The organism is Longimonas halophila (assembly GCF_002554705.1).
Classification (GTDB): domain Bacteria; phylum Bacteroidota; class Rhodothermia; order Rhodothermales; family Salinibacteraceae; genus Longimonas; species Longimonas halophila.
Genome location: NZ_PDEP01000015.1, coordinates 1 through 57,671, shown reverse-complemented (window position 1 = coordinate 57,671; position 57,671 = coordinate 1). Strand labels below are relative to the sequence as shown.

Below are 57,671 nucleotides of genomic sequence, written 5' to 3'. Positions count from 1 at the left end.
TCGTCTAAGATGCAGAACGGGCTGGGCTTCACCAGGTAGATGGCAAAGAGCAGCGCAATGGCGGTGAGCGTTTTCTCGCCGCTGGAGAGCTGTTCGAGCGTGCTGGGTCGCTTGCCCGGGGGCTGGGCGTGGATCTCGATCGGCGCGTCGAGCGGGTCGTCGGCATCGGCCAGCACCAGGTCGGCGTTGGCGGCGTCGCCGAACAGATCGGTGAACAACTTCTGGAAGCTCTCGCGCACCGAGGCGTAGGTTTCCTCGAAGCGTTTGGAGGCCTTGGTGTTGATCTCGCTAATGGTTTCAAGCAGCGTACCCTCGGCCTCCTCCAGATCCTCCTGCTGCTCGGTCAGGAAGTCGAGCCGGTCTTTGGTCTCGGCATATTCGTCCACCGCCAGCGGATTCACATTGCCAAGCTGGTTGCGCTTGCCACGCAGCGAGCGCACACGGTCTTGGGCCGCATCCACATCGAAATCGTCGGGCAATTCGACCGGGTCGTCGTCCAGGTCGCGGTCGAAGTCCTCGGCGATGGCCGACTGCAGCTCTTCGAGCCGTGTGTCGATTTCAGCGCGCCGGACGGCGGCCTTGTTTTCCTTCTGCACGGCGGATTCGCGGTCTTGGCGCAGCGTGCGCAGCGTCTGCTCCACCTCGCTGACTTGGTCGCGCGTTTCCTGCAGGGCGGATTCGGCAGCGTCGACCGCCTCCTGGTAGTCCTGACGCTCGTTGCGGGCCTGCTCCAGCTTGTGCTGGGTTTCTTGCCGGGCGGTCTTGGTGTCGCTGATGGTTGTGGACAGATCGTCGGCACGGGCGCTACGCTCTTCGATGCGCTCGGCGATCTCGTCGCGCTGCTCCTGCAGGCGCTCCAGCTCTCGCTCCAGCGATTGCACGCGGTTGCGTGCCTCCACCGCCGCGAGTTGCGCCTCGTTGTGCGCCTCGGCGGCTTCGCGCTCGGCCTCGGCCGCACGCCCCAGCTCCGACTCCGCATCTTGGCGGGTGCGGCGCAGCTCCTGCAGCGTGTCGTCGGCCTCCTGCACTGCGGTGCGCACCGTTTCGATTTCGGTGCGGAGTTCGCTCAGTTCCTCCGCGCGCTCGGCCATTCGATCGGCCAGTTCGTCGCGACGGGCCTCGGCGTCGTCTTGCTCCTGCGTGGCCTGCTCCACCCGCGACTCAGCGCGGTCGTAGGCACGCTGGGCCTCGTTGACCGCCGTGCGGGCATCGTCGAGATCGGACTCGGCCTGTTCGAAGTCAGCGCGGGCGCCGTTGCGTTCGGCCTTGAGGGTTTCGCACTGGTCGTGGGCCGCCTCCCACTCGGCCTCGGCCTCAGCCAGTTGCTCACGGCGCCCCACCCGCGAGGCCACCGGCGACGCATGCTCCTGGCGGCTGCCCCCGCGCATCCGCCCGTGTGTGCTGGCCCACTCGCCCGTTGGTGCATAGATCGTGGCAGTGTCGGGGGCATCGGCAGCGGCCTGTTGAGCCGATTCGAGGTCTTCGGCCACAAAGCTGTTGTGCAGTAGCACGTCGGCCAACGCCGCGTAGGTGTCGTCGGTGACGCGCACCTGATTGCGCAGGACTTGCGTATCGGCGGGCGCCTCGGAGACTGAAGGCGGCGTGGGGAGGCGGTCGAGCACAACGAAGGTGGCCTGGCCTGCCTCGTCCTGGCGCAGGGCCTGGATGGCTTTGTGAGCTTCCGCATCCGTCTGAACCACAATGCATTCGGCCCACGCGCCGAGTGCCGCATCCAGCGCCACCCGCCACTCATCGTCGCAGCCGAGCACGTCGGCCACGGTAAGGAGGTCGGGGAGTGGCCCCTCGGTGGCCAGGTGCTGCACAGCGTCGGAGAACTCGTCGTAGCTGGAGACCAGCCCCTGCAGTAGATCGACCTCGGCAGCGGCAGTATCGCGGCGGCGCTGGGCCTCCTGGTAGGCCGACTCAACAGTGTCCAGCGTCTCGCGGGCGGTGTCGTAGCGGGTGCGCGCATCAGCGAGCGCTTCTTCGGCATCGCCGAGCTGGGCCTCGGCGGTATGCATGGCGGCGCGGGCCTCGCGCGTTTGGGCTGCGCGGTCGGATGCGGTGTCGGCGAGCTGCTCCTTCTGCTCGGCGGCATGCTCCTGCGCCTCTTCGAGAAGGTCGAGGCGATTGGTGAGGCGGTCGAGCCTACGGCGCCGCTCCGATTGCTCTTTTTCGTGTGCATTGAGCGCCTGACGGGCCTCGTCAACGTTGCTGCGGAGCGTCTCGGCGCGCGCTTCCGCCGCCTCGCGTCGCTCGGAAGCCTCCTTCAGCGCCTCTTCGGCTTCTTTGCGTGTCGGGCGGGCCTCCTGAAGTTGCTCCTGGGCCTCCTGGATACGCTCGCGCACTTCTTGGTGGCGCATGGTGTCGCGCTCCTGAGCGGACTGCGCTTCGCTGCGGTCCGTTTGGGCACGCGACAGGCGTTCATTCTGGAGGCGCAGCTCCGCCTCCCACTCGCTAATCTGGGCGCGATGGTCTTGGAGCGCCTCGCGACGGGCATCGCGTTCCTCCTCTTGCGCATTCAGCGTGCGGCGCAGCGCCTCGTGGCGGTCTTCGGCGTCATCGTGTTTTTCTTCAACGGTGTCGGCCCGCATCTGGGCCGCCTCTTGCTCCGCGGCCACCGAGGCGTGCTGGGCCTGCAGGCGGTCGTACTCCTTCTGCGCCAGCTGCAGTTCCAGTTCGTGCAGCTCCTCCGTGAGTTCCTCGTGCTCGGCAGCCTTTTCAGCCTGGCGCTTCAGACGCTTGACCTGCGAGCCAATCTCGCCCGTCAGGTCGCGGATGCGCTCCAGGTCGTCTTGCGTATTGTCGAGCTTGCGCAGGGCCTGGCGGCGGCGCATCTTGTAGCGCGTAATGCCTGCGGCCTCCTCGAACATGCGGCGTCGGTCCTCATTGCTGCCCGAGACGATCTCGTCGATCATCTTGAGTTCGATCACCGAATAGGCATCCGCGCCCATGCCCGTATCCATGAACAGATCGGTGATGTCCTTCAGGCGGCAGGTGGTATCGTTCATCAGATACTCGGACGTGCCGTCGCGGAAGAGCCGCCGCCCAATCGACACCTCGGAGTATTCAGTGGGCAAGATGTCGCGGTTGTTCTCGATAGTCAGTTGCACCTCGGCCATGCCCAGCGGCTTGCGCGCGTCCGTGCCGTTAAAGATGACGTTCTGCATCTTCTCCGACCGGAGTACGGTGGGGCGCTGCTCGCCAATGGCCCAGCGCACCGCATCAACGATGTTCGACTTACCGCATCCATTCGGCCCCACAATGGCCGTAATGCCCGGGTCAAAGTCGACCTCGGTCGGGTCGGCAAAGCTTTTAAATCCGTGAAGTGAGAGCGTGCGGAGATACATACAGCAGAAAAGGTAACCAGCAAAACCCGTACAGCGTGTACGGGGGGAGGCAAAGCAGAACGAATGTACGACAGCAATTCAGCAGCGCAGCGGGCTACAGCCCAATCATCAGGCCGAGTGTAACCGTTCGGGTTTTCGCACTTTCCGGGAAAGGATTGTCACGGAACGGGTTTTCCTCTATGTCGGGGCCCACATCGGTGCGGCCCTGCGACACCTCGCGCAGCCCATGCATGTAGCGCACGAACACGCTCAGCGGGCTGGGCCCTTCGTCGAAGGTAGCGCCAAAGCCAACGACCGCGCTGGCGTCGGTGCGCTCAAAGAACGAGCCCTCATCGGGCAACTGCAATTCGAGCGTGCTGCCGCTCGATTGGTTTTCGAACGCTTTCAGCCCAAACGACCCGCCGCCGGTGGCGAACAGATCCAGACGCCACACCGACGGCAGCGCCACGCGCAGTTGAAGCGGAAATTCGATGTACGAGGCCGTGTAGTTGACCTGCCCAAACGTTTCGGTAACGGCGGTGCCTTTCTGCGAGAACAGCACCTCTTGCTGCAGGTCAACCGGGCCAGGTAAGTCAACGAGCATTCCTCCGCCTGCAGCGACGGTCGTGCGGAATCCGGTAGACAGATCGGGCTCCGGGGATACGGTGGCAATATTGGCACCCGCCACTACTCCAAACGAAACCGACTGGCCTGTGCTGGGCAGTGCGCCGGGAAAGAGCACAACGAGCGCCAGGCATCCAGCCGCGCACAGTGTACGAAGCAACGCGGGCAGCAATCGAACAACCACGGGACAGGGGGTGGGTAGGATCAAAACAAAAGCGGCGATTACACGAGAAATGCGAGCATAGTGATCCCGCTGACGCTGGCTGTGCGCCGGGCCTTCATGCCTTCCGGAGCCCATAGGGAGGCGTGCAAGCCGATGCATGAGGCATTACGATACACACAGATAGGCAGCATGTAGCAGAATAATGTAGAGGAACCGTGGAACCTGTGGATCACGCCGGTTGCATATGCGGATGCCGCGTCGTACGTTCAGGTTGCAACCGCATATGCGATGTGCACCCACGCGCGACCTGTCCCAACACAAGGCATGTTGTGCGCAGTGTACCCCGCGTTCCCCCTACCTGCTTGTTGCTCTGCCTATGGACGAAAATGTAACTCAGCTACTACGAAAATATCAGCAGGGCAATGCACAGGCCGAGGAGCGCTTGTGGGACGCGGTGTATGACGAACTACGCACGCTGGCAAGCCACCGCATGCGGCGCGAGCGCAGCGACCATACGTTGAGCACAACAGCGCTGGTGCACGAGTGCTACCTCAAGCTGATCGATCAGACGCAGGTACAGTGGGAAAGCCGCTTGCATTTCTATGCGATGGCCTCCCGCATCATGCGCAATATTCTGGTGGATTACGCACGTCGCCGCACCGCTCAGAAACGCGGTGGCGGAGCTCCGCATTTTAACCTTGAAAACGTGCAGCTCTCCGATAGCGAGGAAACGGCGCATCTTTTTATTGCGCTGGATGCGGCGCTTTCGCAGCTTGCCGAAATGGATGAGCGCATGGCCAAAGTTGTTGAATACCGCTTTTTTGGTGGAATGACGGAGAAAGAAATTGCCGAACTGCTCGACGTATCGGCCCGCACGGTACGCCGCGACTGGCGCAAGGCCAAAGGCTGGCTCGCCCGTGCGCTTGATGAGGACAGCTAACCGGAGGCGGGCGCACACGGCTGAGCGTTTTGCAGCCGCTCCGCATAAAATTGAAACGCGGCGGTGCCCGCAGAAGCAATGTGTATGATGCGACGGTACGAAGTCGGCACAGAACGCTTTGCTTCGCGTCGACGCGCAAAGAACGCGCACCTTCTCTTTGTGGCAGTTACTGCGGTCTGTTACCCTCCGGTCACACAGTTCGGCTTCATTTAGGCCAAGCGTTCTTGCGTAATGCTTGGTAGTGTGCTCTGATGCTCGATCCCCCCGCCCCCTATGTCTCTTGTTACCACACACTGGCAGGCACTGAACGACGCACTGGATGCAGCGCTGGATGCTCCCCCCAACGAGCGCGCAGCAGTGATTCGCGCTGCGTTCCCCAACGAGCCTGAGCTTCAGGAAGAGGCCCATGCTCTGCTCAAAGCAGCCACAGGCGCCCCTATGCTGCTTGACCACGACGCCTGGCAGTGTGCAGGGACCTGGATGCAGCAAGCCGTTGACGACGCTATGGAAGGAGCCACGGGCAACGATGCCTCGGGCAACCGCTTGTCTGATAACGTGGAGCCCGGCACCACGCTCGATGCCTACACGATTGACGAATTGATTGACACCGGAGGCAGCAGTCGGGTCTACAAAGCCCATCGCAGCGACGGACTCTTCGATCAGGTCGTTGCTGTGAAAGTGCTGCGGCAAAGCCAGCGCCGGAACTTTGGGGAGCGCTTTGCACAGGAGCGGAGCATCTTAGCAGCCCTCAATCATCCCAATATCGCCCACATCATTGATGCAGGGGCCACGTCCGATGGGCATCCCTACGTGGTGATGGAGTATGTTGAGGGCACCCCCATCACCACGTACTCTAACACACACCGGCTCTCCATTCCCGAACGGCTGCAACTTATGCGGCAGGTGATGGAAGCCGTGCAGCATGCGCATCAGAACCTGATTGTGCATCGTGATCTGAAGCCGTCGAACATCCTGGTGACCGACGACGGCCAGGTGCGGCTGCTCGACTTTGGCATCGCAAAGGTGCTCGATGCCACAGGCGGCCCTACTGGCGTAGATCCATACGAAACGCAGACCGGCGCCCATCCACTTACGCCCGGCTATGCCGCACCCGAACAGATTGAGCAGCGGACTATCAGCACGCGCACCGATGTCTACGCGCTGGGCCGCGTCTGCTACGAGCTCATCTGCGGGTGTCGTCCAGTGGATGCGGACACGACCGCGCCCTATGCCATGATGCAGGCCGTGTGCGAAGGCAATCTGCGTCCGATGCACGAACAGTTTGCCGACCGACCCGCTGCCGAGCGCGACTCCATTGCGGCCAAACGCGACTGTACTGCCTCGGCGCTGGACCGCTATCTGCGTAGCGACCTTCGGGTAGTCATTGAGCAGGCCATGGCGTGTGCGCCCGAAGATCGCTATGGCACCGCCGCCGACCTTAGACGCGACATCGGCCGCTACCTCGACAACCGCCCGGTGCAAGCGCGCACGGCCACGTCGTGGTATCAACTACAAACGTTCGTGCGGCGCAATCGGTGGGGCGTTGCTACGGCGGCCCTTGTGATAGCACTGGTCGGTGCTTATGCGATTACTATCACGCAGTACTCGCAGCAGATGCGGGCCGAGCGCGACAAGTCGGAGGCCGTAACGTCGTTCCTCACCAATCTGTTTACGGCCTCGAACCCTGAAATGAATGCGGGCACTCCCAATTTGACCGTGCGCGAGGTCATGGACCGGGGCACCGCCCAACTGGACACGAGCATGGACGAGGCCCCCGCCGTCCGGGCAGACTTACAGACTACGCTGGGTCGCGTTTACAGCGGACTCGGGCTTTACGAGCAGGGCGAACCGCTCCTGCGCGAGGCGCTGGCGCTGCGCACCGAAGGGCATGGCCATGCGGAAGACGAAGCCGACACCCGGTCGGCACTGGGCTACTTGCTTTTTCGTACGGGCGACTATGCCGAGGCCGAACGTCAGTTACGGCAGGCGGTAACCCTGGCCGAAAATGAGTATGGTGCTGCGCATGCGGCCGTAGCCAGCTATCTAAACGGCCTGGCCATCCTCTATAACGAATCGGGACGCGGCGCGCAGGGCGAGCCGCTTCTACGTAGGGCGTTGGCGATCACGGACTCGCCCGAGGCACGAGCCACCTACTTGCATAATCTCGCTGTAGCGCTTCAAGACCAGGGCCAGTTTGAGGAGGCGCTGCCAACACATCGGGAGGCCATTGCAGCCTTTCGGGCGCAGTTTGGAGACGAGTATCCGGGGCGGGCCTCGGCAATGGCGCGCTACGCATTCTCGCTCCACCTGAATGGAGACTACGAACAGGCCGCAGCCATGCACGAGGAGGCGCTGGCCCTGCGGCGCTCTATTCTGCCCAACGAGCACCCGCACATTGCCTCGTCGCTCATTCGGTACAGCTGGTTAGAAACTGAACGCGGCAATGGTGCCCAAGCCGAGGAAATGGTCCGCGAGGGCATCGCGATGCTGGGGCAGTTTGTGCCCGAAACCCACTGGGAGATGCAGGCGGCACAGGGTATCTTGGGACTGGCATTGCTGCAACAAGGGCAGATTGCTGAAGGGCGCGCGCGCCTCATCCCAGTCTATCGCGGCTTTCGCGCTATGTTTGGCCCCGATGATTGGCGCACCCAGCGCGCTGAACAGGTGCTTCGCCAAACGGGCGGCGTGCCCAGCGGACCTGAAGGGGAATAGCCGATACGGCAGTCTCCTGTGCATCCCACCTAACACAGGGGGAGACGCTGCGTGGCGCCTCCCCCTGAACAATGTTGTGCGTAATGCTGGTCAGTAGCCCTACGCAAGCATCAGGGAAAGATGCCCATGTCGGCGTACGACTTCGCGATCTTATTGATAGCACTTACGAATGCAGCGGTGCGCATGTCGACCCCATACTTCTCTCGCTCTGAGCGGATCTCCTCGTAGGCAAAGGCCATCGTGTCCTCCAACCCGGAGTTGACAAGATCCTCTTCGCTGGCGCCGAAGCCAACCCGCTCCACGAGGTCTTCCATGAGCTTCTCATCGAAGTTCTGGTCGGTAAGCTCATCCACAGCACGCAGGATGCGTTCGGCGTTGCGTTCCTCAAAGCGGCGGCTCATGCGCCCGTGGCGCACGTGCGAGAGGTTACGCAGCCATTCGAAGTACGACACCGTAACGCCCCCTGCATTCAGGTACACATCCGGGATGACGAGCGCGCCCTTCTCAGTCAGAATCGTGTCGGCCTGCGTGGTAACGGGGCCGTTAGCCGCCTCGGCGATGATCTTGGCCTTTACGTTCGGGGCATTCTCATGTGTGATGACCCCTTCGAGGGCCGCCGGCACCAGAATGTCGCACTCCAGTTCCAACGCGTCCGACGAATCCTCGAGATTGGTGGCGCCCGGGAAGTCCAGAATCGACCCGGTTTCCTCACGATGCGCGACCACGTCGTGGATGTCGAGCCCGCTGGGATCGTAGATGGCCCCTTCAATTTCGGCGATACCCACAATGGTGGCGTCGCCTTCGTCTTGCAGGATGCGGGCGGCATGGTAGCCCACGTTCCCAATTCCCTGCACCACCACCGATTTGCCTGCGGTGCCGGTATCCAGGCCCAACGCCTTCATGTCTTTCTTGAACGCACAGGCCTCACGAATGCCGTAATACACGCCGCGGCCCGTGGCCTCGGTGCGCCCGCGCACGCCACCTTGCCCTACCGGCTTGCCCGTTACGCAGGCCAGGCCGTTCAGGTCGTCATCAGTCATCTGGTTGTACGTATCCATGATCCAGGCCATCTCGCGCGGCCCGGTGCCGTAATCGGGAGCCGGCACGTCAACCCCAGCACCGATGAAGTTCTTCCGGATCAGCTCGAACGTGTAGCGGCGGGTAATGCGCTCCAGTTCGTGCACCGAATAGTTGCGTGCGTCGATGCACACCCCGCCCTTGGCACCGCCAAACGGCACATCTACAATGGCGCATTTGTAGCTCATGAGGGAGGCGAGGGCCATCACCTCGTCAACATTGACGTTCAGCGCGTAGCGAATGCCGCCTTTGGTCGGTTTCTTGTGATGGCTGTGCTCAGCCCGGTAGGCGCGTATCACCTCAATGCTTCCATCGTCGAGCTTGACCGGAAACTCGAACCGGACGATGTTATCGCACGCCCGAATCTGGTGCAGTACGCCTTCAGGGTGGTCGGTATGCACGGCCGCCGTGTCAAACATACGGTTTACCTGGGCGGAGAACCCATGGTCGGCGCCGTTGGCTGTATCGGTGGATGCGGGATTCATAGGCAGAAGCGGAAAGTCGATGCAAAAAATGGGAGCGCACAGTGTACAGGCGTTTAGTTAAACGGCTGCTGGATACAACAGCAAGCAGTACCCTGGAATATTGTAAGCGCTTCCGACAATCTTGCACGTTCATTTGCATGATGTTCGCGAAAACGCGCCGCGCACGGCGGGTTGGATACGCAAAGGCTGCCGAAGGCCCCTACCCGTACTGAACCACAAACGACTGATACTGCGCATCGGTGCCCACCATGAGCAGGTTCATGCCCTCTTCGAGTCTTGTGTCGGCACGGACTTGCGTGATGAGGTCGCGGTTGGGGCAGAGCACCGCCACCACAGTCAATCCGGTGCGCGCCCCAATGCCGCTCTCGGCCAGGGTCTGGTCATTGAGGGCTGCAGGTACCGTGCGCGTGAACAGGTCGAGGCCTTCGCCCATCACAACAAGCTCTTTGTCAGTGAGCGCCGCCCAGATTGATTCGAGTCCGAGCATTGCATAGCCCAGCACGAAGTCGGCCCCGGCACGGTGAATGGCCTCCATGTTGCGCTGGTGCACAATGCGGCTTACGATGCGCAGTTTAGGATTCAGGCGACGGCAGTACGACGCCAGATAGATGTTCATCGCATCGTCGTGGGTGGTGAGCAACACCGAGGGCGCCTCTTGGATACCTGCCTCGTCGAGCAGGGCATAGTCAGAGGCATCCCCCTCGAACACGGTGAGCGTGCCCTCGAACGCAGTAGCAGGCAGGCGGCGCAGCACAGCGCAGCGGCTGGCATCGCGCTCCACGATATGCACATCGATGCCGCGATTCAACAAAGCGCGCGCTGTTGCCTCCCCGACGGTGCCCCCACCAATAACCAACACCGGATGATCGCTAATCGCATAGGGAGTGAGCCGCTTGTTGAGCGCCTGAATCTGTGACTCCGTACCAATAACGACAGGCACGCTCGACATAGTGAGCTCCGTGTCAGGACGCGCCTGCTTTAGGGTTCCGCGCTCCCACACGCCAATAATGCTCACCCCGGTCTCGGCCCGCAGGTTGGTGTTCCGCACCGTGCGGCCCTCCAGCGGCGTGCCCTGCACCGGCATCTCGGCCAGCACGAGGTCCTCATAGGTTCCAATAGGGTGGCATTCTGCATGACCCGCATTGATGCGGTTGGCAAGCTGCTCGCCCAGCATGTGCTTTAACGGCAGCACGGTCGTGCATCCGCTAAGCTCAAGGATATCAATGGCATCGCGCGAGTGCGCAATCGCTATGATGGGCGTATTGGGCGCAGTTTCGCGAACCGTTAGCGCAATGTTTGTATTCTCGACATCGCTTCGGTTGGCAATAACTGCCTCTGCATGCTGCACGCGCGCTGCCTCATAGGTGGCGGGGTCGTCCACATCGCCCAGGATAACAGAGACGCCGTCGAGATAGAAATCAGACGCCCGATCGGGGTCCGACTCAATGAGCACGTACGGCACGCCTTCGGTATCCAGCCGCTCGATGAGACCAGGCACGACGGGGTCGTGATTGCAAAAAATGACGTGGCCCTCCAGGTCGCCATCAACTTGGCGCGGAGCGCGGGCATGGATCTGCGCTTCGAGCCAGGGCGCATAGAAGTAGCGGATGAACGCAAAGGGCAGCACAATTAGCAGCAGAATAATGCCGGTAACCACCACGAACATGCTGTAGAGGCGCCCAACATCGGTGTAGAAGGTGATATCGCCAAAGCCCAGTGTGCTCATCGTAACGAGCGTCCAGTAGAAGGCCGACACCCAGGTGTGCGACTGCCCTTCTACGTAGTGCATGATCAACTGAAAGCCGACCGACAGCACCACCATGGTGAGCAGCAGAAACCCGATGTACTTGAATAGGGAGACGAGATTACGACGAGCCTCCTTATCGTCAAATAGATAGGCGAGCTGGGTGCTGTAAAACTTCATAGGACGCAGGGGGCGGGCGTACGAAAAGGCGTGTAGCGGGATGCGAAAAAGCGTATGCCTACACTTTCGAAGATTTCTGGATTCGAAAGCGCTCCTCTTAAGCCAAGCACACTGTGTGGTTCAGCAGCCCCTCACCGGAACAGAATCCATCATTTTAACTTCATGAAACACGCTTTGAGCACGTGTTACAGCCTGTTTTCAGGGTGTAGATTCGTCAAGATCTTGCAGAGTGGGCTTCCCATCGACGGGGCCAGTGTATACATTGCATCATGTAGTAGCACATCGTTATCCATTCTGTGCGCTACACCCACCGTTGCTGTGCTCTTAGTGGTATCCCGCTTGTTATGAGATTACGATACGCATCTGCGGCCTGGATGGCTGCGCTTTTTCTACTTGTTGGTACGCTGGCTACGCCTGCTGCTGCGCAAGACCTGGTACACTACTGGAACTTCAACGCACCCGCCGATGGCACCCCGGCCTGGCCCGCACCCGTAGATGCCAACGACGGGAGCGGCACGCTCACATACAGCTTCGACGAGAGCGGCGTAGCAAGCTTTGGCGGCTCCAGCGTGAACGCCCAGAACGGCGCTCCGGCAGGCGATAGCTTTGTGATTCAGGGTGCAACCGATCAGGCCAACAATGGAGAGCACTTCGACCTGAACGTGTCGACTGAGGGCTACGAAGACATCCAGGTGGCTTATGCGACACAGGGCACAGGCACCGGATTCAGCGAACAGGCTGTCTCGTACAGCACCGACGGAGGTGCGACTTTCACCGATCTGGAGACGATCACGACCCCGGATAGCTACAGCCTGCGAACCCTCGACCTGAGCAGCGTTGCAGCAGCCAACGACAATCCTGACCTCGTGGTGCGCTTCACGCTCGATGGATCCACCAGCAGCAGCGGCAACAATCGCTTCGACAACATCACTGTCGAAGGCGCGTCGCTCAACGGGGGGGGCGATGAGCCCGGCAACGAAGAGCCAACGCCGCCCACCGACGGCACCGCCATTTCCATCGACGAGGCTCGTGACCAGGTTGACGGCAGCGAGGTCATCATCGAAGGCACCGTGTCGCGCACCTTTGGCGCGTACGCCCGCATCCAAGACGAAAGCGGCGCAACAGGAGCCAGCGGCATTGTGCTGCGCCAGGCTGATGGCGAGAACAGCACCGCCTTCCAGTCTGACATCGAAGACGGCACCATTCAGCCAGGCACCGTACTGCGTGTAAGCGGCACGGTCTCCGCCTTCAACAATCTGGTGCAGATCAACGGGGCCGACCTTACGGGCTACGAGGTGGTGGAGCAAAACGCACCGCCCGAACCCATCGAGGTTTCCGTAAACGATGTGCTCGACGGCAGTGCCGACTCCAACTACGAAAGCGTGCTTGTGCGCCTCTCGGGGCTTAGCTTCTCGGGCACCGAGCCGGACGCCACGTTCGAGGGCGACACGTCGTACAACGTGCAGAATACGGAGGGCGATCTGGTGACCTTCCGGGTGCAGCAAGACCTGGAAACCAACATCATTGGTACACCCATTCCCGAGGGCGCCTTTAACTACGAGGGCGTCGTGGGCACCTTCTTCGAGGACCGCCAGCTCATCCCCATCCGTCCGAGCGACATTGAATCGGTACCTGCTGCGCGCTTCAATCGCGTGTACACGCGCACGTTGGAGGGCGACAGCGGCGCCTCTGTCTCGGTGGTGCCACCTGCGCTGGAAGATGGCCAGTCGGTCGATGTCACAATCACTGCCGGAGGTGATGCCGATCCCAGCACCGACGTGACCGGCTTTTCGGATCCCACCACCTTTACCTTTACCGGGCCCGATGCCGCCCCGCAAACCATCACGCTCGACATTGTCGACGATGGCGAAGAGGAGGGCATTGAGCGGCTGGAGCTAACCATTGCTGCGAATGGCGAGGTCGGTGCCGCCTTTCCCGCTACGCACACGTTCTGGATTCAGGACGACGCAACTGCCCAAACCACGCTCTATCCGGACCTGGACGGCATCGAACTGGCCGAGCAGCTCCGCGAAGACTTCGGCGCGCCACCTACCTATGAGTACGACGTAGCCCGCGACTCGCTCTACGGGCGCGTGTTTAACGTCGGTGGTGAGGTCGAGGCGTTCTATAGTGGTTACACGGCGCCGCTACTTGACGGCCAGAGCCCGCGCGCTTCGATGATCGAAGGGGGCATCAACGCCGAACACCTGTGGCCCCAGAGCCTGGGCGCCGGCGAGTTGCCCGCCCGTAGCAATATGCACATTCTGGTGCCCGCCCGCGAAAACGTAAATAGCGCCCGTAGCAACTTTGCGTTTGGAGACATTCCGCCCGAAAATGTGGACACCTGGTACCGCGGCACTGTCAGCCAGAACGTTGCTCCGCCTGAAAGTGAGCAGCCTACATGGAGCCGCGTGTTCGAGGATACCGACAATCGCTCGCAGAGCCGCTTTGAGCCGCGCGATGTAGGCAAAGGCGAAGTCGCTCGTGCGCTCTTCTACTTCCAACTCGTATATCCAGGGCGCGCCGACGGCAGCTTCCTCGGTCAGCAGGAAGCCGACCTGCGCACGTGGCACAACGATCACCCGGTGTCTGCCGAGGAGCAGCGCCGCAACGTGCTCATCGCCAGCCAGCAGGGCAACAAGCTGAACCCGTTTGCGCTCGACCCCTCCCTCATTGACCGGGTCGATCTGGAGCCGGAGAGCACCGAACTGCCCATTGCCGATGCGCGCGAGGTGGATGAAAACACGCGTGTGACCATCGAAGGCACCGTGTCGCGGGCCTACGGCGGTTATGTCCGCATTCAGGATAACAGCGGTGCCGACGGCACCAGCGGGATCACCATCCGGCAGACGTTCGGCCCCATCAGCGGTAACTTCCGGCAAGACATCGAAGACGGCGCCATCGAGCCTGGTACCGTGCTGCGGATAACCGGCTTTGTGTCTGCCTTCAATGGCCTCGTGCAGATTAACAACGAAAGCCTCGACAGCTATGAAATTGTGGAACAGGGCACTGCGCCCACGCCGCAATCGGTGTCGGTGAGCGAAGTGGTGCAGAATGGCGCCAACTACGAAAGCGAACTGGTGTCCGTATCCAGCCCGCTTACGCTGACGGACGCCACCGACAATGAATTCAGCAACGGCACCTCGTACACCGCCGAGAACAGCAGCGGCGATGCGATTACATTCCGCGTGCAAACGGCCGACGAAAGCGCGCTCGGCGGCACGCCCATCCCCGATGGGTCGTTCTTCTACACCGGCGTAGTGGGCGTCTTCAACGACGAATTTCAGCTCATTCCCATGCGCCCGTCGGATCTCAATACCGACACCGACGCGCAACCAATTACGCTGACGCGCTCGTTTGATGATCCTGCCCAGAGCACCAGCTACCGCCTGCTGGCCCTGCCCGGACAGGTGGATGTAGATGTAGCCTCTACGCTCTCGGGCACGCAAGGGCCCGACTGGCGCGCCTTCCGCGAAACCGGGGCCGACAGCGAAAGCGATGCCCTTGCGCCCTACGACGGCAGCGAGGTCTTCACCTTCCAGCCCGGCAACGGCTTCTGGATCATTGCCCAAGACGACTGGTCGTTCTCGGGCGAGATCACCACGCTCGAATCCACAACCGAGGCCGACCCGGCCATTGCGGTGCAAAGCGGCTGGAATATCGTCTCCAACCCGCTGCTCTCGGATCTCAGCTGGGAGACGGTGCAAACGGCTAACGGCTTGAACGCCCCGCTCTGGCAGTGGGATGGCGCCTGGCAGCAAGCCACGAACTTCGCCAGCGCCAACGCTGATGGCGAAGCCTATTACGTCCTCAACGAAACCGATCGCACCGAGCTTACATTGCCGCTTAGCGCACCTGCAAGCAACGCAACGGCCAACAACAGCGCCGAGGCCAACACGCCGCGCACCCTCACGCTCGCAGGCACGGCCAACGAGGCCCCGCTCTCTGGCTTCAGCGTCACGTTTGCGCCCGATGCACAATCCGTAACCACCCACCGTGCACCACCGTCCCACTTCGACGCTGCCTCGCTGCGCATGGAGCGCGGCTCCGACGACTACGCGGCCCTCGTGGCGCCGTCCGAGAGCGCTTCGCAGCAGCTCGACCTCACGCTGCGTGGCATCGCGGGTAGCACCGCCACACTGCGCCTGCAGCACACCGGATGGGACGACACCGCGCTGCCGTCCGTTGAGCTCACCAACACCGCCACCGGACGCACCTACGCCATGAGCAATGGCACGGCGCGCATCCCCGTGGGTCAGAGCGGCACCACGCGCCTCGCGCTGAACATTGGCGCCGTAGAGCCGGGCGATGATGCTCGCCCCGAGGCACTGACGCTGCACCCGAACTACCCGAATCCGTTCCAAAGCCAAACCACCATCGAGTACGCCGTGCCCGAGGCCATGGAGGTCGAGATCGCCGTGTACAACATGCTCGGCCAGCGGGTCGGTCTGCTGGAACGCGGTGCCAAAACCGCTGGCGTCCACCACCTGGCATGGGACGGACGCACCGGCGCCCGCGCCCTGGCCAGCGGCGTCTACTTCCTTCGCATCAGCGGAGGTGGCGCGACCGATGTGCAACGCGTAACCATCGTGCGGTAATCGCCCCCGCCTGCCTCCTTGCTGCTTTTTTTGGATACGAACGCCCTCGCCCCTATGACTACGTTTCCTGACCTCCGCCAGCCCACCGCCCGGTGGATGCTCCCGCTTCTGCTTGCAAGCCTCGTCCTATTTGCCGCATGCGGCGACGATGGCGTAAGCCCACGCGTCATTGAGCCGCCCACCGTAGAGGCCCCCATCGACAACCAAGACGTGCTTGCCGATAGCGAGGCCTTCACCGTCGACCTCAGCGCGGTCTTTGGCGATGACGACGGCAGCCTCAGCTACAGCGCCTCAACGTCCAACGCCGATGTGGCCACGGCTGCAGTGTCAGAGGCCACGCTCACCGTAACGCCGGTTGGCGGCGGCACCGCCGAGATCACCGTCACGGCATCGAACGACGCCGGAGCGGCCAACGCGCAGTTTACCATCCAGGTGAACCTACCCGATCCGCCTACCCGTCCGTAGCAGGCGCATAACCGGGATCTGCGGCACCACCAGGCCATACACCACCCCGACCTGCTTACGCGCAGGCCGGGGTTTTTCGTGACCAACGATATGGCCAAGCATCCCCTATTCGCCTTCCTTGTTACGCCAATCTGAGCCCCCGCGCCGCTGCTTATGGATTCCAACCGCTACATCATCGACCGCATTGAAGACGGCGACTGGGCCGTGCTCGAACCGCCCGAGGGGCCCACGCTCGACGTCCCCCGCGCCTGGATTCCCACCGACGCCGCCGCGGGCGATGTGCTCCGCGTCACCCCCAGCGCCGACGCCGACACCAGCACCGTCACCTTCACGCGCGACGAAGACGCCACCACCGAGCGTCGCGAGCGCCTCCAAGATCGCCGCGACCGCCTGTCCTCCAAATCCGATGGCCCAATCTCCCTATGAGTCCCTTTGGTATGCCCCGCGTTCTTGTTCTGATTGCGTTCTTAACGACAAGCATTGCGTTTGTGGGATGCCAATCGTCGGATCCAGACGCCGAGTCTGATACCAGCGCCCCCTCGGCTGAAGCACCCTCCACCGAATCCGACACCGCCCGGGCCGATAGCACTGCCGCCCCGCTGCGCATCACCATGCTCGACGTGGGACAGGGCGAATCGATCCTGCTCGAAAGTCCCGGCGGACAGACCATTCTCTACGACGGCGGCACCAACAGCGCTGATGTGCTCGGTCAGCTCCGTGCGCTCGACATCGAAACCATCGACCTGGTCGTGGCCTCGCATCCCGACGAAGACCACATTGGCGGACTCGACGAAGTAATTGCGGCGTACGCTCCGCGCTTTGTGCTCGACAACGGCCTCGCCCACTCCACACAGACCTACGAGCGCTACCTGGATGCGATCGAAGAAGCCGGATCGCAACTCATCCCGCCCGAGCGCCAGACCATCGAGTTTGGTCCGGTGGCGCTGGAGGTGGTGCCACCGCCTGGAGACGAATCCTTCGGCCAAAACGACAACAGCGTGGGCTTTCTCCTGCGCTATGGCGACTTTCTGATGTCGTCGTATGGCGATGCCGAGCGCGATCAGTTTGAGTGGCTGTTGGATACGCATCCCGACCTCTTCCCCGATGTAGACGTGCATAAATCCAGTCACCATGCCAGCCGCAACGGCGATGTTGCATCCGTATTGGAGAAGATTCGGCCCGAGGTGGTGCTTGCCAGCCTGGGGTCCGACAACCGCTACGGGCATCCGCACGACGAGGCGTTGCTGCGCTACGACCGCCTGGACGCTACCGTCTACCGCACCGACCGGCACGGCACGATCCGCCTGCGCGCCTACCCCGACGGCACCTACGAGGTGGAGCCTGCCATGAGCGTGGCCGCAATCATCGAAGCACGCTGCGTCAACGTAAACAGCGCCGCCTCCGACGAACTCGTGCGCATCACCAATGTGGGTCCGGCCACTGCCGAGGGCATCATCGCCGCCCGTCCCTTCAGCAGCCTCGACGACCTTGCCCGCGTCGACGGACTCGCCACGGCCTCTATCGAAGCCATCAAAACGCAAGGGCTGGCCTGCGCGGAGGGCTCCATTGCAAATTGATGATTTTGGATGTTGGAAGGAAATGCTCCTCACACGGTCTGCTTCGTAGAGGATAGAGGATGGTAGATGGTGGATGGCTGTGAAGGCACAAGCCGACACGCGTCCTAATCGCAAATCCCAAACCGCAAATCCAAAGTGAGAACGGTCTCAGCACGCCCAGTCTTGGGCTATCGGGTTGTGCTCACACTTCGCATCATGCTGCCCCCCGGAACGCCGCTGCTCATTAGAAAGCCTCGACGTTTGCGTTGTATGATACATACTCGACTACCGCTTCACACCGACCCGTTTAATCTTCTCACTCGGGGTCCCTTCCAGCGGCGCTGGGTCTCCGGTCGGGGCTCGGAGCCTTGAGGCCAGCTATTCTCCCGATTGAATGTCTCCCTCTCCTCCAGGGAGAGGGAACAAGGGTGAGAGGAATCAGGCTGCCAGCGGGCAGGAGTTGCAAATCAGAAGAGATACACCCCTCATCCTGTCCTTCTCCCCGAGGGAGAAGGGGCTCGAGAGTGTTGAAGTTTGGCGTCGTGCATGGGTCGTAGGATACCAAATCCGGTTGCATCATTGCAGTGTCGCTTCTCTGCAACCAGATATACTTCGTCAGTCGCCCTTCGGCCTCGTATGGGGATGGACGGATGTAAGGATGGACGGATAGACGTCCCCCCTTCACACGTCCATCCCCTGAGGCGAACAGTCCCCCGTTTGCTCCCGTCAGCCCTGCCGGAGACGTCCGCACCGGCACCGCCACGCACAGCGGCGCTGCTACGCATGCACAAGCACCCACATCTTACATCGTTGTGACACGAGTCCTTTTTGGAAGCGCTACCAAATCCTTTGCACAATATTTTTTCTGTTTATGCTTGACAAGCCGAAAATAATCGTGTATTGTTAGCCTGTAACCAAAAATAATAAAGCAAACGGTTCATGGGATACAGCCTCGACACGATCGACGCGCAGATCCTGGCGCTCTTGCAGCGTGACGGACGCATGCAGCGCAACGCCATCTCCGACGAGGTGGGGCTGTCGGTGTCGGCGGTAAGCGAGCGGATGCGGAAGCTGGAAGCTCACGGCATCATCAAGGGCTACCATGCGGTGATCGACGCCAAGCGCCTGCGCCTCGACATCACCGCCTTCATTCGCGTGCGTGTGGATGGCTCTGAGCACTACGACCGGTTTGTGAACGAGGTTACGGACATGCCCGAAGTGCTGGAGGTGCATTCCATCACCGGCGAAGGGTCGCATGTGCTCAAGATCCGCACGAAAAACACCACCACGTTGGAGCGCTTTCTCTCCCAAATACAGGCGCTGCCGGGCGTGTCGGGCACCTCCACGAGCATTGTGCTGAGTTCCTTTAAGGAAACCCGTACTGTGCCCACCGAACCCATGGACGCATTTGCGCCCAACGACTCCGACTCATGATGCGCACCCTGCGCATCCTCCTGTTTTCGCATTCCTTACGACTACACGCCACGTATGATGACCAAAGCCGACATCTTAGATCGCATCGACGAAGAGGGCGTAGATTTTCTGCGCCTACAGTTCACCGACATTCTCGGGACCGTCAAGAACGTCTCGATTCCGGCAGGCCAGGCCGAGAAAGCGTTCAGCGAGGGCATCTACTTCGACGGCTCCTCCATTGAAGGCTTTGTGCGGATTCAAGAGTCCGATATGCGCCTGGAGCCCGACCCGGATACCTTTGCCGTGCTGCCCTGGCGCAGCCGCCGCTCCGACGGCACCGTGTCGGCCCGGCTCATCTGCGACGTAATCAACACCACCACCGGCGAACCCTTTGTAGGCGATCCGCGCTTTGTGCTGCGCCGTGCCATCCAGCGGGCCAAGGACATGGGCTACGAGCTGAATGCCGGACCCGAGCCGGAGTTTTTCATCTTCGAACAGGATGAGGACGGCCGCGCTACCACTAAGACGCACGATGCGGGCGGCTACTTCGACCTGGGTCCGAAAGACATGGCGCAGGAGATTCGCGCCGAGATCATCTATATGCTGCAGGAAATGGGCTTTGAGGTCGAGGCCAGTCACCACGAGGTGGCGCGCGGGCAGCACGAAATCGACTTCAAGTACGACGACGCCCTCACCACTGCCGATAACATCGCCACGTTCCGCGCGGTGGTGCGTGCGGTGGCCGGACTCCACGGCGTGCACGCCACCTTTATGCCGAAGCCTATTTCCGGCATCAACGGGTCGGGCATGCACACGCACCTGTCGCTCTTTCAGGGCGGCACCAACCTCTTCCACGACGATGACGACGAGTTCAACCTGAGCGAAGAGGCATACGCCTTCCTCGGTGGGATTCTGGAGCATGCGCCTGCGATTACGGCCATCTGCAACCCCACGGTCAACTCGTACAAGCGCCTTGTACCCGGCTACGAAGCGCCCATCTACATTGCATGGAGCGACGTGAACCGCTCGGCCCTCGTGCGTAAGCCCGCCGCCCGCGTACCGGCGGCCTCGCGCATCGAACTGCGCTCGCCCGATCCCTCATGCAACCCGTACCTCGCGCTTGCCGTGATGCTGCACGCCGGACTCGACGGCATCGAGAAGGGCATGGAGGCACCGGGACCGGTCCGCGAAAACATCTACGACTTCACCGAGGCCGACCGCCTTGAGCGCGGCATCGAAACGCTGCCCAGCACGCTCGGGCAGGCGGTGAATGCGCTTAAAGAAGACGACGTCATCCTCGACGCCCTCGGATCGCACGTTAGCGAGAAGTTTATTGAGGCGAAGACGGTCGAATACACCGAGTACCTCGCCTCCGTATCCGGCTGGGAGCTGGAGCGCTACCTCGAAACGTTCTAACGTCTGGTTTTAGGAGATACGCAGCGGTGTCACACGATCCGCTGTACACATACCGACCGCCGGAGGGCCGCCGCACAGGCGATGCTCCGGCGGTTTTTTTTGTTGGGCTCCCTTGGAATAGAAAACCGTCCCGTAGCTCGGAATGGAGAGCAACGCAGACGTTTCGGGCAGCAAAAGGCGTGAAGCACCGCTATTTGGAATTCCAGAAAATCGTCTTAGAGCGCGTTGTGCTATAGGTTCAGAAGTCGCCCAGCCCCCCAACGCCCGTCATCCAGATCCTGAATCGAGTTCAGGACAGGCAAGGCGCCCCTGGCGCCGCTGATCCAGAGCCGAGCGAAGCGACGCACGAAGTAATCCATTCGCCGTTTGAGGGCGAACTCACTCCGCTAACGCATCCCTCCATCCCAGATCGCCTGCCGACCGCTGTCGGCATCCGTCTGGGATGACGGTGTAGGGGCATAAACAAGCATTTCTGTATGTTCAACAGCAATCAGATGTATAGCACAACGCATTCTTAGATAGGAGTTACACACTTCGTTCAGATCTTCGCTATTTCTTGCGAGGACTCGGGGCAGAGGGGCCCGAAGGGTCATGCTTGTTGTGCCCCTGGATGACTGCATCACGAGACAGAGCCTCGCGACGAGATACCGATTTGAGCGCTACAACTGCGCAGGTCCCCTTGGACAAGACAAATGCCTGAATCATCTACACATGTATCGAAAATCGTATACAGTCGTATTCGAAAGCGGAACCATCTGTGTGTTGCGTCCAGGAAACGAGATGTGTAGATTAATTCTGAAGACGCGCATTCTCTGTAGCCATGAACGGCTGTTGCAGTGCGCGGGAAAGCTCTAAATGATCATTGCTCTTCTTGATGTTCTGCACGTTAGCATGAGTTCATGTATAAAGAACGCTGTTTTCGCAATCTCGATCATCATCTGTATGGGAGGCACGGGCGTGGCATCGGCCCAAGATTCCACCTCGGTCTCCTCGCAGAATAACAAAGATATTCGGGCGTGGCTCAGTTTCGAAGGCGGACCTACAACTCCCGACGAGGGAGCAACACTTCTGAGCCTGAATTACGCCCGTTCGTCCCATCTCTTTGGACTTCGTTTTATCGGTACGTCTGAAGGCTTCTTTTCAGATGCTCGGTACGAGCTCGCTCCCTTATACGGAAGAATGATAAACTGGGACTGGGGCCATGCCTCCGGAGGGACTGGCGTCGCCGTGGTATGGGAACGAGAGGGCTCCTTATCTGGCTCTGGACCGGTCAACTGGACCACTGTCGGGGTGCCCGTTCAGGCTACCCTTTACCTTACGATTCCCTACCGCCCAATCGATTGGCTGGGCCTCAAGATTGGAGGGCACGCCAATGTCAATCCTGAGGACTCCTTCGCTGGAGCAACCGTCGGACTCGTCATTGGCAAGCTGCGTTGAGGCTACTTCTGCACCTCCAGAAATGCCCGCACATGCTCCCGAAAGACTTCAGGCTGCTCCATCATAAGCAGGTGTCCGGCGTTGTCGACCAAATGCACATCTGCATTGGGCAGCGCCTCCTCGGCGCGCTGAGCGATGGCTTGCGTATCCCACTGCGGATTCAGATACGGATTGGGAATGAGCTTGTCGCCAGTACCGTAGAGCACAAGCGTGGGCTGATCTACATCGCCAAGGCGGTCGTACACGGGCTCATCGACCATCCCAGCGACCGAGGCCGAATTAGCACGCGCATACGACATGAAGTCGTCGCGCTCGGATAGGGCATGGCGCTGTTCGATGAGCCAGGCGTAGTCGTCGGACCAGCTTGCAAAGTTGGCGGCGGTGTTCTGCTGGATGGCTGACGAATCGGCGCTGGCAATGGCCTGCGGTGTCATCGTCTGGCGCAGCGCCTCGGCCTGCTCGTCAGTGAACGTTTCGATGCCTGCGGGCGACACCAGCACCAGACGCTCCACCACCTCAGGCGCCCCCAGTGCCAGCGTAAGACCGATCTGCCCGCCCATCGACACGCCCACGTAGGTGACGGGTGCCAGGTCCAGCGCATCCACGAACCCACGCACCGAATCCGCAAAGTCCGTCATGCGCCCTGATACGTCGTGCTTGCTCGACACACCGAATCCGGGCAGGTCGAGCGCCAGCACGCGGTGCTCTGCGGAGAGCGGTTCGATGTGGTCGCGCCAGAGCGAGAGGTTGGAGCCAAGCCCGTGCACCAGCACAAGCGGCGGGCCGTCGCCGCCGGTGTCGAGGTAGGCGAGCGTGTCATTGTCAACGACAACGGTTTCGAGGGCGTGCTCCGGGTAGTGCGGCAGCGGCTCAACTTCGGGCGATTGGGCGGTGGCGGGCATGGCGAACAGGGCGGTGCATCCGATAAGGAGGACGGCAAGGCGAAGCATGGGTGCGTTGGGTTTTGTGGAGGCGAAGGGTAGCAAAATTAGCGTGTGGTGGATGCAGGAGTGTTTATGTCCGGGGGCGACTATCCTCCGACGAAGCATGTCATGGTGAGCGCAGTCCCGCCCCCTGTGGCTCCGCCCACTGTCGGAGGAACCATCTCCCTGGGCGGTTGATACGGCGACACATCTGGGTAAATCATGGGTGCAGGAGATTCGTCTCCCGACTGCTGTCGAGATCGGAATGACTTGGCTGGGATGCCGTCACGTTTGCGCTGCCGCTGAAAACTGCTCTTGCAGCGCGGTCTTCTGGATTTTGCCGCTGTGGCCTTTGGGGAGGGCGTCGCGGATCTCGATGTATTTGGGCACTTTGTAGCGCGCCAGATGCGTTGTGCAGTGCGCGCGCAGGGCGTCGGCATCCAGCTGTGTACCAGATACGAATGCAGCGCCGACCTCGCCCCACTGGTCGTCGGGCACGCCCACGACAGCGGCCTCCTCCACGCCCTCGTGCTCGTGCAGCACGGCTTCGATCTCTGCCGGATACACGTTCTCGCCGCCGCTGATGTACATCTCTTTCTTGCGTCCCACGACAAAGAAGTAGCCCTCCTCATCCACCTCAACCAGATCGCCGGTGTGGAACCAACCGTCGGCGTCGATGGCCTCGGCGGTGGCGCCGGCGTCCTGCCAGTAGCCGGGCGTGACGACCGGGCCGCGCATGAGCAGCTCGCCCGTGGTGTTGGGGGGCACCTCCGCGCCCACATCGTCGACCACCTTGGTGTCGATGTAGAAGTTGGGGAAGCCGATGGAGCCGATCTTGCGGAGGGCATCGCGGGCGGGCAGCGAGAAGCAGTTTACGCCGACCTCGGTCATGCCGAAGCCCTGTCGAATGGGCACGCCCTTGGCCTGCCACGTGCGAATCAACGGTTCGGGCATCGCCTCGCCGCCGACGATGGCGTAGCGTATGGTGTCGAGCGTGACCTCGTCGAAGACGGCGCTGTCGGACATCAGTTTGAGCATGGTGGGCACGCCCCACAGAATCGTGTAGTCTTCGGTGTCGCAGTCGCGGAGGAGGGTATCGGCATCGAAGTCGGGATACAGGTGCGTGGTGGCGCCGTGCAAGAGGAAGGGCGTGAGCAGTACGTTCCAGCCGCCGGTGTGGTAGAACGGGGCGGCGTTGAAGGAGCGGTCGGCGCTGGTGAGGTCCAGGCGCATTTCGGTGTTTACGGCGTTCCAGAAGAGCATGCCGTGCGAGATGATCGCGCCTTTCGGGCGTCCGGTCGTGCCCGAGGTGTAGAGAATCATCAGCGGATCATCGAGCGTGGGGGATGCATCAGGGCGCTGGATGGGAGCCGGTGTGTCGTCGATGAGGGCCGATACGTCGTGCAGGGGACGCCCATCGAAGCTGTGATCGAGTGTGCGGGCGGTTTCGGCCTGCGCATCCCCAAAAAACAATACGGAGGGCGCGCTGTCGTCTACCAGATATTGCAGTTCGGAGGCGGTGAGCCGGTAGTTGAGCGGCACGAGCACGAATCCAGCCTTTTGGGCGGCCACGAACAGCTGCATGTGCTCGACGCTGTTTTCGGCCAGGATGCCGATGCGGTCGCCCGGTTCGAGGTCGTGTTGCGTGTGGAGTTGGTGCGCCAGCTTCTCGCCCTGTTGGTGCAGATCGGCATACGTGTAGATGCGTCCGGTGGGCGCCCAGACGAGGGCGGGAGCATCGGGCGTGTAGCGCGCGTGGCGGGCGGTCCAGTCGGTACGAATCATGGGGCGGCGTGAGATTGGGCGTTAGCTGGGGGCTTCTCGTTGGGGCGCTCGTTGGGGCCACATCGGCGATGTGCCCGCACGGGGCAGCAGCTATGCACCAGCTTCGGCTTCAGTGGCCTCCTCGGTGGGATCGGGCAGGGCGGGTTGGCCCCAGATCCAATAGCCCATGAGGGCAACAGCAGTGCTGGTGAGCAGCGCGGCGGTGGCGGGCACGGCGGGGTTGTTGGCGTACATCGTGATCTCGCCGTAGTACATGCCAAAGTGCACGACCAGGGCGGTGGTGGCGGATACGAGCACGACGGTTTTGGGCACGCCGCGCGCAAAGATGCCGAACAGAATGGGCACAAACGTGGCCGAGAAGAGCGCATACACGCCGTTTTGTCCGAGAATGGCCACGGAGAGCTCGGGGTTGGTGATCTGCCCGTACGAGATGAGCGCGACCACAGGCGCCAGGGCAATCAGGAAATAGCGGCTGTAGCGTACGCTGCGGGCCTCGATTTCGTCGTCGGAGAGCGTGCCTGCGCGTTTGGCGATGACGCGGTAGACGTCGTTCGAGAAGATGGTGGAGAGGGCGACGAGGAGACCCTCCATGGTGGAAAAGCCCGCGGCTACGAGTCCGATGAGAATGACCGCGCGCACGAACGGACCAAACACCTCCACGATGTAGGTGGGCACGACCTCGTCGGGCATCATGCTGGCGGCTTCGGGCATGAGCAGCCGTGCGTAGAGGCCGACGAGGATCACCGCAAAGAACAGGATGAGCACGAGGATGCCGCTCACGAGATACTTGTTCACATCGCGCGCGCTCTTCAGGTAGAGCGCTTTCGACATGACGTGCGGCTGGTTGATGATGGCGATGCCGATTAGAAAGTTGCACGCCAGCACCTCAAAGTAGTCGCGAAAGAGCAGGCTCTCGGGATTGGTGGGTTGCGCGAGCACCGGGTCGATGTCGGCAAGTTGCCCAAGAAAGCCGCTGATGCCATCGGCAAAGTAGGGCGCGCCGGAGACCAGGAGAATCACGGCTACGACCATCATAATCATGGCCTGAGCGGAGTTGGTGAGCGTGTGGGCGCTGGCCCCGCCGAACATGATGTAGATGAGCGGGAAGATGATGACGAACGCCATCGCCAGGAAGACATCTACGCCGAGCACGCTGGCCAGGACGCGCGAGAGTCCGACCGTGATGAGCACGAGAAAGGCGATCTGCAGCAGGCTGGCCACGGCAAAGAAGATGGTGAGGCGCCGGTCGTTGAAGCGGTCACCAATCCACTGCGGCACGGTGAGGGCAGTCACCTCGTCGCCCACGGTGCGGAAGGCTTTCGAGAAGACAATGAGTCCCACAAACACGCCCAGCGGCATGGCCACCGCGTAGCCCAGCACACCCGAGACGCCGTACAGGTAGATGAGTCCGGGGTTGATGATGAACGTGGCGGCGCTGGTCAGATTGGCCGCGAGGGACATGCCTACGAATACGGGGCTTACGTTGCGGCTGCCGACGGAAAACGAGGCGAAGCCGCTCATCTTCTTAATCCCCACGAACGCAGCCAGGCTCACGAGCACCAGGTAGATGCCGAAGAAAATCCACGCAAAGCCGGTTTCGCCAAATGCGGAGAGGTCCATGGTAGTATGTTGCGTAGGTTGGATAACTCACGTTGTGGGGTACAGCACCATCCCGTCACGATTAATGTCTCCTTGAGCGTGGCATCTGCACTCAGCAGATGGGTCGTCGGAAGGTCTCCTCCAAAGTAGGCAAGTTCTTCTGTCTCCCGCCGTATCTGCTGAACGCCAAGGAGATGATGGTTCGACTCTCGGCTCCTTCGTCGCCTTCCGCTCACCATGACAGACGGTTACAGAGGGCATAGCCCAAAAGGAGGTAAGCAGACCAGCGTTGCAGAGAACGCCTGGCCTTGAAGAAAACGCCGCCCGGATGGAGGCACAGAGGGCGCGACCGAAATTTATCTTGTTTGAGTGCGCGTCAGCGAATGAGTTCGATAAATTTCAGCGCGAACAGAGCCGACATCAGGCGTTTTCTTCACCGCCTTGATTTTTTCAGTCCCTTTTGTATCAAGACAAAAGGGACACCCCGCCGGTAGGCGCAGCACTCCTGTACAGTCAGATACCTCACCCCCACTCCAGCGCCATCCCCGCAATGGAGGCCCCGCCACCCGAAGCAATGAGGAAGACAAGATCGCCCGTTGAGAGCAGATTCTTTGCATCAGCATCAGCCAGCGCCATGGCAATGCAGGCGTTGCCCGTGTAGCCAAAGCGGTCCATCACATTGTGGGCTTTCTCAGCAGGCAGATCCAGCCGGTCGAGCGTCTCCTGGATGCTGGTGATGTTGATCTGCGTAAAGAAGTAGCGATCGACATCTGCAGGCGTCACCTCCAGGTCGCCAGCCAGCGTGCGCACCAGGGCCGTCCACTGATCGGGGTTGAAGCCGTCGGGGAATTTCTTTCGGAACTCCAGCTTCTGCACACGCCCGTTGGGCTCGGTGATGGGCTGGTCGCTCCCGCCGGTGTAGATGCCCATGTAGCCATGGTACTCGCCTTTCGTGTCAAGGCGCGCTGTGCGAATCCCCCCAGCGCCCTCGCGCCGTTCCAGCACCACTGCCCCCGCGCCATCGGCAAAAAGGGAGGCGGTGTTCTTCTGGTCGTAGTCGATGAAGCGGCTCATGAGGTAGGCCCCAATCACGAGCACGCGCTGGTACTGCGGGTCGGATTCGATGAACTTACGCGCGGTGTCGAGCGCCGTCACGAAGCCCGCGCAGGCCGTGTTTACGTCGAACGTAGCCGCGTTTGATGTGCCGAGCTTATCCTGCACCACCGCAGACGTAGCAGGCGAGAGGAAGTCCGGCGTGTCGGTGGAGAGCACAATCAGGTCGATATCAGAAGCGTCGCATCCCGCCCGCTCAAGCGCTTGCTGCGCCGCCTGCACCGCCAGATCGGACGTAGCCTGGTCCTTGGTCGCATAGCGCCGCTCCTTGATGTTGCGATGTTTGCGCAAGAAGCTGTCGACATCCTCGCCGTACAGATCGTTAAAGTATTGATTCGGAACGACATGCTCGGGGGCATAGAGGCCGGTTCCGATAATGTGGGCAGCGTGGGACATAAAGCGTCTTGTCGAATCCAACGAACGTGAATAGGTACAGGGGGATGCGCAGGGCACGTCTACATCACCAGGCCGCCATCCACGCTAAGCACCGCGCCGGTGATGAAAGCGGCTTCGTCGGAGGCGAGGAACGTGTACGCGTTAGCGATGTCCTCGGCGGTCCCCAGGCGTCCGAGCGGCGTCTTTTCCTTGAGGCTGTTGAGCACCTTCTCAGGCACGGTGTCGACCATCGGGGTTTCGATGAAGCCCGGCGCCACCGCATTCACAGTGATGCCGTCGCGCCCGAACTCACGGGCCCAGGTGCGGGTCATGCCAATCACGCCCGACTTGCTGGCCACGTAGTTCGTCTGCCCAAAATTGCCGTACAGCCCCACGACCGACGCCGCGTTCAGCACACGTCCATGCTCGCTGGCCGACAGGTGCGGATACGCGGCCTGTGTGCAATGAAAGACGCCCTCCAGATTCACCTCGATCACCGACCGAAAGTCATCCGGGTCCATCTTCTTGAGCGTGGCGTCGCGGGTGATGCCCGCGTTGTTTACCAGGATGTCGAGCGTGCCGAATGCTTCGAGGGTGGATTCCATCAGTGCGTCGACCGAGGATCGGTCAGCGACGTTGCACGCGACAAACTGCGCGGTGCCGCCAGCGTCGGTGATCGCATCGACCGTGTCGGCGCCTGCGTCGGCATTCACATCTGCCACGATGACCTGGGCGCCTTCGCGGGCAAAGCGCAGGGCGGTGGCTTTCCCGATGCCCTGGCTGCCACCGGTAACGATGGCTATGCGGCCCGACAAACGATTGGATTCAGACATATAAATGGTATTGGATTCGAGAAATCGCATTGTTATGACGTAGGGACACGGCGCGCCGTGTCCCCACAGAAGGAGGCAGACCTAAAACCGCAGTCCGTTGAACCGATAGGTGGCGCCGAGCCAGATGAGGCGGTCGCGCACCGGGCCGCCGAGCACATCGGTCCCTTCGTTGTTGAAGAGGTTCGATACGCTCAGCTGCAGGTTGACGCCGGTTTGCGGAATGCTGTAGTTTACGTTCAGGTTGGCGACAAAGCGCGCATCGATCTCACCATCATTGAGCATGGTGGTACTGTTCCAGTAGGCCGTTTGGAACTCGTAGGCCGACTGCCAGCGTCCGGTCAGGCTCACCGAGTAGTTGTCGAACCCGACATTTCGCATGGTAGCCGAGCCTTTCAGCTTCACCTCGGGCACATTGAGGTTGAGATCGGGCGCCGATTCCTCCTTCTCGAAGTCGGCCAGATCAATCCATGTGACGTTGCCTGACAGGTTGAACCGATCACTCGCGAAGTAATTGAGGCCCAGTTCCACGCCGCGCACCGTAGCTTCGCCGAAGTTGGTGTACGTGAACAGCGGTCCGATGACGGTGCCATCGGGTTCAGTAGCAATCACGTTTGCCCCGTCGGCCACGCCACTGAGCGGGCTGATGAAGTTGGTGTACCAGGAGTTGTAGGCGACGGCATCCACGTAGACTCGATTTCCGAGTTGGCCCTTGTAGCCGATTTCGAGCGAGTTCACCTCCTCGGGCTCCAGCGGCGATATTTCGCCAACTACGTTGCCATCGGGATCTTGCAGCGTGTAGCCGTCGATGTTACCCCGAGCGAAATCGCCAATGCGCAGATTGCTCTCCAGCACCGTCGGACTCTTAAACGCCCGGTTGTAGCCAATGCGCAGGTTGTTCTCGGGCGCAACGGTGTAGACAAGCGCGGCCTTGGGGCTAAACTGCGTACCGTAGTCGCTGTGATCGTCGACACGGGCAGCGGTGTTCAGGCGCAGGCGATCGTCCAGCATGTAGTAGTCCGCCTGCACGTATCCCCCCACCTCTGTTGCGCTGATATCCTGTCCGGCGCCGTCGGCGAGGAAGGTGCCTTCCGAGTTCGGATTGTACTGACGCAACTGCGCGCCCGTTATGAATTCGAGATTGCCCACGCTATTGGAATACTGGAGCTCCGAATCCAACAGTTCGCCTTTATCGGTGAAGCGGTTGGCTCCGCGCAACGCCGGAAGATCAACATCAGCCAGGCTGGTGATGCTGTTGTCGGGGTCGGCGATAAGGTCAGCTACGCTTTCCCCCACGCCGTTGATCTGGTAGGTATCGCCGGCGTCGTTGGCCGTGCGGGTAAACTGCGCATACCAGTTGCTGCTGCTCAGCTGGATGTTTTGGTAGTTGACCTGCCAGCCCAGAATACGGTTGCGCCCGTTGTTGGTGATGCCCAGGTTGTCATTTTCCGAAAATCCAAAACTGCCTTCAAGCATCCAATCTCCGGCGAAGCGGTAGTAGAGGCTTCCCTCGGTGCTGATGGATTCCACGTCGTAGTCCTCGATCAGATCGGCCTCGAAAGAACCCAGGTTGGCCGGGAAAGGACCGCTGTAGTAGTGCGGTTCGGCTTCGCCTGCATCGGGAGCGGGGCCACGCTCAGGACGAAAGTCCGTGGCGGTCATGTACTGCCCGGTTACCTTCCAGCCAAATGCATCGTTGATGGTACCGGCAGCGCGTATGTTGGTATCGAACAGGTCGTTGCCCCCGCCACGCACATCAAGCGCAACGCCCGACTCGTCCCATGGGCTCTTGGTAATGACATTGACTACGCCGGTGTGGGCGTTTGGGCCGTAGAGCGCAGAGGCTGGACCTACGATGACCTCGATGCTCTGCACATCGAGCTGCGAGGTCGGCAGGAAATTGCCCTGTGGAAGTCCCGTGCCGGGCAGTTGAGCCACGCGTCCGTCGGTCATCGACAGCATGCGCGTATTAAAGTGGTTGTTGAACCCGCGGGCGGAGATGCCCTGCCCGTTGATCCCGACATCCACAAAATCGACGCCCTTCAGATTTGAGAGCGCGGAGAGAAAGGTGCCGCCGCCGCTTTCCTGCAATTGCGCCGCCGAGACAGACTGGATGTTGACGGGCGAGTCGAGTACCTTTTCGGCGCGCCGCGAGCCGGTCACCACGATTTCGTCGCCCAGGAACGTGCGGGGTTGCAGGGTCACATTCTGGCGGGCGGTAGCCCCCGAGGTAATCGACACATCGAAGGTTGTGTCTTCGTAGCCGACAAAGCTGACACGCACAGTGTAAGTGCCCTCAGGCACGCCGTCAATCTGGTACGAACCATCGGCGTTGGTGCTGGCGCCGAGCGAGGTTTCTGTAAGCACGACGTTGGCGCCGGGGAGCGGCTCATCGGTTTCGGCGTCGCGCACCTCACCGGTCAGTGTACCCGTGCGCTGTGCGGCATCGCCGGGGAGCGCGCCTACGCTAAAAAAGAGCAAGAAGCAAGCAAGTCCTGTCCATATTCGCATCATATCGGTCACCGTGTTGCTGGAGAGCATTGTATCGACCCGATGGGGTTTCTTTTCTTTTGTTTGGAATCTTCCAAACGTTTAGATTGAACGTAGAAAGCGCTTCCGACAATGTCAAGAAGCTGCGCAAATTTACAAGGCTACCACGCGATGGGGCAGTGAAAGTGTGGACATATTGTGAATAAGTTGTTTTTGTGCTGGACCAAGAGATGCTATGGCAGATTATCTGCCTAACGCGTGCAATACGTAAGCGCTTCCAAGAATCTTAATAGATAGGTATGCTTTGTAATACAAACGTGCATCTTATTATGCGCCTCTTGTGCCGTGGGGCGTGCGTGTATGCGACATGCGTGCATACACCAGATGCGCACGTACGCCCATAGCAGCACGTATCTAAGATGCGCTTTTGTGCTGTGTGTGGCGTTCACCCTTCCCTTCCACGATAGCTCTCTTTACTGCTATGCGCTGCTTACGCTCATCACTTGTCATGTTTGCCACTGCAGCGGCTGCATTGCTGCTCATGGATCCGTCGCTGGTGCACGCGCAGGTGGAACACACGACCAGCGATATTACCGGCGCTGAACGTGTCACAAGCACAAACCTGCAGGACACGGAAGTCGTCAGTTATGCTGGAACCGACATTGCTTACAAGGCCGAGTACACCTACCAGCCCGATACCGCAGCGGAAGTATGGCAGCTCAAGTTTTACGGATTTGCCCCCCAGCAAACAGGACTGGCTGGAGCCGAACGGGTGCTCGTGTGGATCAACAACCAGCGCCACCAGATCCAAGACCTTGAGTCGCGCACCCGACGCCTCGACGGTGAGGTCCTCGAAATCCAATCGGCTACGCTGCGCCCGTCAGTCTTTCAGCGAATGGCTACTGCAGAGACGGTGCAGGTAACCATTGGCGCGGCGGAGTTCGACATTTCGTACGCCCACCGCGCAGACATGCGTGAAGTGGTCGAACGTGCTCGTACCATAGCAACGGCTGGTGCTTCGCAGCAGCGGGCTGACAACAGCGGACGATAACGTGGGGGGACGGCTGCTCATTATGTAGCCGTCCCCGTTAGAGCCTGTTTGGGTTTGCAGGCGAGAGCGAGGGCCGCTGAGGCGAAAATTGGACCACGATAGAGGTTCGTAGCACCAGAGGCATGACCTAAAGGCCCCAGCCCAGCGGAGCCGCTCAGAGCCCAAAGTAAGGAACAAAACGGGCTCTTAGTTTGCAGATTCCGACACGGCCTGTGCGGCGTCCTGCTGCGAAGCATCTTGCGTGGCGGTATCTTGCTGCGCAGCGTCTTGGTCGGCCAGGCGCGCTTGCTTGACCTCCTCCCACCGCTTCGAAAAATCCTGATAAAAGGATTCCATCAGTTGGTAGAAGGCGTGCATGTGCTCCAGGTTCGTGATGGTTTCGGCATCCCCTTGGTTGCTCTGCCGCATGCGGCGCAGGTAGCGCTCAGCCAGCGAGCGATTGCGGCGCACTGTGGCCATGTTGAACTTGAAGTTGTTGTAGAAGATGTCGGGGTGAGCCACGTAATAATTGCGACGGTTTACCGGGCCATCCACCTTACGCACAACGCCCATGTCGGCCAGGCGGCGCACCGAGATTGAAATAGGGCCTTTTGAATGACCCAGCAACTCTACCATGTCATCGAGCGAGGCCGGCTCGCTCTGCGTGAGCAGCAAGCCCACGATAAGCCCTTGCAACCGCTTCAGTCCGTGCGATTCGTAGATGCTGCCGAACTCTTGGATGAGCTCTTCTTCGACCGGAGAGGGTGCATGAGCCATAAAACGCAGGGCGCAGGTTGATGCGTAACAACGGATGCAGAGTAATATGGGGCACTCAAACCGCTCATGTGCGCTGTAGATTCGTGTATAGAGCGTACAGCGGGATGCGCAAGATGCAACATATAGACGAAGGCCCGGGCAACACAGGTCCAACAGTACGGGCGAAGGCGGATCACACCCGGCCTGTGCGCGTCGGATGCCAACAGGACTGACGCAGTGCGTTATACGTGATACACGAACTCTACCACCCACGCACAGCGCATGCGTCTGCCCCTATCGCAGTTTGCCCGTATTAGTATGCTGTATGTGCATGGCGCGTCTTATTAAACGCTACGAAAATCGCAAGCTCTACGATACCGAAGCGAGCGCGTACGTATCGCTGAGCGATATTGCCGAACTGGTGCGCAACGGCGAAACGGTCCAGGTCGTTGACCAGGCAACGGGGCAAGACCTGACGGCACAGACGCTTACGCAAATTATTCTGGCCGAGGGTAAGGAAGGGCACTCACCCATCTCGGCTGAGGTGTTGCACAAGCTGCTGCGCCGGAGTGGAGCCGCACTCGACGCGGGGCTCGACCAGCTCCGCGTGCGTGTAGACGATCTGGTGCAGCACTCGATGGACCGCCTGGGGCGCTTGCTGCAAGGGCCGCGCGCCGATGAACTGGATGCGCTACGCAATCAACTGCACGAGGCTGAGCAGAAGCTGGGGGCACTGCTCAACGCCATCGAGTCGCCCGGAAACGAGCAGACAGACACCGAAGAACGCACGTCAGATAACGAGATGGTGTCCACGTCGGGAGAACCGGGAGAGCAGACGCCCCACTCCGCGCGCTAACGTGCTCTTGCTGAGGGCGTTACCCCGGGCGGCGGGCCACATCCATAGGGCATGGGGTAGGATGTGCCAAGCGTTTGCCGGGGCTGTAGGTTGGAACCGCTTTCATGGCGTATCCATAAACGACGCGCTGTTTATCACTTGGCTTTCGGATGTATGGCTACGACTTCTTCTTCGGTTGGACTGGCGTGTGCAGGGGGCGTGGTTGAAGGCGCCATTTATGAGGTGGGAGCGCTCTGTGCGCTCGATGAAGCCATCGACGGGCTCGATCTGCACGCGTTGGATACATACGTGGGCGTGAGTTCGGGCGCGCTCATCAGCTCATTTCTGGCGAATGGCGTGTCGGCACGCACACTGAGCCGCGCCATTGTCTCGGAGTCGGATGCCGATCCCCGCTTGAACGTGCAGCCCGAGGTGCTCTTTAGCCCGGCATTGCGCGAGTATGCCGAACGCATGCTGCGTGTACCGGGGGCGCTCTGGCGGACGTTTCGCTACTTTGCAACGCACCCGACTGATCTTTCGGTGGTGGGCCTACTATCTACGTTTGGTTCGGTAGTGCCGACCGGGCTTTTTGAGAATACGCCGCTGCATCGGTTTCTGGCCCAAGCCCTTACGCCGCCCGACCGCACGAATGATTTCCGCGAGTTGCAGGCCAAATTGCGTGTGGTAACGATGCACCTGGATTCGTCGGAGATTGCGGTGTTTGGCGAGCCGGGGCGCGACCATGTGCCCATCTCGAAGGCGGTGCAGGCCAGCACCGCGCTGCCGGGGCTGTACTGTCCAGTCGAGATTGACGGCGAGTACTACATCGACGGCGTGGCGCGGCGTACGGTGCATGCCAGCGTGGCGCTCGATGAGGGCACCGACCTGCTGTTCTGCATCAACCCGATTGTGCCGGTGAATGTGCAGTTGAAACGCCATGCCAACCGCTTGCTGAACGAGCATGGGCTCATCGATCATGGCCTGCCCGCAGTGCTGTCGCAAACGTTCCGCGCTATTGTGGATTCGCGCAAGACCACGGGTTTCAAAAAGTACGCGCACACGCACCCGGATGCGGACCTCATTTTGATTGAGCCGGAGTACGACGACACGCGCATGTTCTTCTCGAACATCTTCAGCTTCAAGAACCGCCACGACGTGTGCGAGCATGCGTACCAGGCCACGCGGCGCCATCTGCGCACGCAAGCCCCGGCGTTACAGGCTACGCTCCGCCGCCACGGGCTGCGCCTGCGCCTGGACGTGCTTACGGATACGCGGCGTACGCTCTTTCCGGAGCAGAAGCCGTCGCGCTCCAGCGCGCAGTCGGTCCTCGACGAAACCGACCAGGTGCTCGACCGCCTGGATCTGGTGCTGGAGCAGTTGCGTCTGCAGCAAGCTGTGTCGTGAGTACCCGTTCGTCGTGCTGGATGACGCTTGCACACGGACGCGGCCTCCATTTTGTCACAACCACAAGCGCCCCGCCCTTGGCTTTGCTGCCAGGGCGGGGCGCTTTTCGCATGTGACGACTTGCTCGCTATGCAGCGCGGAACGACATGCTTAACGGTTAAAAGATGGACCGGAAGATGGCGACGCCGATGGCAATGACGACGGTGTTGGCCAGCGCGATGGGCAGCATCTTCTTCCAGCCCAGATCCATGAGCTGGTTGTACTTGAAGCGGGGGAACGTCCACCGCACCCAGATGAACAGGAATGCGAAGAATGCCACCTTCAGCATCAGGCTGCCAAACTGCAAGAGCGTAAGGAGCAGCGAGCCGTCGAGTGCCGGAATGGCGGCCAGGAGCAGCGGCTGAAACGGAATAAGGTAGCCGCCGAAGAACAGCGTTACGATGATGAACGAGGCCACAAACCAGTTGACGTATTCGGCGAGGAAGAACATGCCGAATTTCATCCCGCTGTACTCAGTATGGTAGCCGCCGACCAGTTCCTGCTCGGCTTCAGGCAAGTCGAACGGCGCGCGGTTGGTTTCGGCGAAGGCGGTTACAATGAAGATAATGCAGCCTACAGGATTGCGAAAGGCGTTCCACCCAAGCACGGCCCAGCCGCTGGCCTGATCTTCTACGATGCCCGGCAGGCTCATCGTGCCGGCAATGATAACAACCGAAATGACAGCCAGGCCCATTGACAGCTCGTACGAGATCATCTGCGCGGCGGAGCGTAGCCCGCCCAGGAGCGAGTACTTGCTGTTCGAGCTCCATCCGCCCAGGGTGATGCCATACACCGTGACCGAGGTCAAGGCCAGTACCATCAGCACACCTACGTCAATGTCCAGCAGTACCACCCCCTCGGCAAAGGGGATGAGCGAGGCTACGCTCATGGCAATCACTACCATGAGCACCGGCGCCAGTGCATGGATGAACGTGTTGGAGGCCGCAGGCTGAATGTCCTCCTTCATCACGAACTTGAGCACGTCGGCAAACGGCTGCAGAATGCCCAGCGGCCCCACGCGGTTGGGACCGGGGCGATTTTGCATAAAGCCCGACACGCGGCGCTCGGCATATACCAGCACCGACGCCGACAGCAGCATCGCATTCACAACAAGGAACGCGAAGATAGACGTGGAAAGCAGCGAAATTTCCATAACGGCAGGGTTAGTTCAACAGGATCCACCGCAGCCGGAACGTCCGGCACGTGTGCGGAACGGAGACTGTAAACGTACAAGCCGCAGGTTCTGCGTGCAACCATTCTGTTAGTGTATGCCGGGGGATGCAGAGCCAAGCCGGTGTTTTCGGAGAGAGTTCACCGGTGCACAAGCACACGTACAACGTTAGATCAGCGCGGCATTAGCCGACACGCGCAGCGGGTCGGTAGTGGACTGGGCGTAGTCGCGCAGCGCCTGCACGGCATCAGCATCCATAATGAGTAACCGGTCGAGGCCTTTGCCTGCGCTCAGAATGACAGCTTCAGAGGCGTGGTCGCGCAAGCAGTTGAGCACCGCGCTGCGCGTCATGTTAAAGGCACGCGCTACCTGACACAGCAGGCCAACGACTTCGCCATCCTCTGCGATACGAAGGGGTTTATTTGGACAATCCATAATCGCACCTCGGGGTAGCGTGAAAGATACAGAGTGAAGCACATGATTTCTACACAAGAGCAGAGCAGCAATCATGCCGCAGCCAATCCAATGCACTCGTGTATCTAATAAGTCGCGCTCTATCGGCACTTCGTTACGTCAGGAGGCCCAGCGGTAGGCGTCGTCCACATGCGGAGCGAGCACAGTGCGCAGGCGCTTGCGGGCGCGGTGGAGACGCACGCGGGCATTGCCGGGAGTGATGTCGAGCTCCTGGGCCACCTCATCGGTCGAAAGCTCCTGCAGGTCGCGCAGCGCAATGATCTGGCGGTACGAGTCGGGCAGTTCACGCAGCGCATCATAGAGCAGCTGCTTTTCCTCGCTGTGCACCGCGCTGCCCATGGGCGAGGGCGGCGTATCTGTGCCAAATGCTGGACCATGCGTGGACGATACCATACGATTCAGCGCATCGTCTTCGACATGGGCATATCGGTCGTCGGTGCGCCCGCGCTGTAGCGCTACATTCTTTGCAATGCTGTAGAGCCATGTGGTGACCTTCGAAGAGCCGCGAAACCGTGGCGCGCTGCGAATCGCTTGAAAGAATGTTTCCTGCAGCAGGTCTTGCGCCACCTCCGTGTTTTTGGAGTAGCGCTGCAGCACGCCCAAAATGAACGAGCGGTTGCCATAAATCCACCGCTCAATGGCTTCCGGGTCGCGAGCCTGAAATGCCTCAAGTTGCTCGTCGGTGAGGCGTCCAGTTGTTGAGGATGAGGCAGTAGGCATAGCAGCAGAGGAATCATGTGTGCGGATGCAAACGATCGTCACCCCATACATATGACAATTGCGTGCCAAATCAATCTTTTTAGTTTATTTGATGTGCTACCTCCATATTTTACATTCATTTATAAAAATGAATTTGATGTTTAGCATAGACTCTACTTCCATGTATTTCGTTGATATATCGACACCTATGTCGATATATCAACGTGAAAGCGGAGCTGTGTGAACGCATAGGATGTAAACGATGTACCTCTACAGACGCGCTGCTCTTGATGTAACGCTATCCCCCCACCGCGCACGCAGTACGCCCAAGCTACAGGAGACCGCAACCGCGTGCGGCCTGCCCGACGCTTCCCTGAATTTCTTTTGCCCGAACGCTGGCTCCTCGCTTATGTCTTCGGTCTCGCCTTCCGTATCCGACCGTTCTACAACAACGCCCGACTACCAGGCGCTGTACGAAACGGCCCCTGTGGCCTACTTTTCGGTGTCGCCGGGCGGGTACATTCAGATGCTCAACCCATACGCCGCCGATCTGCTGGGATACAAACGCCGTGCCCTGGTGGGGCAGTCGGCATTGTCGATCTGCCCACCGGGCCCCGAGGGGCGTGAACGGGCGTTGCAGGTGCTACAGCAAGTGCAGCAGGGCCACTCGGTCGAGAAAGCCGAGATGCGCATGGTGCGCTCCAGCGGCACCGAGCTCTGGGTGCACCTCACAGTCCATCCGGTACAAAACGACGACGGCACGATTGAGCGCTTTCAGTCGATCGTAACCGATATTACCAGCCGTAAGGAGATGCAGGCGCAGCTGGAAACAAACCAGGTGGCGCTGGAATCGCGCGTGCAGGCGCGGACTGCCGAGTTGGAGCGCGTCAATGAGGAGCTGCGCGCTGAAATCCGGGAGCGGCGGGCGGTGCAAGAACAGCAGCAGCGCCAACTCGCGGCGATGGATGCGGCCATGGCCGGAATGTCCATTCATGCACCCAACGGCGCGTTCCGATACGCCAACCAGGCGCACGCTACGATCTACGGCTATGACGATCCCGAAGAATTGATCGGCGAGAGCTGGCGCATCCTGTACGACGCGCAGGAGCAGGCCTACATTGAGGCAGAGGTGTTTCCGGTGCTGGATCGCGGCGAGCAGTGGAGTGGCGACCTCACGGGCCTGCGCCGCGATGGCAGTACGTTTCCGGTATACCTGACGCTTACTCCGCTGGACGATGGCGGACTCACGTGCATCTGCGAAGACATCACCGCACGCAAAGAGCGCGAGCAGCAGCTGGAGCTCTACACGCGCCGCCTGGAGGTGCTGCGCGACATCGACCAGGCCATCTTGCAGGCACAGTCGCCCGCCGACATTGCGCAGGCCGCTATGAAGCGCCTGCACCACCTGGTGCCCTGCAGCCGCTCCAGCGTGGCCCTGCTCGACCGCAACACCAACGAAGGTACGGTGCTGGCCCGCTACAGCGCTGGGGAGTCGATGCTCGATAGCGGCGTAACCGTGCCGCTTTCACATTTCCAATTTACCGAGGCTGCGCTGCACCAGCAGCATCACATCGTGGAAGACATCCGCTCCGTCAAGCAGACGCCGCTGATCCAGCAACTCCGGGAAGAAGGCATCCAGGCGTTTATGACGCTCCCCATGTCGATGGAAGACACACTTATTGGTATCGTAAACCTGGGCACGGAAGATCCGGGCTGCTTTACCGAACAAGAACAACGCATCGCGCAGGAAGTGACCGACCAGCTTACCATTGCACTGCGTCAGGCGCAGCTCCTGGAGCAGGTGCAGCAACACACCGAGCGCCTGGAGCAGCGCGTGGAGGAGCGCACCAAAGAACTGGAGTCGTTTACCTACTCGGTGTCGCACGACCTGCGCACGCCACTGCGAGCCGTCGACGGCTTCTCGCGGATGCTGCTCAATGCCCACAGCGATCAGCTCGATGACGAAGGGCAGCGCCTCCTCGGGGTCATCGTGGAGAGCGCCCAGCGCATGGGCCAGCTTATTGACGACCTGCTTGCGCTCTCGCGGCTCGGCAGTCGCGAGATGCGATCAGGACCCATCGACATGGATGCGCTCGTGGATGACGTGATCGACGAACTGGACCGTGCGCATCCCGACCGCAACATCGTGTTTTCGTGCGACCCGCTCCCCCGCACCTGTGGCGACCGCTCGATGGTGCGGCAGGCCCTAACGAATCTGCTCTCGAACGCAGTTAAGTTCACGCAAGACGAAGCCCCTGCCCGCATTCGGATCACGTCTGATACGAAGGCCGATGTGCCGACATACGTTATCGAAGACAATGGCGCGGGCTTCGACATGGCCTATGCCGATAAGCTGTTTGGCGTGTTTCAGCGCCTGCACGACGATGATGCATTCGAGGGCACAGGCGTGGGGCTCGCTATTGTGGAGCGCGTGGTGCAGCGCCACGGCGGCCACGTGGAGGCGGAGGGCGCCGTGGGCGAAGGCGCTTCGTTCACGTTTACCCTGCCTAAAGAAACCGCTACCCCGCCCTGATTCTGATACGCCGCTGCCTGCCTTGCTGCCTCCCCATCGACTGTGTTGTACCGTATGAGTCGCTCCATTTTACTCATTGAAGATCAGCCCTACGACGCCGAACTCACGCTGCGCGCGCTCCGCGAACTGGGGCTCGACGAAGACGTGATGCATCTGCGTGACGGGGCCGAGGCGCTCCGCTACCTGTTTCAAGATGCGTCAGACCACGGCACGCCCCCTAAGCTCATCCTGCTCGACCTAAAGCTGCCCAAGGTGAGCGGGCTGGAGGTCCTCGAAGCACTTAAGTCGGACGAGCGCACGCATTGCATCCCTGTCATTGCCCTCACCTCCTCGCAGGAGCAACAGGACCTAACGCGCTGCTACGACCTGGGCGTGAACAGCTACGTGGTGAAGCCGGTTGACTTTGAGCAGTTTACCGAAACGGTTCAGCGCATCGGCCGCTACTGGACCTCCACCAACCAAACGGTGTGTTAGAGGCTGCGTTGTCCGTGTCTGTCGCTGTCTGTCGCATCCCCAACCTGCCTCGCTATGACCGATGATGCTTCGCCCTCGTGGGACGCGCTCAACGTGCTGCTGCTTGAGGATGTGGATACTGACGCCGAACTCATTCGCCACCAGCTACGCGCCGACGGCATTACCGGCTCAGTGCAGCGAGTAGATACGAAAGCCGACTTCGAAGCCGCGCTCGACGACGGCCCGCCCGGTATTGTGCTGGCCGACTACTCGCTGCCCACGTTCGACGGGCTCACGGCGCTGCGCATGGTGCAGGAGCGCTACCCCACGGTGCCTGTGGTCTTCGTGTCCGGGGCCATCGGCGAGGAGCGCGCTATCGAAACGCTGAAGCAGGGCGCGACCGACTACGTGCTCAAAGACACGCTCTCGCGGCTGGGGCCGGCGGTGAAGCGGGCCCTACGCGAGGCCGAGGAGCGCCGCGCTCGCCAGGAAGCCGAAGCCGCGCTTCGACAGGCCCACGACGAGCTGGAGCAGACGGTAAAAGAGCGCACCGCCGCCTTGCGCGAGAGTCAGCAGCGCCTGTCGACCATTGTGGATTCGGCGATCGACGCTATCATTAACATCGAGGCGGACCGCACCATCACGCTCTTCAACCCGGCAGCCGAATCCATCTTCGCATGCTCTGCCGATGACGCCTGCGGGGAGCCACTCACGCGCTTCCTCACAGACGAGTTCGACGCGCTGCTGGCCGACTACCTGCAGCAAGACACCAACGCCGAGGGGCGCTACCTGGCGGCGTCTGAAGGGATTCAGGCGCGCCGCGCCTCTGGCGATACGTTTCCGGTTGAGGCCACCATCAGTCCGCTGCCGCTGCCGAATGGAACCACCCAGCACCTGCTCATCTTGCGCGACATCGATGCGCGCACGCAGGCGGAGGCCGCCGTCTCCCAACTGGCCTCCGAAAAGCAGTACCTGCAAGAAGAGATCCGCAGCGAAAAGGGCTTCGAGACTATCGTGGGCACCTCGCCGCCCATGCAAGAGGTGTTCACCGCGATCGACCAGGTGGCGAGCACCGACACCACTGTGCTCGTGTGCGGCCAGACGGGCACCGGCAAAGAACTCGTGGCCCGCGCTGTACACGAACGCAGTCCACGCGCCGACAATGTGCTCGTCAAAGTGAACTGCTCCGCACTCGCCCCCGACCTCATTGAAAGCGAGCTCTTTGGGCACGAAAAAGGGGCCTTCACCGGAGCCTCTGAGCAGCGCGTAGGCCGCTTCGAACTGGCTGACGGGGGCACGCTCTTCCTCGACGAAATCGGCGAACTGGCGATGTCTACCCAGTCGAAGCTGCTGCGCGCGCTGCAAGAGCAAGAGTTTGAGCGTGTGGGCGGAAGCCGCACCATTCAGGTGGATACGCGGATCATCGCCGCAACGAATGTGGATCTCGAACAGGCGGTGGAGGAGGGCCGCTTCCGATCAGATCTCTACTTTCGCCTCAACATCTTCCCGATCAATCTGCCGCCGCTCCGCGACCGCCGCTCCGACATTCCGCTTCTGGTGGAGCACTTCCGCAAGCTGTTTGCCCAACGTATGGGCAAATCGATTGAGGGCGTAAGCCCCAGCGCCATGGCAGTGCTCAAGGCTTACAACTGGCCCGGCAATGTGCGCGAGCTGGCCAACATCATGGAACGCGCTGTGATTCTGGCCCAAGATGGGCTGATCCGCGCCGATGACCTCTCCATTACGCAGCAGCATACCACCAACCACACCGACGACCTGCCCACGCTTCAGGAGGCGCAGCGTCGGCACATCATTCGCGCGCTCAAGGCCACCGGCGGCACGGTAGGCGGCCCCGACGGCGCAGCCGCCCTGCTCGACATCAAGCGCACTACCTTGCTCTCGCGCATGAACCGCCTGGGTGTTGACGCTGATGCGTATCGGGGGTAAACGCCGTGTGTAGCATTGGACATGCAGCGAGGTTGCTCCTTCATTCAAAGAGAAATTGCACAGGAGCGCGCTATCCCGTATCCTTTCGAGCGTTCGTCTGCTTATCCCTTTAGCACACGCTGTTTATGGCCTCATCCAAGAAAGCCATCTACGCCGCCATCTTAGGCAACTTCGCAATTGCCGTCACCAAGTTTCTGGGGGCAGCGGTTAGCGGCAGTTCCGCGATGCTGGCCGAGGGCATCCACTCGCTGGTGGACACCGGGAATGGCGGGCTGTTGCTGCTGGGGATTCGGCGCAGCCAGCGTCCGCCCGATGATACACATCCGTACGGATACGGCAAGGCGCTCTACTTCTACACGCTTGTCGTCGCGATTCTGATCTTTGGGCTTGGCGGAGGATTCTCGTTCTACGAGGGCTTGCTGCATACGCTCGACCCCGGGCATGGCGCAACTGGCAGCGCAACGGTCTTTGGCGTGACCATTGGGGGCCTCATGCTGAACACCGTTGTACTGAGTGCCGCTATCGTGTTTGAGGCGCTGGCATTTCGCACCGCGTGGAACGAGTTTAATCTGCAGCGCGGCGATACCAGCTTTTGGGAGGCTGTACGCACCAGCAAAGACCCCACGACCGTCACGGTGCTGTTTGAGGACAGCGCCGCTATGGCCGGACTCATCGTAGCGCTTATCGGCGTGCATCTGGCCCATCTGCTGGAGATGCCTATTCTCGACGGCATTGCCTCAATGGCGATTGGGCTGATTCTGTTTTCGGTGGCCGCGTTTCTGGCGTGGGAGAGCAAGAAGCTGCTTGTGGGCGAGGCGGCTCACCCCGATGTGCAGGCCGATGTCCGCGCCATTGCCAACGAGCAGCCGGGCGTGGCCGGGTTGGGCCGTGTGCTCACGCTCCACATGGGCCCCTATAACTTGGTGCTCAACATAGAGATCAACTTTGACGCGAACCTCACCGCTGCCGAAATTACACAGACCGTCAATGCTTTTGAGGATGCGGTGCGCGAGGCCCATCCCGAAATCACCTACATCTTTGTGGAGGCCGAGTCGCTCTCTGGACGGCGCCGGGTGGCGCATGCATCGTCAGGGCAAGATACATAAGAGAGTACCAACCATGCGTGCCCTCATTCGTATCACTTCCATCAGGTTGTGTGATAATAGCTGCCGTTATGGAATCCAAAATGTCCGAGGCGCCCAACCCGGGTGCGCTGCTCAATCATATTGCCGAAACCCACTGGCAGACGATAGCACGGCAAGGCTGGCGGCAGTACCAGCAGCGCGGGCGGGGGGCGGTTGTCTTTCCCACGCCGCAGTCGGGGGATGCAGAGGATGGTGGCACCGCTCCGCTACGGTATCTCACCTTTCAGGGCACAGATGACGAGATCGAAGCCAGCACAATGAAGATGCTGCATCACCTCACCACCACGTACGACCCCGCGCGCGAAGTCGTCCTCGCCGTGGTTCTCCCTGACGACCGCACGGTATTCGACGTGTATGCGCGCTCGCCTGCCCCCAAATCCCTGTCCGGCGATACGTGACCGGCGCGCCCCTCACGGAGAACAGTCGTCCTATTCAACTGCTGTGCCCCTCGTTATATAGCTTACCCCAATGCTCATGCTATCTTCCACTGAGTCGGAGTCCCCAGAATCCCCAACAACCTGGACGCGCATCGGTAACGCCGTGCGTTTGTACTGGCACTGGCCGGTGCTCGTAGGGGTCGCGCTCTACCTCGTGTTTCAGTTTTGGCCGCCTGTAATCGACCTCGAGCCTGCTGGCAATGCCGCTCCAACGTTTGCACACGAGACGATTGATGGCGACACGTTTCGCACAGCTGACCATGCCGGACAGGTGATGGTCGTAAACGTATGGGCCACGTGGTGTCCGCCGTGCCGTGTAGAGCTACCCGGTTTTGTAGAACTGCAGAACGAATGGGGCAATGAGGTGCAATTCGTGGGACTGGCCACCGACCAGCAGGGGGCTCGTGTGGTGAAACCGTTTGCTGAGGAGCAGGGGCTCAACTATCCACAGATTGCCTCTGGGCCCCTGGCGTACCAGCACTTTCCGGGCGAGGCCGTACCACGCACCTACGTGATTGATACCAGTGGCGACATCCGATACACACACGTCGGCTTCATGCCGAAGTCGACGCTGAATCGTGTGCTGCGCGCCTTAACGTGATGCTGCCGAGTGGCTCGCAGAGGCCCGAGTCTTACGAGTGGAGTGGAGCTATGCCTCTTCTGGATCCAGCTCTTTCTCAGGGCGCACGTCCCACATGAGCATCATCTCAATGTCAGCGTACTCTTCCTCGCCCTGCGCGTCGATGAAGCGGTAGTCGCCGTACGTGGTGCGCTGAAACGGCGGCACACGGTGCCAGGTAGCCTCCTCCCCATCCACAAAGTGCTCCGGGTACGGATTGTCGATCGTGTACGACGGGTGATACGAGTGGTACGTCTTCTCGGCTTCGTAAATCGCAGCGCGACGAGCACCGGCCTTGGTCATACTCTCGCCCTTCACAGTAAACGGCGAGATCGATATGGTGGCGACGACGTAGCCATCGTCTTTCTCGTGATACGACGGACGCATCACTTTGAAGTCGGACGGTTCGGGATATGCGCTATGCTGTTCTGAGGCCATATCAGCATGAGGGTATTGTTGCAAAAGCGTTAGCATATCCTTAACGAGCCGCGTAACGCATAGATTCCTGACAACTCACACCTCGTTGCTGCCTTAATGCGTATTTTGCTCGGTCGGTGCGCAGCCGACTGCAGGTCGATCCTCCCGCTTCTCGGCATTCCAGCCACGCAACATGCATGAACATGCGCCAAAAACGCATATCCACAGACTGATATGGCGTACTTTTTCCCACACTGACGCTCCTATGTTAACAACAGAATCGACGCTGCACGCCGCTTCGCACAGGTTTCGTGAAATTGATGCACGGTGCCAGAATAGGAAACCTGGTACTTGCATCGTGCGTCGATCCGACACACTGAATCCACGATTTTCTGATGCGTGTGCGGCGCTCCGTATCCGCCTGTGGTTTCGCGAACAGACACCATGACCTGCTATGTTTTACGAAGAAGAGACCCTCTACGACGCGACCGACGATATCATGCCTCGGTTCGACGATCCGTTTGCGTACTCCGCCCTTGACGATGAACTCCTCGACGGTGGATACTACGATGAGGACGACCTGATCGATGACCTGGAGGAGGATTTCGACGACTTCGAGGATGAAGACGACGACTACCTCTACAACGATGACTATTACGAGGACTTCGACGGTGCGTTTTAACTCGCGCTAACAATGCTCACCTCTTCAGCCGAAAGCGGTCCGCCTGCTACTATGCAACGCGGACCGCTTCTATTTTACGGCATGTGCAGGTTTCCTTTTTCCTTTGCTGATCGCCTTGTGGCAGAATACGCGGTCCTGACATCCCCCATTCCCTCACGCTGTTCGGGCGTTTCCCCCTTCGCGAAGGGGGAAATGTCGCGCAGCGACAAAGGGGGATGCCCGCCCCGAAAGGACAATGGGAAAACTTGCATACCGCGTTATTTTGGTGGTGGATAGACGCTAAATAACGTGTTGTGCCATACATGTACGTGCCCTCGGCCATGCGGAAGCATGTGTTTATGCCCTGCACACGGCCATCTCCCCCAATAGGTGGATGCTTGCGAGGAGTGAGGCCCCCTCAAACGGCGCATGGATTACTTCGTGCGTCGCTTCGCTCGGCTCCGGATCAGCGGCGCCAGGCGCGCCTTGCCTGTCCTGAACTCGATTCAGGATCTGGATGACGGGCGTTGGCGGGCTGGGCGACTTCTGAACCTATAGCACAACCCGTTCTCAGAATCTGTTTGGGGTTTGAGAGCGAGCACCCTGACCGTAGGGAAGAAATACTCCTGGAGTGCTCAAAATAAGAAATCAAAACAGGCCCTCAGAATGCCGTGAGAGCATGAGGGACAATCAGCGCCAACGAGTAATCAGAAAAACTTGCGCACCACGTTAATTCGTTTATGATGACACCGTTGTAGGCGCCGCCTGTGGTGCTTCCCTATCATGCCGGTCGGCAATGCGGTAGGCGTCGGTCGTTTCCATGCGAGGGCGCACGATCATTTCGCCGAGCAGGCCAGTTGTGAACATCTGAGCGCCAAACAAGATGAGCAGCAAACCCAGCAGAAGCAAGGGCCGATCGCCCAGGGCGTGGCCAAACACCAGCTTTTCAATGGAGAGCCACAGGCTCACGACGAACCCGGTGATAAAGCTGAGCGTGCCGAGTCCGCCAAAGAAATGCATGGGACGCGCGGCAAACCGCGTGAGAAACAGCACCGAGACAAAGTCCAGGAAGCCGCGGATGAACCGCTCCAGCCCGAACTTGGTGGTGCCATGCTTGCGCGGGTGGTGCTGCACCGGCTTTTCAGTGATGCGGTCGAACCCCTCCCACTTCGCCAGCAGGGGGATGTAGCGATGCAGTTCGCCATACAGGTTAATGGACTGCACGACCTCGCGGCGGTACGCTTTGAGTCCGCAGTTAAAGTCGTGGATACTGATGCCCGACACCAGCCGCGTGACGCCGTTGAAAAAGCGGCTTGGAATCGTCTTTGAGAGCGGGTCGTGGCGCTTGCGCTTCCATCCGCTCACGAGGTCGTGCCCGTCATCGAGGAGGGCGATGAGCGCCGGAATCTCATCCGGGTCATCTTGCAGATCTGCATCCAGCGTAACGACGTACGGCGCTCGCACATGCTCGAATCCCACGGCAAGTGCAGCGGATTTCCCGTAGTTGCGCTGCAATCGAATCCCCCGAAACCGCTTGTCGTCCTCATGCAGCGCCGTAATGACGGCCCACGAGTCGTCGGTCGAGCCGTCGTCTACGAGCCACACCTCAATGGCATAGTCGGCACAGGCTGTGCGCAGGCGGTCGGCCAACTCGGGGAGCGAGTCGGCTTCGTTGTACACCGGAACGACAATAGATAGCTCGGGGGTCGGCATGGATACGGCGGAAGCCAGCAACACGGCAAACAGCGGACCGGGAGCGGACCGCTACACGTCGATGGTAGCGTACTTGGCATTGCGCTCAATGAACTTGCGGCGCGGTTCGACGGAGTCGCCCATGAGCGTGCTGAAGGTGTGATCGGCACTGGCCGCGTCGTCGATCGACACCTGCTGCAGCTTACGCGTTTCCGGGTTCATCGTGGTCGTCCACAACTGCTCGGGGTTCATCTCGCCAAGGCCCTTGTAGCGCTGCAGGCTGGGTTTGGCCTTACCATTGGCGCGCAGCTCCGCCATCTTCTCGCGCATCTGGTCGTCGGTCCACAGGTAGTACTCGTCTTTGCTCTGCTGGATGCGGTAGAGCGGCGGCATGGCAATGTACACGTAGCCTTGCTCGATGAGCGGGCGCAGCTGCCGATAGAAGAACGTGAGCAAGAGCGTGCGGATGTGGGCCCCGTCGACATCGGCATCCGTCATAATGACCAGCCGGTGATAGCGCAACCGCGACAGGTCGAACTCTTCTTCGGTGGTGGTGAGGCCCGTGCCGAGGGCCGTCACAATATTCTGGATCTCATTGTTTTCGAGGATGCGGTCGAGCCGCGCCTTTTCGACGTTCAGGATCTTGCCTCGGAGCGGCAGAATCGCCTGAAAGTGGCGGTCGCGCGCCTGCTTGGCGGATCCCCCCGCCGAATCCCCCTCAACCAGATAGATCTCGCTCTCCTCTGGATTGCGCGAGGAGCAGTCGGCCAGCTTGCCCGGCAAACCGCCACTCGTAAAGGCACTCTTGCGCTGCACCAGTTCGCGCGCCTTGCGGGCCGCCGCGCGGGCCTGTGCGGCCAGCACCACTTTGTTAATGATGGACTCGGCCTGGTTCGGGTGATCCTCAAGCCAGCGCCCGAGCTGCGTGTTGATGAGCGACTCCACCGTGCCTTGCACCTCGGAGTTGCCCAGCTTGGTCTTGGTCTGTCCCTCAAACTGCGGTTCCTGCACCTTCACCGAGAGCACCGCCGTGAGGCCCTCGCGGAAGTCATCGCCCGAGAGGTCGAACTTCAGCTTCTTGAGCATGCCGTTCTTCTGGGCGTAGCCCTTCAGCGTGCGGGTCAGCGCGCGCCGGAAGCCGGAAACATGCGTGCCGCCCTCGTGCGTGTTGATGTTGTTCACAAACGACAGCACCGTCTTGTTGTAGCTGTCGTTGTAGCGCATGGCCAGCTCGACCGGCACCTCGCCCGACTCATCCGAAATGAAGATCGTATCGTCGATGATTGGCTCGCGGGCCTCGTCGAGGTACTCCACAAACTCCTTGATGCCGCCTTCGGAGTAGTACTCCTCGTAGCGCAAGTCTTCGTCATCTTCGCGCTCGTCTTCGAGCTGGATGCGCACGCCCCGGTTCAAGAACGCCAGCTCTTGCAGGCGGTCCGAGAGCGTGTCGAAGCGGAAGTCCGTCTCCTTAAAGATGGAGCCGTCGGGCCAGAAGCGGATTTCGGTGCCTGTGGTTTCGTCGTCGCGCATGTCGCGCAGCTTCGTGACGGGCCCCTCGGGCACGCCGCAGCGGTAGCTCTGCTGCCACACCGCCCCGTCGCGGTAGACCGTTGCCACAAAGCGGATCGCGAGCGCATTCACACACGACACGCCCACCCCGTGCAGCCCGCCCGACACCTTGTAGCTGTCTTTGTCGAACTTGCCGCCGGCGTGCAGCACCGTCATGACCACTTCGAGCGCCGAGCGATTTTCCGTGGGGTGCTCGTCCACCGGAATGCCGCGTCCGTTGTCTTGTACCGAGACCGACCCGTCCTCGTGAATCACCACGTTGATGGCATCGCAGTACCCGGCCATCGCTTCGTCAATGGAGTTGTCGAGCACTTCATACACCAGGTGGTGCAGGCCGCGAATCCCGACATCGCCGATGTACATGGCCGGGCGCTTGCGCACCGCTTCCAGGCCTTCGAGCACCTGAATGTTGGAGGCCGCGTACGGCGTTACGGGAAGGTCGTGTTCAGTAGCCATGAGGGAGAGACAGGGTCGTATCCAAGAAAAACAACAGGGGGCCGCTGCGTTGGCAGAGGCACAACAGTGTAGGTACCGTAGCCCTACGTAACGGTTCGCCGATGCGCCTCCCGTCTGTGGAGATTCCCGCAGCGTCCGGGTTACGCCGGATCGTTGTCGGGGGAAAACACGGGCACGAAATCGCGCAGCGGCATGCCTGCCGTGGCGGGGGTAGGGGCGGTGCCGCGCTCCAGTTCCAGCTCATACGCCACGCGGTCGGTGCGATAGTAGCGCTGCTGATAGTAGATCGGTGCGTCGTTGGCATCAATCGAGAGGCGTGATATGAGCAGTACCGCCTGGTTTGGGGGGATGTGCAGGGCGGTGGCAACCGCATCGGGGGCATTGACCGCTTCGATGCGGTAGCGCCCCCGCCGCACTTCGATCCCATGCTCGGTTTCCAGGATGCTGTAGATGGTATTTTGCGTCAGGTCGTATGGATCAATAAGCGCTGCATAGTCGGGCGGCAGCCAGGTGTAGTCGAATGCGACGGGCTCGCCATCGCCGAGGCGGGTGCGGTCCAGGCGGCGCACGGGCGCCCCCGGCTCCACATCCAGCTTGGCGGCCACAGCAGCAGGCACATCAACGGGGGCGTTCTTTTCGATACGAGACGACGCTGCAATCCCTGCCTGGGCCATGTCTTCCGCAAAGTCGGTGAGGCGCACCAACCCCGAGCGCAGCCGCTGGTCTTGCACAAACGAGCCCAGCCCTTGCTTCCGATAGATCAGCCCCTCGCTCTCCAGCGTTTGCAGCGCCCGTCGCACCGTAACGCGACTCACGTCGAACTGGTCGCAGAGCGCATGCTCCGACGGCAGCTGTTCGTCAGGAGCATAGGTGCCGTCGGCAATGCGGGTGCGGAGCCAGTCGCTTAGTTGTTCGTGACGGGGAGCAGCCATAGAGGGCAGATGGACGTGGCAGTACAAGCAGGGGGGGCAGATGGTGCATTGATTTTGCACCGTATAGCAGCGCATCGGATCCTGCAATATATGAACAACGCCCCAGTTTATCCACCGTCTCCGCAATGGGTTCATATGATGCGCTCCGCACCCGCGTAATGATTACAGCCTCGGCTGGTGTAACGCCTGGACGGGCTTCCATACGTAGCCCGCGTAACGCCACCCGCGCTTTCTGCACTTAGTCTTCCCCGGTTGTGCCCAACGCTCCATCTTCTTCTCGTGTGGATACCGAGGCGATCTTAAACGGCGATCGTGCAGCCTTCGAGGCCATGGTCGAGTCCGAGACGCCCCGCCTGTTTCACATCATTCTGCGCTACGTCAACGATGACGAGGCAGCGCGCAGTCTGGTGCAGGAAACGTTTTTGCAGGCGTACAAGAACCTGGACTCGTTTCGGGGCGACTCGCAACTGACGTCGTGGGTCACCGGCATCGGTATCAACCTGGCCCGTAGCTGGCTGCGCAAGAACAAGCGACAGCAGCCCATGGACGAGGAGACGATGGAGCGCCTGCAGCCCGATTTTCGGTTTGGGCGCTACACCGGCTCGTTCGAGCCGTGGGATCCGGAACAAACCGCCGAGCGCGCCGAACGCAAAGAACTGGTGCACAAGGCACTGGACGAGCTCTCCGACTCGTATCGCGAGGTCATTGTGCTGCGTGATCTGGAGGAGCGCTCAACGAAAGAGACCGCCGAGCTCCTTGGCATCAGCCGAGGGGCTGTGCGCGTGCGCCTACACCGCGCGCGGCAAGCGCTCCGTTCCTTGCTCGACCCGCATTTTGCTTCTGATTTTTCGTAGTTCGCCGCATGGCTAATTTTCTTACTGAGTGGCGCCGCCGCTGGATGCTCACCTGCCAAGAGGTGAACGGTTTTCTCGAAGCCTACGTGGATGGCCGCCTCGACACGACCACCAAAGCGCAGTTTGAGCGGCATATTAATGGATGCGAAACATGCCGCACCTACCTGCAGCAGTACCGCGCTACCATTGACCTCGTCAAAGAGGCCGACCCTGCTAACGACCACCCGCCGGAGCCGTCGGATGCGCTGGTGGATGAAACGCTCTCTTTTCTGCGTGATCATTACGAGCCGCCCACCAACAACGCATCGTCGTGATCACCGCCTCTGTTTTATGCATAACCCCGCTGCCCTATGGCCTGGATTGAAACAATCGACGAAGACGACGCCTCTGACTCTCTACGCGCCGTGTACGACCGTGTAGCCTCATCTCGCGGTAAGGTGGCCAACATCCTGAAAGTGCACAGCCTACGCCCCGACACCTTGCAGGCGCACCACGACCTGTACCGCGAGCTGCTGTTTGCCCGCACCGACCTGTCGCGTGCCGAGCGCGAACTCATCGCTGTGGTCGTGTCCGATGCCAACGACTGTGCCTATTGCGTAGAGCACCACCGCGCGGCACTCAACGCGTACTGGGACAACGACCGCATCGACGCGGTGCTTCAGGGGGAGGCCAAAGACGTGCTTTCGGAGCGTGAGCAGGCGCTCGCCACGTATGCGCGTGTCCTCACCACCGCCCCGGGTGCCGTAACAGAAGACAACATCGCGGCGCTCCGCGACAAGGGCCTCTCCGACACCGCCATCCTCGACACGGCGATGGTGACCTCCTACTTCAACTTCGTAAACCGCATGGCCCTGGGGCTTGGCGTCAACTTTACGCCCGAGGAGGTCGAAGGGTATGCGTATTAGTGCGTTTTCAGCGATGACTCTGCATGTTGAACCGAGATGGGTACGGGTACAGCGCCTTCCCGAACAGCGTCTGCTGAACGCCGGGGAGATGGTTCGACTCCCGGCTCCTACGTCGCCGTCCGCTCACCATGACAGACTTCGTTTGAAATAATTTCAGGAGACTACCCAAATAAGGGGAGACGCAACTCCAGGTAGCACGCGACTCACTCCGCAATTGCACTGCGGTCCCACACAGCAAACGTGGTGTCCTGCCCGCCAATGACATGGTTGCCGGTGATGGCCAGGCTGCGCACGGGCTCGGGCGGCTCGTAGCTGTAGCGGTAGTCGCCCGCTGCCAGATCATACACATCCACAACGTAGCGATTTTCGTCCGGCTCCAGAAAGATCACCAGCACGTGGATCTCGTCGTCGTGGATCGACACGTCGTTGATGCGAAAGCGGAGTTCGCGTCCCACAGCACGCTTTGTGCCGCCTCCTGCCGGTTCCGTGGGCGTGGGCGGGTAGTCGCCAACCATGTGGCGGATGTAGTCGATGGTGCCATTGCCATGCCACCGAATCAGGTAGCCGTAGAAGAACGAGAACTGGATCACGCCGCCCTGCGTATCGCCGCGCAGACCGCCATCCAGCAGACCAATCGACTCGTATGGGTTGCGCACAAGATCCTCGCCCTCCTGGTGTCCGCCGCCCGATAGGGATTGAAAGCGCACGGTAGAAGTGGGAGCGCCGAAGGTGACAATCTGGTCATCGCTCGTCACCCCCAGTCGTATGAGACCAAAGTCGGGACGCTCGGAGCGCTCTACCGTCCCGTCCTCGTTAAACACCGATATTTTTCGACCTCGCGGGTCGCCGACAACCACCTGCCCATTGGAAGCGATGCCATACCCCATGACGGCCATGTGCTGCCCGGGTCCTACGCCGCGTCCCTCCCCATATGTGCGCACATGCTCGCCATCAAGCGTATACCGATACACCTGGTGCTCGGATTGATCACGAAAGAACACATCGCCCCGGGCGGCACGGAGGGCGCGCGGGTTGGTGAGCGATGGGCGTTGGGCCCCGACTTCGGTCCAGGAGCCGGATCGAAATGTTCGCTCGCTGGCGGACTGCGACCGAGGCCGCTGTATGAAATCCGGGGTGTGGGGGTCGGGCAGCGACTCAAGCGATGCAGCGGCCTGTCTGACCGGGGTGGCATCTGCCGCGTCTGCGGCGTTGGGCTGAGCCGGTGTGCCAAGCGCCCACACGGCGGCAAGCAGGGCACATCCGCTAATCATGACGGAAAGAGTGCGTAATACAGACATCAGAATTGGATGCGATGTGGAACGAATCAGAGGTAGGAACAGCGTACAACGCCACGCTTCCTGTGATGAAGAGCCGTGGATTCATCAAACCGGTTACTTCACGCTGCTGAGCAATGGGGGCTATTATGGATGCACTTCCATCGTGAACATATGTAGAATCAGAGTAGATATCAACCTGAACTCCCTCCCGTTTCTTTTTTTACATTTGTGAGCTTCCAAACGCCGATTCGAACTGTGCCACGAGCGCTGGTCCCACCCACCTCCTTGATCGCATAGAAAGCGGTTCCAGCCAACGTACAACCAGCTAACACACCCACACGGGCGGGTTGAGGCGGTCGGGGTAGGCAGATGCGAGATAGGATCGGAACTGCGTAAGCTGGTTGCGATCCAGCCCAAGCACCTTGGCAATGCGCCGGATGCTCAGGTAGTCGATGCCCTCGCCTTTCGCCTCGTCGCAGTACATCATCAGGCACACGTCGAGCGTTTCGATCTGCTCCTCGTCAAGGATGGCCGGGGCGGTCGTGTCGCCGCGCGGCTCCAGGTTTTTGGCCGAGCGGCGCTCGTAGTCGAGCTCCGACGTCTGCCCGAAGGAGCGTACAATCGCCTCCGTTTCGTCGAGCGAGGTCGTGTCGCGGCAGGCCTGCGCGATTTCGTTGCGCTGCCACACCGCCTCGAATGGGTACGTGCGCACGAGCGGACTCTCATCGGTCAGTTCCACCTTCATGCCGCTGCTGCGAATTTCGGCAGTGCCTCGGTAGCCCAGCGCCGCCGCACACGTCATGCCCGACACCTCGGACGGTAGCCACTCAAACGCGCTCATGAAGTCGGAGGCAATGGCTTCGGTGATGGGCTGCGGCTCAGCATAGTCGGTGTCGAGCGGCAGTTCGGTGTTGATGTCGTCCATGTGCGCGGTGGTCAGTTCGCCGTCGAGGCCGAAGCCCGCTACCGCCACGTGCACGTCCACCGGCGCATCGTACATGCCCGCCAGTGCGAGTCCGTCGGCGGTGGGGCTGCGGAGCGTCTCTTCGTCGCCGCGCGCCAGGATGTCGCCGCCGACATCCACCACCAGAATCTCCTCAAAGCCGTGCAGTGCGTGCAGTTCGCGCACCTGGTCGCGCACATGCTTGGCCCCGCGCCGGATGTTCATGAGGTAGTAGCTCACGCCAAACGTATCCGCCAGACGCGGAATGAACGTGACGGCGGGGTCTTTCAGCGCGCTGGTGCCATCGATGGCGTGGTTGTGCGCGCCTACCGGCTTGATGGTCGCAAAGTCGTCGGGTCCACGCGGCCCCGGACTCGGGTCATAGATGGTGCGCTCCCACACAATGGTGGCGTAGGCCACTTCGCTGGGGGCAAGGCCAAGGGCACGGGCGACCATGAGTGCCGCGAGGGCATCGCCGCCCCCGCCTCCAGCTACAACGAGGGTGCGTTTTGAAGAAGGCATAGAACCTGTTTTGATTTTTTACTTTGAGCTCCGAGCGGCTCCGCTGGGCTGCAAATTGCCCCCAATCTTAGCCCGTAGCCCCGGCTACGAACCTCGATTGGGGTCCAATTTTCGCCTCAGCGGCCCTCGCTCTCGCTGTCAAACCAAAACCCAAACAGGTTCATAGGCTTGACGTGCGTTCGAAAAATGAAGTGCCGCCTAAACCGCACGCCCAATCGGTCGTTGCACGAGAACTGCGGGGATGTCTCACATTCCTGCAACATTGCAGCGGCCTCCTGGCATCCCCCTGTGTTTGTACCAGATCCGTCACGTTGTGGCGGGAGCCACATGTCGCTTTAGCGATGCCTGTTCGCATCTATCTTCTTCAAAATAGCCGCTTGTTACCATGCATATTATTGCCACCGTCGGCCCCGACAACACCACCAAAACCGTACTTCCTTTTGTGGCCGCCAAAGGCGCGATGAGCCGTGGCGAGACGGTCGCCATCTTCGCGATGCAAGAGGCCACCTACCTGGGCAGCACGCGCCATGCCGACCTCTCAGAGCTAAAGGCGCCCGGTCTGCCTGTGGTGCAGGATGTGCTGAATGCGCTGCTGGACAACGACGCGCTGGCTGAGTTCGTTGTGTGTGAGCCCTGTGCCAAAGCGCGCGGCATCCAAGAGGAGGACCTGGCCGACTGGGCTACGTTTGGCGGTGCCGGCGACATGGCGCGCCAGGCTGCGGAGCACGATACCAGTCTCACGTTTTAGCGCCACGCTCCCGGCATCCCCCTATCTTAGTTTCTTTTGCTGATAACCCTTCGTGCCGTTTATGGCTCAACAACCTTCCATGTACACCGATGTATCTGACATAGGCGAGTTTGGCCTCATTGCCCACCTGCGGGATACGCTGGGGCCCGACGTGCCCGACGAGGTACACACCGGCATTGGCGACGACGCCGCCGTCATCCGGCAGTCCGACGGACGCGTGCAGGCCTACACCACCGATTCGCTCATCGAAGGCGTGCACTTCGACCGCACCTTCATGCCGATGGAGCACCTCGGCTTTAAGCTGATGTCGGTGAACGTGAGCGATCTGGCGGCGATGAACGTGTCGCCCGAGTACGCGCTGATTACGATTGGCCTCCCCAAAAACATTACGGTGGAGCATCTGCGCACGCTCTATGAGGGCATTAAGAAGGCGTGCGATGCGTACGGCATAACCGTGGTGGGCGGCGATACGACCAGCGCCCATGCGCTTACGCTGTCGGTAACGGCCTGGGGATCAGCCGAAGCCGAGGCGGTCGTGCAGCGCTCGGGCGCGCAAGTGGGCGATGCGATCTGCGTCACCGGCGATCTGGGCGCGTCCTACGCCGGACTCAAGATCCTGGCCGACGAGCGCAAACGGCTGGAGGACGAGGGCGACGACTTCGAGCCGGCTCTGGATGCATTTCCGTATGTGATTCGCCGCCACCTGGCTCCGCCCGCTCAAGAGGCATCGGTACGGCGCTGGCGCAACGCGGGGTTTAAGCCGCACGCGCTCATTGACATTTCAGACGGACTCTCCTCGGAGATCCATCACATCTGCGAAGCGGGCGACGTGGGTGCGCGGCTCTTTGCACCTACACTGCCCATCCACCCCGAAACGCGCAGCGTGGCCGACCACTTTGGCGACGATGTGGATGTGTATGCGTTCTTCGGCGGCGAGGATTACGAACTGCTCTTCACTGCCGATGAATCAGACCTCGACGCGCTCGACGAGACCACGTACACCATCATTGGCGAGGTCACCGACGCGTCGAAAGGTGTGCTCGTGGAGCAGGGCGACGGCACCGCCATTCCGATGCAACCCGGCGGCTTCGACCACTTCGATGAGAACGACGACGGAGCGGCGTAATGCCTGACCGAGTGACCGAGCAGTTGGGGCTTCATCGCACCCAGGCAGCGGTCGCGCATCCTTCCGGTGCGTCCCAGCCCCGCTCTCGGCACAGGACGCCCCTCGCTAACTTCCAAGCACACCGCACCGGCCCATGATTGCGCGCATCTGGCATGGATGGACGACGCCCGAACAGGCCAACACCTATGAGCAACTCCTCAACGACGAGATCTTCCCCAGCATTGCTGCAAAGGATATAGACGGCTACCGGGGCATTCAGCTGCTCCGCCGGGAGCACGACAGCGAAGTCGAGTTCGTCACTATCATCAGATTCGAGTCGTGGGATGCCGTCAAGCAGTTTGCGGGCGCAGCCTACGAGCGTGCCCACGTACCCGACTCGGCCCGCGCCGTGCTGTCACGGTTCGATGCCCACGCCCAACACTATGAGGTACGGGCGCATCATGGATGATGCTACCAGGCACCTGCAGTGTCAGAGGCAAACTGCCGAAGCGAGCGTGGCGGCTGGCCGGTGACCTGCTTTACATCAGGGGAGACAGCGGCGGCCTGCCCGGCGCGCACGCCCTGAAACAGCCCCACGAGCATCTCGGCGTAGTCGGCGTCGAGTCCGGCGCTGGTGAAGAGATCGAGGGCGGTTTCGTCGCTTACGGGCTCGTAGCGGATGTCGCGACTCCAGGCTTCGGAGAGCACATCCGCGGCTTCGTGGTAGGTGAGCGCCTCGGGGCCGGTGATCGTGTAGGCGGCTCCGGCATGGCCGTCTTCGGTGAGCGCTGCCA

Annotated in this window: 45 protein-coding genes and 1 pseudogene (1 of these 46 running past the window's edge); 25 read left to right on the top strand and 21 right to left on the bottom strand. The window is 60.8% G+C overall.

Features of this window, described 5'->3' with window-relative positions:
* Together smc and CRI93_RS13455 are read right to left on the bottom strand one after the other, a co-directional pair.
* A protein-coding gene (gene smc / locus CRI93_RS13460; RefSeq protein ID WP_098063165.1) for a chromosome segregation protein SMC crosses the window boundary here: on the bottom strand, window positions 1–3,350 show its 5' portion. It extends 208 nt beyond the left edge of the window; the window shows 3,350 of its 3,558 coding nt (coding positions 1–3,350); it begins with the start codon at window positions 3,348–3,350; the stop codon falls past the left edge of the window.
* Window positions 3,351–3,444: 94 nt separating this feature from the next.
* Complete coding sequence (locus CRI93_RS13455; protein ID WP_176521877.1) at window positions 3,445–4,137, bottom strand: porin family protein; 693 nt, start codon at window positions 4,135–4,137, stop codon at window positions 3,445–3,447.
* Between the two features lie 355 nt (window positions 4,138–4,492).
* Between CRI93_RS13455 and CRI93_RS13450 the strand changes: the two genes are divergently transcribed.
* Both CRI93_RS13450 and CRI93_RS13445 read left to right on the top strand, forming a co-directional pair.
* The gene (locus tag CRI93_RS13450; protein WP_098063163.1) at window positions 4,493–5,056 is read left to right on the top strand and encodes a sigma-70 family RNA polymerase sigma factor; all 564 of its coding nucleotides are present in this window, start codon (window positions 4,493–4,495) and stop codon (window positions 5,054–5,056) included.
* A 273-nt stretch (window positions 5,057–5,329) separates the two neighbouring features.
* On the top strand, window positions 5,330–7,768 hold the full coding sequence (locus CRI93_RS13445; RefSeq protein ID WP_098063162.1) for a serine/threonine-protein kinase: 2,439 nt from the start codon (window positions 5,330–5,332) through the stop codon (window positions 7,766–7,768).
* 110 nt (window positions 7,769–7,878) lie between these two features.
* On the opposite strand, the gene CRI93_RS13440 is transcribed toward CRI93_RS13445, so the two are convergent.
* Complete coding sequence (locus tag CRI93_RS13440; protein WP_098063161.1) at window positions 7,879–9,330, bottom strand: Glu/Leu/Phe/Val family dehydrogenase; 1,452 nt, start codon at window positions 9,328–9,330, stop codon at window positions 7,879–7,881.
* 199 nt (window positions 9,331–9,529) lie between these two features.
* Window positions 9,530–11,254, bottom strand: a complete 1,725-nt coding sequence (locus CRI93_RS13435; RefSeq protein ID WP_098063160.1) for a potassium channel family protein — start codon at window positions 11,252–11,254, stop codon at window positions 9,530–9,532.
* Window positions 11,255–11,598: 344 nt separating this feature from the next.
* On the opposite strand from CRI93_RS13435, the gene CRI93_RS13430 reads away from it, so the two are divergent.
* The 7 genes from CRI93_RS13430 to CRI93_RS13400 all read left to right on the top strand — a co-directional run bounded on the left by CRI93_RS13430 (window position 11,599) and on the right by CRI93_RS13400 (window position 22,139).
* Window positions 11,599–15,852, top strand: coding sequence for an endonuclease (locus tag CRI93_RS13430; protein ID WP_098063159.1), 4,254 nt, complete (start codon window positions 11,599–11,601; stop codon window positions 15,850–15,852).
* A 54-nt stretch (window positions 15,853–15,906) separates the two neighbouring features.
* Window positions 15,907–16,317 carry a hypothetical protein gene (locus CRI93_RS13425; RefSeq protein WP_098063158.1) on the top strand — a complete coding sequence of 137 codons (411 nt, stop codon included), beginning with the start codon at window positions 15,907–15,909 and terminating at the stop codon, window positions 16,315–16,317.
* A 153-nt stretch (window positions 16,318–16,470) separates the two neighbouring features.
* Window positions 16,471–16,743 (top strand): DUF3006 domain-containing protein, encoded by a 273-nt coding sequence (locus tag CRI93_RS13420; protein ID WP_098063157.1) that lies wholly within the window; start codon window positions 16,471–16,473, stop codon window positions 16,741–16,743.
* Window positions 16,740–17,894, top strand: coding sequence for an MBL fold metallo-hydrolase (locus CRI93_RS13415; protein ID WP_098063156.1), 1,155 nt, complete (start codon window positions 16,740–16,742; stop codon window positions 17,892–17,894). The genes CRI93_RS13420 and CRI93_RS13415 overlap by 4 nt, the downstream gene beginning before the upstream one ends.
* Before the next feature lie 918 nt (window positions 17,895–18,812).
* Complete coding sequence (locus CRI93_RS13410; protein ID WP_098063155.1) at window positions 18,813–19,307, top strand: Lrp/AsnC family transcriptional regulator; 495 nt, start codon at window positions 18,813–18,815, stop codon at window positions 19,305–19,307.
* 54 nt (window positions 19,308–19,361) lie between these two features.
* Window positions 19,362–20,702 carry a type I glutamate--ammonia ligase gene (glnA, locus tag CRI93_RS13405; RefSeq protein WP_098063154.1) on the top strand — a complete coding sequence of 447 codons (1,341 nt, stop codon included), beginning with the start codon at window positions 19,362–19,364 and terminating at the stop codon, window positions 20,700–20,702.
* An 855-nt stretch (window positions 20,703–21,557) separates the two neighbouring features.
* On the top strand, window positions 21,558–22,139 hold the full coding sequence (locus CRI93_RS13400; RefSeq protein WP_098063153.1) for a hypothetical protein: 582 nt from the start codon (window positions 21,558–21,560) through the stop codon (window positions 22,137–22,139).
* Window positions 22,140–22,141: 2 nt separating this feature from the next.
* Here the strand turns inward: CRI93_RS13400 and CRI93_RS13395 are convergent, their stop codons facing one another.
* The 6 genes from CRI93_RS13395 to CRI93_RS13370 form a co-directional block, all read right to left on the bottom strand.
* The gene (locus tag CRI93_RS13395) at window positions 22,142–23,089 is read right to left on the bottom strand and encodes an alpha/beta fold hydrolase (protein ID WP_176521876.1); all 948 of its coding nucleotides are present in this window, start codon (window positions 23,087–23,089) and stop codon (window positions 22,142–22,144) included.
* Window positions 23,090–23,347: 258 nt separating this feature from the next.
* Window positions 23,348–24,847: an acyl-CoA synthetase gene (locus CRI93_RS13390; RefSeq protein WP_098063151.1), complete on the bottom strand. Its 1,500-nt coding sequence runs from the start codon at window positions 24,845–24,847 to the stop codon at window positions 23,348–23,350.
* 90 nt (window positions 24,848–24,937) lie between these two features.
* Window positions 24,938–26,467 carry a sodium:solute symporter family transporter gene (locus CRI93_RS13385; RefSeq protein WP_098063150.1) on the bottom strand — a complete coding sequence of 510 codons (1,530 nt, stop codon included), beginning with the start codon at window positions 26,465–26,467 and terminating at the stop codon, window positions 24,938–24,940.
* A 501-nt stretch (window positions 26,468–26,968) separates the two neighbouring features.
* Window positions 26,969–27,955 (bottom strand): 3-oxoacyl-ACP synthase III family protein, encoded by a 987-nt coding sequence (locus tag CRI93_RS13380; RefSeq protein ID WP_098063149.1) that lies wholly within the window; start codon window positions 27,953–27,955, stop codon window positions 26,969–26,971.
* A gap of 59 nt (window positions 27,956–28,014) precedes the next feature.
* The gene (fabG, locus tag CRI93_RS13375) at window positions 28,015–28,767 is read right to left on the bottom strand and encodes a 3-oxoacyl-ACP reductase FabG (RefSeq protein ID WP_098063148.1); all 753 of its coding nucleotides are present in this window, start codon (window positions 28,765–28,767) and stop codon (window positions 28,015–28,017) included.
* 81 nt (window positions 28,768–28,848) lie between these two features.
* Window positions 28,849–31,305 (bottom strand): TonB-dependent receptor, encoded by a 2,457-nt coding sequence (locus CRI93_RS13370; protein WP_098063147.1) that lies wholly within the window; start codon window positions 31,303–31,305, stop codon window positions 28,849–28,851.
* A gap of 430 nt (window positions 31,306–31,735) precedes the next feature.
* Here CRI93_RS13370 and CRI93_RS13365 point away from each other — a divergent pair, with 430 nt between their 5' ends.
* Entirely contained in the window at window positions 31,736–32,305 is a 570-nt protein-coding gene (locus tag CRI93_RS13365; RefSeq protein ID WP_141491720.1) for a hypothetical protein, read from the top strand.
* Window positions 32,306–32,491: 186 nt separating this feature from the next.
* Here the strand turns inward: CRI93_RS13365 and CRI93_RS13360 are convergent, their stop codons facing one another.
* Window positions 32,492–33,061: a GbsR/MarR family transcriptional regulator gene (locus CRI93_RS13360; protein ID WP_245850535.1), complete on the bottom strand. Its 570-nt coding sequence runs from the start codon at window positions 33,059–33,061 to the stop codon at window positions 32,492–32,494.
* Between the two features lie 310 nt (window positions 33,062–33,371).
* Between CRI93_RS13360 and CRI93_RS13355 the strand changes: the two genes are divergently transcribed.
* Both CRI93_RS13355 and CRI93_RS13350 read left to right on the top strand, forming a co-directional pair.
* Window positions 33,372–33,896 carry a polyhydroxyalkanoate synthesis regulator DNA-binding domain-containing protein gene (locus tag CRI93_RS13355; protein ID WP_098063145.1) on the top strand — a complete coding sequence of 175 codons (525 nt, stop codon included), beginning with the start codon at window positions 33,372–33,374 and terminating at the stop codon, window positions 33,894–33,896.
* A 153-nt stretch (window positions 33,897–34,049) separates the two neighbouring features.
* On the top strand, window positions 34,050–35,279 hold the full coding sequence (locus CRI93_RS13350) for a patatin-like phospholipase family protein (RefSeq protein ID WP_098063144.1): 1,230 nt from the start codon (window positions 34,050–34,052) through the stop codon (window positions 35,277–35,279).
* A gap of 157 nt (window positions 35,280–35,436) precedes the next feature.
* Here CRI93_RS13350 and nuoH read toward each other — a convergent pair whose 3' ends face one another.
* The 3 genes from nuoH to CRI93_RS13335 form a co-directional block, all read right to left on the bottom strand.
* The gene (gene nuoH, locus CRI93_RS13345) at window positions 35,437–36,471 is read right to left on the bottom strand and encodes an NADH-quinone oxidoreductase subunit NuoH (protein ID WP_098063143.1); all 1,035 of its coding nucleotides are present in this window, start codon (window positions 36,469–36,471) and stop codon (window positions 35,437–35,439) included.
* Window positions 36,472–36,657: 186 nt separating this feature from the next.
* The gene (locus CRI93_RS13340) at window positions 36,658–36,924 is read right to left on the bottom strand and encodes a hypothetical protein (protein WP_141491719.1); all 267 of its coding nucleotides are present in this window, start codon (window positions 36,922–36,924) and stop codon (window positions 36,658–36,660) included.
* Between the two features lie 138 nt (window positions 36,925–37,062).
* Window positions 37,063–37,683, bottom strand: coding sequence for an RNA polymerase sigma factor (locus CRI93_RS13335; RefSeq protein ID WP_176521875.1), 621 nt, complete (start codon window positions 37,681–37,683; stop codon window positions 37,063–37,065).
* A gap of 388 nt (window positions 37,684–38,071) precedes the next feature.
* Here CRI93_RS13335 and CRI93_RS13330 point away from each other — a divergent pair, with 388 nt between their 5' ends.
* The 6 genes from CRI93_RS13330 (at window position 38,072) to CRI93_RS13305 (ending at window position 44,778) form a co-directional block, all read left to right on the top strand.
* The gene (locus tag CRI93_RS13330; protein WP_176521874.1) at window positions 38,072–40,195 is read left to right on the top strand and encodes a PAS domain-containing sensor histidine kinase; all 2,124 of its coding nucleotides are present in this window, start codon (window positions 38,072–38,074) and stop codon (window positions 40,193–40,195) included.
* Between the two features lie 54 nt (window positions 40,196–40,249).
* A complete protein-coding gene (locus CRI93_RS13325; protein ID WP_098063139.1) occupies window positions 40,250–40,669 on the top strand; it encodes a response regulator in 420 nt (139 codons plus the stop codon).
* A gap of 54 nt (window positions 40,670–40,723) precedes the next feature.
* Window positions 40,724–42,595, top strand: a complete 1,872-nt coding sequence (locus CRI93_RS13320; RefSeq protein ID WP_098063138.1) for a sigma 54-interacting transcriptional regulator — start codon at window positions 40,724–40,726, stop codon at window positions 42,593–42,595.
* 125 nt (window positions 42,596–42,720) lie between these two features.
* Entirely contained in the window at window positions 42,721–43,701 is a 981-nt protein-coding gene (locus tag CRI93_RS13315; protein ID WP_098063137.1) for a cation diffusion facilitator family transporter, read from the top strand.
* Between the two features lie 68 nt (window positions 43,702–43,769).
* On the top strand, window positions 43,770–44,138 hold the full coding sequence (locus CRI93_RS13310; RefSeq protein WP_245850533.1) for a hypothetical protein: 369 nt from the start codon (window positions 43,770–43,772) through the stop codon (window positions 44,136–44,138).
* Between the two features lie 76 nt (window positions 44,139–44,214).
* Window positions 44,215–44,778, top strand: a complete 564-nt coding sequence (locus CRI93_RS13305; protein ID WP_098063196.1) for a TlpA family protein disulfide reductase — start codon at window positions 44,215–44,217, stop codon at window positions 44,776–44,778.
* 48 nt (window positions 44,779–44,826) lie between these two features.
* On the opposite strand, the gene CRI93_RS13300 is transcribed toward CRI93_RS13305, so the two are convergent.
* Entirely contained in the window at window positions 44,827–45,234 is a 408-nt protein-coding gene (locus CRI93_RS13300; RefSeq protein ID WP_098063135.1) for a hypothetical protein, read from the bottom strand.
* Window positions 45,235–45,667: 433 nt separating this feature from the next.
* On the opposite strand from CRI93_RS13300, the gene CRI93_RS13295 reads away from it, so the two are divergent.
* On the top strand, window positions 45,668–45,895 hold the full coding sequence (locus CRI93_RS13295) for a hypothetical protein (protein WP_098063134.1): 228 nt from the start codon (window positions 45,668–45,670) through the stop codon (window positions 45,893–45,895).
* A 717-nt stretch (window positions 45,896–46,612) separates the two neighbouring features.
* Here CRI93_RS13295 and CRI93_RS13290 read toward each other — a convergent pair.
* The 3 genes from CRI93_RS13290 to CRI93_RS13280 all read right to left on the bottom strand — a co-directional run bounded on the left by CRI93_RS13290 (window position 46,613) and on the right by CRI93_RS13280 (window position 50,523).
* Window positions 46,613–47,587: a glycosyltransferase family 2 protein gene (locus CRI93_RS13290; protein WP_098063133.1), complete on the bottom strand. Its 975-nt coding sequence runs from the start codon at window positions 47,585–47,587 to the stop codon at window positions 46,613–46,615.
* Between the two features lie 51 nt (window positions 47,588–47,638).
* A complete protein-coding gene (gene gyrB / locus CRI93_RS13285; RefSeq protein ID WP_098063132.1) occupies window positions 47,639–49,591 on the bottom strand; it encodes a DNA topoisomerase (ATP-hydrolyzing) subunit B in 1,953 nt (650 codons plus the stop codon).
* Window positions 49,592–49,731: 140 nt separating this feature from the next.
* Window positions 49,732–50,523 carry a GntR family transcriptional regulator gene (locus CRI93_RS13280; protein WP_098063131.1) on the bottom strand — a complete coding sequence of 264 codons (792 nt, stop codon included), beginning with the start codon at window positions 50,521–50,523 and terminating at the stop codon, window positions 49,732–49,734.
* A 254-nt stretch (window positions 50,524–50,777) separates the two neighbouring features.
* Between CRI93_RS13280 and CRI93_RS13275 the strand changes: the two genes are divergently transcribed.
* The 3 genes from CRI93_RS13275 to CRI93_RS13265 are packed head-to-tail and all read left to right on the top strand — an operon-like array spanning window position 50,778 to window position 52,282.
* Window positions 50,778–51,377, top strand: a complete 600-nt coding sequence (locus CRI93_RS13275; protein ID WP_245850531.1) for an RNA polymerase sigma factor — start codon at window positions 50,778–50,780, stop codon at window positions 51,375–51,377.
* Window positions 51,378–51,385: 8 nt separating this feature from the next.
* Window positions 51,386–51,691 carry an anti-sigma factor family protein gene (locus CRI93_RS13270; RefSeq protein WP_098063130.1) on the top strand — a complete coding sequence of 102 codons (306 nt, stop codon included), beginning with the start codon at window positions 51,386–51,388 and terminating at the stop codon, window positions 51,689–51,691.
* Between the two features lie 36 nt (window positions 51,692–51,727).
* Window positions 51,728–52,282, top strand: a complete 555-nt coding sequence (locus CRI93_RS13265; protein WP_098063129.1) for a peroxidase-related enzyme — start codon at window positions 51,728–51,730, stop codon at window positions 52,280–52,282.
* 203 nt (window positions 52,283–52,485) lie between these two features.
* Here the strand turns inward: CRI93_RS13265 and CRI93_RS13260 are convergent, their stop codons facing one another.
* Window positions 52,486–53,580, bottom strand: a complete 1,095-nt coding sequence (locus tag CRI93_RS13260; protein ID WP_141491718.1) for an NHL repeat-containing protein — start codon at window positions 53,578–53,580, stop codon at window positions 52,486–52,488.
* A gap of 304 nt (window positions 53,581–53,884) precedes the next feature.
* Window positions 53,885–55,024, bottom strand: a complete 1,140-nt coding sequence (locus CRI93_RS13255; protein WP_098063127.1) for a DUF1152 domain-containing protein — start codon at window positions 55,022–55,024, stop codon at window positions 53,885–53,887.
* Window positions 55,025–55,409: 385 nt separating this feature from the next.
* On the opposite strand from CRI93_RS13255, the gene CRI93_RS13250 reads away from it, so the two are divergent.
* The 3 genes from CRI93_RS13250 to CRI93_RS13240 all read left to right on the top strand — a co-directional run bounded on the left by CRI93_RS13250 (window position 55,410) and on the right by CRI93_RS13240 (window position 57,346).
* Complete coding sequence (locus tag CRI93_RS13250) at window positions 55,410–55,772, top strand: DsrE family protein (protein WP_098063126.1); 363 nt, start codon at window positions 55,410–55,412, stop codon at window positions 55,770–55,772.
* Window positions 55,773–55,833: 61 nt separating this feature from the next.
* Window positions 55,834–56,898 (top strand): thiamine-phosphate kinase, encoded by a 1,065-nt coding sequence (gene thiL / locus CRI93_RS13245; protein ID WP_098063125.1) that lies wholly within the window; start codon window positions 55,834–55,836, stop codon window positions 56,896–56,898.
* 133 nt (window positions 56,899–57,031) lie between these two features.
* Window positions 57,032–57,346: an antibiotic biosynthesis monooxygenase family protein gene (locus CRI93_RS13240; RefSeq protein ID WP_098063124.1), complete on the top strand. Its 315-nt coding sequence runs from the start codon at window positions 57,032–57,034 to the stop codon at window positions 57,344–57,346.
* A gap of 2 nt (window positions 57,347–57,348) precedes the next feature.
* Here CRI93_RS13240 and CRI93_RS15415 read toward each other — a convergent pair.
* Window positions 57,349–57,671 (bottom strand): annotated as a pseudogene (locus tag CRI93_RS15415) (SDR family NAD(P)-dependent oxidoreductase); the annotation flags it as partial.

Bases quoted from the DNA above. Each gene is read 5' to 3' on its own strand.
- CRI93_RS13450 (WP_098063163.1), top strand. From the start codon at position 4,493: ATGGACGAAAATGTAACTCAGCTACTACGAAAATATCAGCAGGGCAAT.
- CRI93_RS13445 (WP_098063162.1), top strand. From the start codon at position 5,330: ATGTCTCTTGTTACCACACACTGGCAGGCACTGAACGACGCACTGGAT.
- CRI93_RS13440 (WP_098063161.1), bottom strand. From the start codon at position 9,330: ATGAATCCCGCATCCACCGATACAGCCAACGGCGCCGACCATGGGTTC.
- CRI93_RS13435 (WP_098063160.1), bottom strand. From the start codon at position 11,254: ATGAAGTTTTACAGCACCCAGCTCGCCTATCTATTTGACGATAAGGAG.
- CRI93_RS13430 (WP_098063159.1), top strand. From the start codon at position 11,599: ATGAGATTACGATACGCATCTGCGGCCTGGATGGCTGCGCTTTTTCTA.
- CRI93_RS13425 (WP_098063158.1), top strand. From the start codon at position 15,907: ATGACTACGTTTCCTGACCTCCGCCAGCCCACCGCCCGGTGGATGCTC.
- CRI93_RS13420 (WP_098063157.1), top strand. From the start codon at position 16,471: ATGGATTCCAACCGCTACATCATCGACCGCATTGAAGACGGCGACTGG.
- CRI93_RS13415 (WP_098063156.1), top strand. From the start codon at position 16,740: ATGAGTCCCTTTGGTATGCCCCGCGTTCTTGTTCTGATTGCGTTCTTA.
- CRI93_RS13410 (WP_098063155.1), top strand. From the start codon at position 18,813: ATGGGATACAGCCTCGACACGATCGACGCGCAGATCCTGGCGCTCTTG.
- glnA (WP_098063154.1), top strand. From the start codon at position 19,362: ATGATGACCAAAGCCGACATCTTAGATCGCATCGACGAAGAGGGCGTA.
- CRI93_RS13400 (WP_098063153.1), top strand. From the start codon at position 21,558: ATGATCATTGCTCTTCTTGATGTTCTGCACGTTAGCATGAGTTCATGT.
- CRI93_RS13395 (WP_176521876.1), bottom strand. From the start codon at position 23,089: ATGCTTCGCCTTGCCGTCCTCCTTATCGGATGCACCGCCCTGTTCGCC.
- CRI93_RS13390 (WP_098063151.1), bottom strand. From the start codon at position 24,847: ATGATTCGTACCGACTGGACCGCCCGCCACGCGCGCTACACGCCCGAT.
- CRI93_RS13385 (WP_098063150.1), bottom strand. From the start codon at position 26,467: ATGGACCTCTCCGCATTTGGCGAAACCGGCTTTGCGTGGATTTTCTTC.
- CRI93_RS13380 (WP_098063149.1), bottom strand. From the start codon at position 27,955: ATGTCCCACGCTGCCCACATTATCGGAACCGGCCTCTATGCCCCCGAG.
- fabG (WP_098063148.1), bottom strand. From the start codon at position 28,767: ATGTCTGAATCCAATCGTTTGTCGGGCCGCATAGCCATCGTTACCGGT.
- CRI93_RS13370 (WP_098063147.1), bottom strand. From the start codon at position 31,305: ATGCTCTCCAGCAACACGGTGACCGATATGATGCGAATATGGACAGGA.
- CRI93_RS13365 (WP_141491720.1), top strand. From the start codon at position 31,736: ATGCGCTGCTTACGCTCATCACTTGTCATGTTTGCCACTGCAGCGGCT.
- CRI93_RS13360 (WP_245850535.1), bottom strand. From the start codon at position 33,061: ATGGCTCATGCACCCTCTCCGGTCGAAGAAGAGCTCATCCAAGAGTTC.
- CRI93_RS13355 (WP_098063145.1), top strand. From the start codon at position 33,372: ATGGCGCGTCTTATTAAACGCTACGAAAATCGCAAGCTCTACGATACC.
- CRI93_RS13350 (WP_098063144.1), top strand. From the start codon at position 34,050: ATGGCTACGACTTCTTCTTCGGTTGGACTGGCGTGTGCAGGGGGCGTG.
- nuoH (WP_098063143.1), bottom strand. From the start codon at position 36,471: ATGGAAATTTCGCTGCTTTCCACGTCTATCTTCGCGTTCCTTGTTGTG.
- CRI93_RS13340 (WP_141491719.1), bottom strand. From the start codon at position 36,924: ATGGATTGTCCAAATAAACCCCTTCGTATCGCAGAGGATGGCGAAGTC.
- CRI93_RS13335 (WP_176521875.1), bottom strand. From the start codon at position 37,683: ATGCCTACTGCCTCATCCTCAACAACTGGACGCCTCACCGACGAGCAA.
- CRI93_RS13330 (WP_176521874.1), top strand. From the start codon at position 38,072: ATGTCTTCGGTCTCGCCTTCCGTATCCGACCGTTCTACAACAACGCCC.
- CRI93_RS13325 (WP_098063139.1), top strand. From the start codon at position 40,250: ATGAGTCGCTCCATTTTACTCATTGAAGATCAGCCCTACGACGCCGAA.
- CRI93_RS13320 (WP_098063138.1), top strand. From the start codon at position 40,724: ATGACCGATGATGCTTCGCCCTCGTGGGACGCGCTCAACGTGCTGCTG.
- CRI93_RS13315 (WP_098063137.1), top strand. From the start codon at position 42,721: ATGGCCTCATCCAAGAAAGCCATCTACGCCGCCATCTTAGGCAACTTC.
- CRI93_RS13310 (WP_245850533.1), top strand. From the start codon at position 43,770: ATGGAATCCAAAATGTCCGAGGCGCCCAACCCGGGTGCGCTGCTCAAT.
- CRI93_RS13305 (WP_098063196.1), top strand. From the start codon at position 44,215: ATGCTATCTTCCACTGAGTCGGAGTCCCCAGAATCCCCAACAACCTGG.
- CRI93_RS13300 (WP_098063135.1), bottom strand. From the start codon at position 45,234: ATGGCCTCAGAACAGCATAGCGCATATCCCGAACCGTCCGACTTCAAA.
- CRI93_RS13295 (WP_098063134.1), top strand. From the start codon at position 45,668: ATGTTTTACGAAGAAGAGACCCTCTACGACGCGACCGACGATATCATG.
- CRI93_RS13290 (WP_098063133.1), bottom strand. From the start codon at position 47,587: ATGCCGACCCCCGAGCTATCTATTGTCGTTCCGGTGTACAACGAAGCC.
- gyrB (WP_098063132.1), bottom strand. From the start codon at position 49,591: ATGGCTACTGAACACGACCTTCCCGTAACGCCGTACGCGGCCTCCAAC.
- CRI93_RS13280 (WP_098063131.1), bottom strand. From the start codon at position 50,523: ATGGCTGCTCCCCGTCACGAACAACTAAGCGACTGGCTCCGCACCCGC.
- CRI93_RS13270 (WP_098063130.1), top strand. From the start codon at position 51,386: ATGGCTAATTTTCTTACTGAGTGGCGCCGCCGCTGGATGCTCACCTGC.
- CRI93_RS13265 (WP_098063129.1), top strand. From the start codon at position 51,728: ATGGCCTGGATTGAAACAATCGACGAAGACGACGCCTCTGACTCTCTA.
- CRI93_RS13260 (WP_141491718.1), bottom strand. From the start codon at position 53,580: ATGTCTGTATTACGCACTCTTTCCGTCATGATTAGCGGATGTGCCCTG.
- CRI93_RS13255 (WP_098063127.1), bottom strand. From the start codon at position 55,024: ATGCCTTCTTCAAAACGCACCCTCGTTGTAGCTGGAGGCGGGGGCGGC.
- CRI93_RS13250 (WP_098063126.1), top strand. From the start codon at position 55,410: ATGCATATTATTGCCACCGTCGGCCCCGACAACACCACCAAAACCGTA.
- thiL (WP_098063125.1), top strand. From the start codon at position 55,834: ATGGCTCAACAACCTTCCATGTACACCGATGTATCTGACATAGGCGAG.
- CRI93_RS13240 (WP_098063124.1), top strand. From the start codon at position 57,032: ATGATTGCGCGCATCTGGCATGGATGGACGACGCCCGAACAGGCCAAC.